We start from the raw sequence: 57,671 nt of genomic DNA, 5'->3' as shown, positions 1-57,671 counted from the left end.
ATCGACCAGCTGGCGATGTTCCTGAACAGCTACCAGTCGGCCGCCGCCGCCCTGGAGAAGATCGCCGGCCTGCTCGCCCACGAGCCGACGGTGGCCGAGCCCGAGCGGCCGGCCGAGCTGCCCGCCACCGCCCGCAAGGGCCGCGAGGTGCACTTCGAGAAGACCCGCTTCGCCTACCGGACGGGCAAGGAGGTGCTGCCGCCGTTCGACCTGGCGCTGCCCGCCGGGCAGACGGTGGCCGTGGTCGGTGCGACCGGCGCCGGCAAGTCGACGGTCGCCAAGCTGCTGGCCCGCTTCTACGACCCGACCGAGGGCCGGATCACCCTGGACGGCGTGGACCTGCGCGAGCTCGCCACCCCCGAGCTGCGGCGTGGGGTGGTGATGGTGACCCAGGAGTCCTTCCTGTTCTCCGGCACCGTCGCCGAGAACATCGCGATCGGCCGGCCGGGCGCCACCCGCGAGGAGGTCGAGCAGGCCGCCCGGGACATCGGCGCCCACGGCTTCATCGCCGAGCTGCCGGACGGCTTCGACACCGACGTGCGCAAGCGCGGCGGCCGGATCTCGGCCGGCCAGCGCCAGCTGGTCGCCTTCGCCCGCGCCCTGCTGGCCGACCCGGCGGTGCTGATCCTGGACGAGGCGACCAGCTCGCTGGACGTGCCGGGCGAGCAGGCCGTGCAGCGGGCGATGCGCACGGTGCTGGCCGGGCGGACGGCCGTGATCATCGCCCACCGGCTCTCCACCGTGGAGATCGCCGACCGGGTGCTGGTGATGGACCAGGGCCGGATCGTGGAGGACGGCACCCCCGCCGAGCTGATCGGCGGCACCGGCCGCTTCGCCGAACTCCACCGGGCCTGGCGGGACAGCCTGGTCTGAGCCCGGCCTCCGGGGCCCCGGGATCCGCGCTCTCGTGGGCGCTGTCGGCGGATCACCCGGGCTGGCGGGTCGTTCCCGGCCCCCGGCGCAGCCGGGCCGGGTCGGCCTCGGTCGCGGCCGCCCTCCCGTCCAGCTCCCAGCCGGTCCGGTACGCCGCTGCGAAGGCCTCCCCGCCCAGCGCGGCGCACCCTCGCCGGGTGAGCTCGCCGACCTGCGGGTCGGTGCGGTCGTGAGCACCGCGCAGCCGGGAGGCGGCGCCGAGCAGGACGGCCGACTCCTCGTACCGCCCGTGCGCCGCGGCGAGTGCGGCCGTGTTCACCGCCACCAGCGCCAGGACGGGCAGGTCCCGGGTTTCCAGCGCCGCCGCGTACGCCTTCGCCAGCGCCCGCTCGGCGCCGGCCGGGTCACCGGTTTCCAGGTACAGCGACGCCCGGGCGTTGCCGACCAGCGCCCGGGCGTGGCCGCCGGGGAACGGGGAGTCGCCGTCCAGGCCCCGTTCGGCTCCGTCGAGCAGGTCCCGGGCCCGGTCCAGGTCGCCGAGCCGCACCCGGAAGGCGGCGTCCCACGCGTCGACCAGGAGCCTCAGCTCCGGCGAGTCCGCGCGCAGCGCCCGCTCCCGGGCCGAGTCGATCGTCGTGGCCACCAGGTCGGTGTCGCCGCGCCGCAGGTGCAGGTCGATCCAGCGCAGGTCGCCGAACACCTCGTCGCCGGGGCCGAGCGGGCCGAACTCCCGTGCCAGCGACCGGGCCTCGCGCAGGTCGGCCAGCGCGCCGTCGAGGTCGTCGTCGTACTGCCGCAGCTGGGCGCGCATCGGCAGCACGTTGGCCTGGCCCCAGCGGTCGCCGACCTGCCGGAAGCAGGCCAGCGCCGCCGCCACGTCGGTGCGCGTCCGGTCGAGCTCGCCCGCGTTCTCGGCGAGCCGGGCCCGGGACATCCGGGCCAGCCCGGACAGCCACACGTCGTCGCCGTCGGCCAGGTGCTCGATGATCGCGGGCGTGCCCTCCGCCCCCGGCCGGAACGCGTGCGGGAGCGCGGCGAGCGCGCCGTACGGGCCGGGCGGCTCCGGGTGGGCGAGCAGCCGGTCGGCCAGTGCGCGGAGCCCGGCGTGGTCGGCCGCGGTCTCCTCCGCGCTCGCCCCCGACCGGGTGTCGATCCGGTTCAGCAGGTGGATCGCGTGGGCGCAGTCGCGGTCGGGCGTCGGCTCGCCGCCGGGCACCGCCAGGGCCTCGCCCAGCCAGTAGGCCGCGTCGGCGGGGCGGCCGAACATCTGCCAGTACCAGGTCAGGTCCAGGGCGAGGGCGACCGCGCCGGGGGCGTCGCCGCTGTCGCACCGCCGGCGCAGGGCGGCGAGCGTGTTGTCGTACTCGGCGCTCACGACGCGGATCGCCGCGAGCTGGCCGGGCCCGCGCAACTGCGGGTCGTACCGGGCCATCAGCCCGGCGAAGTGGCCGGCCGCCAGGTCGCGGACGGTGCCGAGGTCGCCCGTGTCGGCCAGGCGGTCGGTGCCGTACTCGCGCAGCGTCTCCAGCATGCGGTAGCGGCCCGGGTCGGGCGCGAGCCGCAGCAGCGACCGGTCGACCAGGGCCGCGAGCAGCTCGGGGATCCCGGCCGCCGACACGGCGGTGCCGGCGCAGACCGCGGCGGCCGAGGCCGGCGTGACACCTCCGGGCAGGACCGAGACGCGTTCGGCGACCGTGCGCTCCGGCTCGCTGAGCAGGTCCCAGCTCCAGGCGATGACCGCGCGCAGCGTGCGGTGCCGGGGCGGCGCGGTGCGGCTGCCGGTGGTGAGCAGCCGGAACCGGTCGGACAGCCCGTCGGCCAGCTCCGGCAGCGACAGGGTTCGCAGCCGGGCCGCCGCCAGTTCGAGGGCCAGGGGCATCCCGTCCAGGGCGCGGGCCACCCGCCGGACGTCGGGGAGCGTCGTCCCGTCCACCTCGAAGCCCGGGCGCACGGCCGCGGCCCGCTCGGTGAACAGGCGTACCGACGCCGCCCGCCGGGCCTGCTCGACACCGTCCTGCGGCCCGGGCAGGGCGAGCGGGCCGAGCGGCACCAGCACCTCGCCGTCGACCGCCAGGGGCTCGCGGCTGGTGGCCAGCACCCGCAGCCCGGGGCACCGGGGCAGCAGGGCCGCGACCAGGTGGGCCACGGCGTCGATCAGGTGCTCGCAGTTGTCGACGAGCAGCAGGCTCTCCCGGCCGCCGAGCCGGTCGACGAGGACGTCCAGCTCCCCGCCCTCGACGCGCGTCCGGGCGTCGAACACCGCGCCGCCGCCCGGCCCCGCCCCGGCGAGCAGGGCCGAGCCGACCTTGGCCGGCTCGGTGACCGCGGCGAGGTCGATCATCCAGGCGCCGTCGCGGTACTCGTGGCGGTGGCGGCGGGCGGCCTCGACGGCGAGCCGGGTCTTGCCGGCGCCGCCGGGGCCGAGCACGGTGACCAGACGCCCGGCGGCTAACCGGGTGGCGATCCGGGCGAGGTCCTCGTCGCGGCCGATGAGGCCGGTCAGCGGCGCGGGCAGGTTGCCCGGCCCGGGCGGCCCGGTCCGCGCGGCGTCGGCGGCCGGGGCGGGCGGGCCGGCGTCGGCGGTCGGGGCGGGCGGTTCGGCGCGCAGCAGTCGCAGGTGGCGCTCGCGCAGGGCGGCGCCCGGGTCGGTGCCGAGGGCGTCGGCCAGGGCTTCGCGGACCCGCCCGTACAGGGCCAGCGCCTCGGCCTGGCGGCCCTGGGCGGCGAGCGCGTCGATGAGCAGCGCGGCCGCCCGCTCGTGGACCGGCTGCTCGGCGAGCAGTGCGGTCAGCCGGGCGGCGGCCGCGTCGGCCCGGCCGAGGGACAGCTCGGCGTCGGCGAGGTCGGCGACGGCCTCGACCGAGGCGTGGGCCAGCCGGGTCGCGGCCGCGGGTGCCACCGCGGCGACGGCCGCGGGCCCGGCGCCGGGAGGATCGCCCCACAGCGCCACGGCCTCGCCGAGCACGGCCGCCGCGGCACTCGGGTCGCCGGCGCGCAGGCGGTCCCGGCCGGCGGCGGCGAGCCGCTCGAACCGCAACGCGTCCACGTCGGACGCGTCCACGTCCAGCCGGTAGCCGCCCGCGACCTGCGCGACGGCGCGGGCCGAACCGAGGGCCCGGCGCAGCCGCGAGACGAGGGTCTGCAGGGCGTGGGCGGGGCCGGCCGGCGGGGCGTCGGCCCAGATCGCGTCGACCAGGACACCCGGGGCGACGGGGCGGCCGCCGGCGAGCGCCAGCCGTACGGCCAGCGCCTGCAACCGCGCACCGGGAACGGCCAGGGCGGCGTCACCGCGGGCCGCTTGGAAGGCGCCGAGCAGAGTGAGGCGAAGCCGCGTCTCCTCGTCCATCCACCGATCCTCGCGCGCACACCCTCGCGGCCCCAAATCAGCGCGCTGCCCCGGCTCCTGCCGGGTGCGCGAACCCGGCGTCGACACGGTGCGGGGCGGGGTGTCAGCGCCGTGTGTGCCCCGTGTGAGCGGACCGGGTCAGCCTCTGGGTGCCTGACAAAGTCCAGCGGCGGCCGGCCGGAGCCCACCGGGCGGTCCCGATCCCGGAGGGGACACCACCATGAACAGGGACACCACCATGAACAGCCCTGTCACGTATGACGTAGCGATCGTGGGCGCCGGCCCGGTCGGCCTGTTCCTCGCCTGCGAGCTCGGCCTCGCGGGCTGCTCCGTCCTGGTGCTGGAGCGGGAGCCGGAGCCCCGCTCCCCGTGGAAGGCGGAACCGCTCGGGATCAGGGGCCTGTCCGCCGCGTCGGTCGAGGCGTTCCACCGCCGCGGTCTGCTGCACCCGCTGCTGACGGCCGCGGGCGTCCGCGACGATCCCGGGGCGGACCTCACCGCGGACTCCGACCCGGACACGCCGTCACCCCCGCGCAGCGCGGGCCACTTCGCCGGTCTGATGCTCGATCCGGCCAGGGTCGACCTCGCCGCCCTGCCGTTCCGGCTTCCCGGCCCCGCCGCGGAGGGCGTGATGACGAACCTCGAAGCGGTCGAGGCGGTGCTGACCGAGCGGGCGTCCAGGCTCGGCGTGGAGATCAGGCGCGGTGTCACGGTGTCGGCCGTCACCCAGGACGCCGACGGCGTGGTCGCGCGAGCCGGCGGGCACGCGTACGCGGCGCGCTGGCTCGTCGGCTGCGACGGCGGACGCAGCACGGTGCGCCGGCTCGCGGGCTTCGACTTCGTCGGCACCGAGCCGCAGCTCACCGGCTACGCCGTGCTCGCGACCGTCGCCGATCCCGAGAAGCTGCGCCCCGGCTTCAACCTGACGCCGACGGGCATGTACCTCCGGACGCACCTGGCCGGGCACCTCGGCCTGATGGATTTCGACGGCGGCGCGTTCGACCGCTCGCAGCCGCCGACCCGGGACCATCTCCAGGCGGTTCTGCGCCGGGTCTCGGCCACCGACGTGACCTTGAGGGACGTCCGTCTCGCCTCGACCTTCACCGATCGGGCGATGCAGGCGACGACCTACCGGCAGGGGCGCGTGCTGCTCGCGGGCGACGCCGCCCACATCCACTCCCCGCTCGGGGGCCAGGGGCTGAACCTCGGCCTCGGCGACGCCGTGAACCTGGGCTGGAAGCTCGCGGCGACCCTGCACGGGTACGCGCCGCACGGCCTGCTCGACACCTACACCCGGGAGCGCCATCCGATCGGCGCGGGCGTGCTCGACTGGTCGCGCGCCCAGGTGGCGGTCATGAGGCCGGGCCCGCACGCCCGGGCGATCCAGCGAGTGGTCCGTGACCTGCTCGGGACGGCGGACGGCACGACCTACGTGTTCGAGCGGACATCAGGATCGTCCGACCGCTACGACCTCGGCGGCGAACACCCGCTGACCGGCCGTAGCGCCCCGGACTTCCGTCTCGCGGACGGCACCCGCCTCGGCGACCTGATGCACGACGGACGGGGCGTCGTCCTCGACTTCAGCGCCGACCGGGCCCTGCACGGTTCGGCGAAGGGCTGGGAGGGCCGGACCAGGTACGCGGCCGGGCCGGCGCTGGACGACCTCGGCCTGGGCGCCGTGCTCGTCCGTCCCGACGGCGCGGTCGCCTGGGCAGGTGGTCGCACCCCCGACCGTGCGGCGTTCGAGCGGGCCGCCCGCCGGTGGTTCGGCAGCCCGGAAGTCTGAGCCCCGCTCCCGATCGCAGGAGCCGGGGGCGGGCGGCCGGACCAAACCGGCCGCCCGCCCCCGGCGCGTTCAGCGCAGCAGCCCCGCGTCCATCCCCGCGGACTCGGCCGGCAGCGCCACCAGCCCCAGCTCGGCCGGGGAGGCCAGCCGCGGGTGGGCCGGCAGCACCCGGACGGTGTACCCGAACGGGCCGGTGCGGCAGAGCTCCAGCGAGCCCTCGTAGCGCGTCCGCCCGTCCAGGTCGGAGCCGCCGACCGGCTTGAGGGCCAGCAGACAGGCATCGGAGATGCCGTCCGACTCGTCCACCCGCCCGGACACCACCTGCACCTCGACGTCACCCGGATCCAGCGCCCCGAGCGCGACCTGCACCCGCAGCGCCAGCGAGCTGCCGAGCTCCTGCGCCTCGTCCGGGCACTCCGCCTCGACGTGCTCGACCCGGACGGCCGGCCAGGCCTCCCGGACCTTGGCCTTCCAGGCGGCCAGCTCCCGCGCCCCGGCGTGCGGGGCGGTGACCGGCCCGCTCTCCTGGGCCTCGCCGGGCCCGGCCGCCGCCAGCTCCCGCTGGGCCAGCGCCGCCGGGGCGTACAGCCGCTCGACGTACTCGCGGACCATCCGCCCCGCCAGCACCTTGGGGCCGAGGGTGACCAGGGTGTGCCGGACCATGGCGATCCAGCGGTGCGGCAGGCCGTCCGCACCGCGGTCGTAGAACCGGGCCGCCACCTGGTGCTCGATCAGGTCGTACAGCGCGGCCGCCTCGATGTCGTCCCGGCGCTCGGCCTCCCGGCTGTCCGGGTCCAGCGGCCCGCCGGTGCCGTCGGCGGTGGGGATCGCCCAGCCGTTCTGGCCGTCGTACCACTCGTCCCACCAGCCGTCCAGGACGGACAGGTTGAGGCAGCCGTTGAGCGCGGCCTTCATCCCCGAGGTGCCGCAGGCCTCCAGCGGGCGCAGCGGGTTGTTCAGCCAGACGTCGCAGCCCGGGTAGAGGTGCTGGGCCATCGCCATGTCGTAGTCCGGCAGGAAGACGATCCGGTGCCGGACGGCCGGGTCGTCGGCGAAGGCGATCATCTGCTGGATCAGCCGCTTGCCGCCGTCGTCCGCCGGGTGGGCCTTGCCGGCGACCACGATCTGCACCGGCCGGGCCGGGTCCAGCAGCAGGGCGCGCAGCCGCTGCTGGTCGCGCAGCATCAGGGTGAGCCGCTTGTAGGAGGGCACCCGCCGGGCGAAGCCGATGGTGAGGACGTCCGGGTCGAGGACGGAGGAGACCCAGCCGAGCTCGGCGTCCCCGGCGCCGCGCTGGCGCCAGGAGGTGCGCAGCCGGCGGCGGGCCTCGTCGACCAGCTGGGCGCGCAGGCTGCGGCGCAGCTCCCAGATCTCGGTGTTGCCGATCCGCTCCAGGCCGGTCCAGCGCTTGGCGTCGCCGGTGGTCATGGCGGACTCGGCGCGGTCGGTGCCGATCTCGGCGGCGCCCAGCCGGACGACCGCCGGGTCGATCCAGGTGGCGGCGTGGACGCCGTTGGTGACGGAGGTGATCGGGACGTCGGCGGCGTCGAAGCCGGGCCAGAGGCCGTTGAACATGGACCGGCTGACCTCGCCGTGCAGCGTGGAGACGCCGTTGGCCCGCTGGGCCAGCCGCAGGCCCATGGCGGCCATGTTGAACAGCTTGCCGTCCCCGCCGCGCCAGGTCTCGGCGCCGAGGGCGAGCACCTGCTCGACCGGGACTCCGGGCAGGGCCGCGTCGCCGCCGAAGTGCCGGGCGACCAGCTCGCGGTCGAAGCGGTCGATGCCGGCCGGCACGGGGGTGTGGGTGGTGAACAGGGTGCCGGCCCGGACGGACTCCAGGGCGGCGGCGAAGTCGAGGTCGCAGCCCCGGTCCGCGACCAGCTCGCGGATCCGCTCGACGCCGAGGAAGCCGGCGTGGCCCTCGTTGGTGTGGAAGACCTCGGGGGCGGGGTGGCCGGTGAGGCGGCAGTAGGTGCGCACCGCGCGGACGCCGCCGATGCCGAGCAGCATCTCCTGGAGCAGCCGGTGCTCGCTGCCGCCGCCGTAGAGGCGGTCGGTGACGTCCCGTTCGGCGGCCGAGTTGGCCTCGATGTCGGAGTCGAGCAGCAGCAGCGGGACGCGCCCGACCTGGGCCTTCCAGATGTGGGCGGCCAGGGTGCGGCCGGCGGGCAGCGCGAGGTCGACCCGGCAGGGGGTGCCGTCACCCTCGCGGAGCAGGCTGACCGCGAGTTCGTCCGGGTCGAGCAGCGGGTAGCGCTCCTGCTGCCAGCCGTCCCGGTCGAGGGACTGCCGGAAGTAGCCGTGCCGGTAGAACAGCCCCACGCCGATGATCGGCACGCCGAGGTCGCTGGCGGCCTTGAGGTGGTCGCCGGCCAGGATGCCGAGCCCGCCGGAGTACTGCGGCAGCGCGGCGGCGATGCCGTACTCGGGCGAGAAGTACGCGACGGCCTCGGGCAGCGGCCCGGCTCCGGCCTGTTCGGCGCCCTGGTACCAGCGCGGGCCGGTCAGGTAGTCCCGCAGGTCGTCGGCGAGGTCGCCGAGTCTGCGCAGGAACCTCCGGTCGACGGCCAGCGCGGCGAGCCGGGCGGCCGGGACCTCGCCCAGCAGCCGCACCGGGTCCTCACCGGTGGCGGCCCAGACGTCCGGGTCCACGGACCGGAAGAGGTCCCTGGTCTCCGGGTGCCAGGACCAGCGCAGGTTGAGGGCCAGCTCGTGCAACGGCTGGAGTTGTTCGGGCAGGACGGTGCGGACGGTGAATCTGCGGATTGCCTTCACGGCGTGAAGCGTAGACCCGGCCACTGTCGTGATGGTGCGTCAAGCGGGCTATTGAGCCTCCGTTCGGCCTATTGATGAGATCGCATTCGGCGCATTGGACTGCACAGGGGGCGCGCGAGGCGCACTTTTCGGCGGAACGCGCTACCAATACGTGAACACTGCGGAACAGATCCATTTCCACCGATGGAGCCGCCCGGGACAGGACCCGAAACTACTGTCGTACCGCTGCAAAAGTCCGGTCGTCGATGCGACTATGAACCAAGGTCGTTGATGCTGTGGGGAGTGCGGCGACAGGTGGCGCCCCCCTTGAAGCAGCACGTCCGAATCCTTTTCGTGCTGATCGTTTTCCAACCTCCTTAGCCCATTCGGCGCTCACCGCGCACCGACGCGTGTCCTCGAACACGGCCCACTCGTTCACGGGTGGGTTGGGTCGCCCAGGGGCGTACCCCGAGAGGCGTGCGCCGGGACGCGCACGGGCTCCCGGGCTCCCCGCCGCAGGCTCGGCGGGCGTCGGGCAGGTTGCCGGGGACGGTGGCGCGGGCAGGCTTCCGGTCGCACGTCCTCCCCACCCAGCAGTCCTCCCGGTACTCCCCTGGCCCGTCCGGCCCGCGGGAGCTGCCGCCGATCTCGGGCAGGAGTTTGGCATGCACGGCGACACGCGGGACCAGTCCACACCGGTGGCCGACGCCATCGACGCAGCGGTCGCGGAATCCGCCGGACGGATGGATTCTGACACTCGGACAGACGCGGCGATGCCGGCGCCCCGGGGTGCCGGGGCCGTCCGTGCGGAGCACACCGAACCGGCCCGACAACCCGGGGCCGAGGAGAGCCGGACCGCGGCACCGCGCAAGCGCACCACCACCCGGCGCAGCGCGACCGCCAACGCCACCGCCACCCCGGAGGGCGGCGCCGCACCCCGCAGGGCGCCCGCCCGCCCGGCCGCCCGCAGCGCCGCCGCAGCCACCCCCGCCGGCGGCCCCTCCGCCCACGAACCCGCCACCCGCAAACCTGCCGCCCGCAAGCCCGCCGCCCGCAAGACGACAGAGAGCGACACCGTGATCGGCCGCATCCCCGTCCTGGACGTCAGCCCACTCGTAGACGCCGGCCGCCGCCCGGCCAAGGCCGTGGTCGGCGAGACCTTCACGGTCACCGCCACCGTGTTCCGCGAGGGCCACGACGCGGTGAACGCCAACGTGGTCCTGCGCGATCCGCGCGGGCGCAGCGGCCCGTGGACGCCGATGCGCGAGCTCTCCGAGGGCAGCGACCGCTGGGGCGCGTCCGTCACCCCGACCGGGCCCGGCCGCTGGTCCTACCTGGTGGAGGCTTGGAGCGACCCGCTGGCCACCTGGCGCAAGGTCGCCGCGGTCAAGCTGCCCGCCGGGATCGACACCGCGCTGGTGCTGGAGGAGGGCGCGCTGCTGCTGGAGCGGGCCGCGAACGGCGTGCCGAAGAAGGAGGGCCGGGCGCACGTGCTGGCCGCGGTGGACGCGCTGCGCGACACCGGCCTGCCGCCGCTGTCCCGGCTGGCCGCCGCGCTCGCCCCCGAGGTGCTGGACCTGCTGGCCAGGTACCCGCTGCGCGAGCTGGTCAGCGCCACCCGCCCGCTGCCGCTCCAGGTGGACCGGGAGCGGGCCCTCTACGGCTCCTGGTACGAGTTCTTCCCGCGCTCCGAGGGCGCGGTGGTGGACCCTTCGGGCGTCGAGCCGCCGCGCTCGGGCACCCTGCGCACCGCCGCCGAGCGACTGCCCGCCGTCGCCGCGATGGGCTTCGACGTGGTCTACCTGCCGCCGGTCCACCCGATCGGGCGGGCCTTCCGCAAGGGCCCGGACAACACCCTGACCGCCGGTCCGCACGACGTCGGCTCGCCCTGGGCGATCGGCTCGCCGGAGGGCGGCCACGACGCCGTCCACCCGGACCTCGGCACCATCGAGGACTTCGACCACTTCGTCGCCGAGGCCGGGGCGCTGCACCTGGAGGTGGCCCTGGACTTCGCCCTGCAGTGCTCCCCCGACCACCCCTGGGTGAACAAGCACCCGGAGTGGTTCAGCCACCGCGCCGACGGCACCATCGCCTACGCCGAGAACCCGCCGAAGAAGTACCAGGACATCTATCCGGTCAACTTCGATCAGGACATGGATGGAATCGTCAAGGAAACCCTGCGGATCCTTCGGTTCTGGATGGCCCACGGCGTACGGATCTTCCGGGTCGACAACCCGCACACCAAGCCGGTGCTGTTCTGGGAGAAGGTCCTCTCCGAGATCGCCCGCACCGACCCCGACGTGGTGTTCCTGGCGGAGGCGTTCACCCGGCCGGCCATGATGCACACCCTGGGGAAGATCGGTTTCCACCAGTCGTACACGTACTTCACCTGGCGCACCACCAAGCAGGAACTCACCGAGTACCTCACCGAGCTCTCCGGTGACGCGGCCTCGTACATGCGTCCCAACTTCTTCGCCAACACCCCGGACATCCTGCACGAGTACCTGCAGACCGGCGGGCGCGCCGCCTTCGCCATTCGGGCCGTGCTGGCCGCCACCCTCTCCCCCAGCTACGGCGTCTACGCCGGCTACGAGCTGTACGAGGGCGAGCCGGCCCACCCGGGCTCCGAGGAGTACCTGCACTCGGAGAAGTACGAGCTGCGCCCGCGCGACTGGACCCGTACCGACAGCCTCGCCCCGCTGCTCACCGTGCTGAACCGGCTGCGCCGCCGGCACCCCTGCCTGCAGCAGCTGCGCGGCCTCGCCTTCCACCCGACCGACAACGACCAGGTGCTCGCCTTCTCCAAGACCGCGACCACGCCCGAGGGCCTCACCGACCACGTCATCACCGTGGTGAACCTGGACCCGCACCACGCCCAGGAGGCCACCGTCACCCTCGACGGGGACGGGCCGTTCGCGGTGCACGACGAGCTCACCGGCGCCGCCTACACGTGGGGCCGGCACAACTACGTCCGGCTCGATCCCTCAGCCGAGCCGGCTCACCTCCTCACGGTTCGGAGGAACCCAGCGTGACAGTGAACGAGCCCGTCCCCGACACCTTCCCCGAGACCTCGAAGAAGAACCTGGACCCGGAGTGGTTCAAGCGTGCGGTCTTCTACGAGGTGCTGGTGCGGTCCTTCCAGGACAGCAACGGCGACGGGATCGGGGACCTCAAGGGGCTCACGTCCAAACTCGACTACCTGCAGTGGCTCGGCGTCGACTGCCTCTGGCTGCCGCCCTTCTTCGCCTCGCCGCTGCGCGACGGCGGGTACGACGTGGCCGACTACAAGTCGGTGCTGCCGGAGTTCGGCGACCTCGCCGACTTCATGGAGTTCGTGGACGCCGCGCACGCCCGCGGCATGCGCGTGGTCATCGACTTCGTCATGAACCACACCAGCGACCAGCACCCGTGGTTCCAGGCCTCCCGCGAGGACCCGGACGGCCCCTACGGCGACTTCTACATGTGGGCCGACGACGACAAGCAGTACCCGGACGCCCGGATCATCTTCGTCGACACCGAGACCTCCAACTGGACCTACGACCCGGTCCGCAAGCAGTACTTCTGGCACCGCTTCTTCTCCCACCAGCCCGACCTCAACTACGACAACCCCCGGGTCCAGGACGAGATGGTCGCCGGGCTGCGGTTCTGGCTCGACCTCGGCATCGACGGCTTCCGGCTGGACGCGGTGCCCTACCTGTTCGCCCGCGAGGGCACCAACTGCGAGAACCTGCCGGAGACCCACGAGTTCCTCCAGCGGGTCCGCAAGGAGATCGACGCCGACTACCCGGACACCGTGCTGCTCGCCGAGGCCAACCAGTGGCCGGAGGACGTGGTCGACTACTTCGGCGACTTCTCCTCCGGCGGCGACGAGTGCCACATGGCGTTCCACTTCCCGGTGATGCCGCGGATCTTCATGGCCGTCCGCCGGGAGTCCCGCTACCCGGTCTCGGAGATCCTCGCCAAGACCCCGAAGATCCCGCACGGCTGCCAGTGGGGCATCTTCCTGCGCAACCACGACGAGCTGACCCTGGAGATGGTCACCGACGAGGAGCGCGACTACATGTACGCGGAGTACGCCAAGGACCCCCGGATGCGCGCCAACGTGGGCATCCGCCGCCGGCTCGCCCCGCTGCTGGAGAACGACCACAACCAGATCGAACTGTTCACCGCCCTGCTGCTCTCCCTGCCCGGCTCCCCGGTGCTCTACTACGGGGACGAGATCGGCATGGGCGACAACATCTGGCTGGGCGACCGGGACGGTGTGCGCACACCGATGCAGTGGACCCCGGACCGCAACGCGGGTTTCTCCTCGGCCGACCCGGGCAGGCTCAGTCTGCCGCCCATCATGGACCCGGTGTACGGCTATCAGGTGACCAACGTCGAGGCTCAGCAGAGCAGTTCGAGCTCCCTGCTGCACTGGACGCGTCGCATGATCGAGATCCGCAAGCTCAATCCGGCGTTCGGCCTCGGCACGTACACCGAACTGCCCTCCAGCAACCCCGCGGTGCTGGCCTTCGTGCGGGAGCACGAGGGGGACCTGGTCATGTGCGTGAACAACTTCTCGCGGTTCGCGCAGCCGACCGAACTGGATCTGCGGCAGTACGGAGGGCGGTACCCGGTCGAGCTGATCGGCGGGGTGCGCTTCCCCTCGATCGGCGAGTGGCCGTACCTGCTCACCCTCGCCGGACACGGCTTCTACTGGTTCCAGCTCCGCCAACCCCCGCGGCTGAGCGGAACCAGGCGCTCGAAGTAACGATCCGTCAGAATCCGTCCGCACCAAACCCTCCGGGGGCGCGAGAGCTTCGACCCCGCGCCCCCGGAGGTCTCTGCACCACCGCGTACGGAGAACAGCCCAACGGCCACCCACACTAAGGCGTGACACCTGAGCACCGCTCGCGTGCCGTCGCCGCCGCGCCGCCGAAATCCGGAAGACTGACGGACCCGGCCAGACCCGTCGGGCAGTCCGCCCGCTTCCGGGGAAAGGGAGTCATGTCCGAAACCTCCCGTTCTCAAGCCCATGTACACCGTGACACCCCCACCGGCGCCGCCGCGTCGGTGGGCACGCGCGGCACCGGGGCCCGGAGAACCGCCCTGGGGGTCAGCGAACTCGTCCAGGCGGCCCTGCCGCTGATCGCCGAGTGGCTCCCGACCCAGCGCTGGTACGCCGGAAAGGGCCGCGCCATCACCGGCCTGCACCCGGTGGTCGGCACCCCGCTCCAGGTCGGCGACCCCGCCCTGCTGCACCTGCTGCTGCGGGTCGAACACGCCACCACCGCCGGCGCGCCGCACGGGGACACCTACCAGCTGCTGCTCGGCATCCGCTCGCAGGGCCCGGCCGGCATCGAGCCGACCGCCGTGCTCGGCCGGCTCAGCCAGGGCCCGTACGACGGTGCGGCGCTCTACGACGCCGTCCACGATCCCGAGCTGACCGGGCGGCTGCTGGAACACCTGGCCACCGGCGACCGCTTCGGCTCGCTCTCGTTCCGCCGCACCCCCGGCTCCGGGCTGCCCGCCAACCTGCCCGGACGCGCCTCCACCGCCGAGCAGTCCAACAGCTCGGTCATCTACGGCACCTCCTACATCCTCAAGCTCTTCCGCCGCATCCACCCCGGCACCAACCCGGACCTGGAGCTCTCGCTCGCCCTCTCCCGGGCCGGCTCCACCCGCATCCCCCGGGTCGCCGCCTGGTTCGAGAGCCGGCTGGAGCGCGCCGAACCGGCCACCCTCGGGCTGCTCCAGCGCTACCTGCCGGAGGCCGAGGACGGCTGGGAGCTGGCCCTGGACCAGGTCGGCCGACTCAAGGGGGACCCGTCGCCCGGCAACTTCGCCATCGAGGCGCACCGGCTCGGGCGGGCCACCGCCGAGGTGCACCGGGTGCTCGCCCGCTCGATGCCGGTCGCCCGCCTCGACCACGCCCAGACCCGCCGGCTGGCCACCGCGATGGCCGACCGGCTGGACAGCGCGGTGGCCGCCGTCCCCGGCCTGCTGCGCTACCGGGCCGCGCTGCGCAGCGCCTTCCAGCAGCTCGCCGACGCGCACCCGGACGGCATGCCGGTCCAGCGCATCCACGGCGACCTGCACCTCGGCCAGGCGATGCGCACCCCGCACGGCTGGGTGCTGCTGGACTTCGAGGGGGAGCCCGCCAAGTCGGTCGCCGAGCGGCGCGAGCCGCAGACCGCCCTGCGCGACGTGGCCGCGATGCTGCGCTCCTTCGACTACGCCGCCGCCCACCTGCTGGCCGGCGGCCCGTCCGACCCGGAGCTGGCCCACCTCGCCGCCGCCTGGGCGCAGCGCAACCGCACCGCCTTCTGCGCCGGCTACACCGCGGGCGGCGGCACCGACCCGGCCGCCTCGCCGGAGCTGATGCGCGCCCTGGAGATCGACAAGGCGGTCTACGAGGTGGTGTACGAGGCCCGGCACCGGCCGAGCTGGCTGCCGATCCCGCTCGCCGCGATCAACCGCCTGGCCCTCACCGTCTGAGCCCACCACCGCCCGACCCGTTCCGCCCTGCTCCGCGCCCGCCCGACCCGTTCCGCCCTGCTCCGCGCCCGCCCGCTCCCGGAGAAAGCCCACCCCGCCGCCGACGTTCCCGCGGCCACCCCGATTCCGCAGGAGGACCCCGCCGTGACGCCGCTCGACCCGCCCGGCCGCACCACCCGCACCGTGCCCGCCACCTTCCTGTCGGGCACGGCCTCCCCTCCCCGCGAGCCCGTGGCGGCCCGGCGCGCCGAGCCGCGCCCCCCGGCGGCCGAGGCGCCGTACACCCCCGCCGCGGGCGGCGCGCTGCGACTGCCCGAGGCGCCGCTGCCGCCGGCCGAGGTGGACCGGCTGGTCGGCGGGCAGCACCACGACCCGCACGCCCTGCTCGGCGCGCACCCGGTGCACGGCGGCACCGCGATCCGGGTGCTGCGGCCGCTGGCCGAGCGGGTGGTGGTGGAGACGGCGCACGGCCCGGCCGAGCTCACCCACCAGCAGAACGGCCTGTTCACCGGGCTGCTGGCCGGCTCCGGGCTCTACCAGTCGGGCATGGCCGACTACCGGCTGCTGGTCAGCTACCCCGGCGGGGAGCCGATCGCCCAGTACGACGGCTACCGCACCCCGCCCACCCTCGGCGAGCTGGACCTGCACCTGATCTCCGAGGGGCGGCACGAGCAGCTCTGGCAGGCGCTCGGCTCGCACGTGCGCACCGTCGACGGGGTGGCCGGCACCGCCTTCGCGGTCTGGGCGCCGAACGCGGCCGGGGTCCGGCTGATCGGCGACTTCAACCACTGGGACGGCACCGGGCACCCGATGCGCTCGCTCGGCTCGTCCGGCGTCTGGGAGCTGTTCGTGCCGGGCCTGGCCGAGGACACCCAGTACAAGTACGAGATCCGCACCCGCCAGGGCTGGGTGCTCGACAAGGCCGACCCGCTGGCCCGCGCCGCCCAGTGCCCGCCCGGCACCGCCTCCGTGGTCACCTCCTCCGCGTACCGCTGGCAGGACGGCGAGTGGATGGCCCGGCGGGCCCGTACCGCGCACCACCGGGCCCCGATGTCGGTGTACGAGCTGCACCTGCCGTCCTGGCGGCCGGACCTCACCGGCTACCGGGCGATCGCCGAGGAGCTCCCGCAGTACCTCAAGGACCTGAACTTCACCCACGTGGAGCTCATGCCGGTCATGGAGCACCCGTTCGGCGGCTCCTGGGGCTACCAGGTCTCCGGCTACTACGCCCCCACCGCCCGGCTCGGCGGCCCGGACGACTTCCGGTACCTGGTCGACACCCTGCACCGGCACGGCATCGGGGTGATCGTCGACTGGGTGCCCGCGCACTTCCCCAAGGACGACTTCGCGCTCGCCCGCTTCGACGGCGAGCCGCTGTACGAGCCCGCCGACCCGCTGCGCGCCGAGCACCCGGACTGGGGCACCCTGGAGTTCGACTACGGCCGCACCGAGGTGCGCAACTTCCTGGTCGCCAACGCGGTGTACTGGTGCGAGGAGTTCCACATCGACGGCCTGCGCGTGGACGCCGTCGCCTCGATGCTCTACCTCGACTACTCCCGCGAGGGCGGCGCCTGGACGCCCAACCAGCACGGCGGCCGGGAGAACCTCGACGCGGCGGCCTTCCTCCAGGAGATGAACGCCACCGTCTACCGCCGCTGCCCCGGCGTGGTCACCATCGCCGAGGAGTCCACCGCCTGGGACGGCGTCACCCGGCCCACCGACAGCGGCGGGCTCGGCTTCGGGCTGAAGTGGAACATGGGCTGGATGCACGACTCCCTGGTCTACATCTCCAAGGAGCCGGTGCACCGCAAGTACCACCACAACGAGATCACCTTCTCGATGGTGTACGCCTACTCGGAGAACTACATCCTGCCGATCTCGCACGACGAGGTGGTGCACGGCAAGCAGGCGCTGGTCTCCAAGATGCCCGGCGACTGGTGGCAGCAGCGCGCCAACCACCGCGCCTACCTGGGCTTCATGTGGGCCCACCCGGGCAAGCAACTCCTCTTCATGGGACAGGAGTTCGCCCAGGGCGCGGAATGGGACCACGAGCAGGGCCCGCAGTGGTGGGTGCTCGACGAGCAGTGGCCGGCGGCGGCCGAGCACCTCGGGGTCCGCTCGCTGGTGCGCGACCTCAACCGCGTCTACCTCGACACCCCCGCCCTGTGGGAGCAGGACACCACCCCGGACGGCTTCCGCTGGCTCGACGGCGGCGCGGCCGAGGACAACCTGCTCTCCTTCGTCCGCTACGCGGCCGACGGCAGCCCGCTGGTCGCCGTCTGCAACTTCTCCCCCGTCGTGCGCCACGGCCACCGGGTCGGCCTGCCCGCCCTGGACGGCCGCGAGCAGCTCTGGGAGGAGGTGCTGAACACCGACGACGCGGCCTTCGGCGGCAGCGGCACCGGCAACTCCCGCCCGGTCAAGGCCGAGGCCACCCCCTGGAACGACCAGCCCCGCAGCGCCGAACTCGTCCTCCCCCCACTCGCCACCATCTGGCTCCGCCCGGCCTGACGTCGGACCCCTCAGGGGCCGTCCGGAGCGACAACGCTCCGGACGGCCCCTGTTTGTTCGATTGTTCGAATGGGATGCGAACTACCGCACTAGAATCCCGAGCGATCCGAGACCCGATGTCAACAAGACCGGGTTCGGGGATAAGTGACGGTAGGTCATGTACGTATGCATATGACGGGATTACGAAGAAGCGGATCCTCGACGATCGCGAGAGTCTGCACAGCGCTCCTCGCGGTCGCCCTGGTCCTGGGGGCGGCGGCTCCGGCGAACCCGGCCCCCACCTGGGACCTCGGCAACACCTCGCTCGCCGACGCCCGCAACCTCAACGCCAAGTCCAGTGGGGCCGTGCACAACCTCGGCCTCGACAAGTGCATGGACGACTACGCGTACAACATCCAGAACGGTGCGGCCGTGGTGTCGTACCGCTGCAACGGCGCAACGAACCAGAACTGGACATTCAACCCGAACCACGAGTACTCGGGAGATCTCGGTTTCTACGGTTCGCTCACGCTGGACAACTCCCCCGGCAAGTGCCTCGACATTCCCACCCCCAACGGCGACGGCACGGGTGTCACCAACGGGACGAAGCTCCAGATCTGGGACTGCAACGGCGGCCGGAACCAGCAGTGGCTGATGCAGTTCGCCACCAACGGCAGCACCCGGATCTACAACCCCATGAGCTACCGCTGCATCGACGTCCCGAACGCCGACACCACCGACGGCACCGCCCTCGCGCTCTTCACCTGCAACGGCACCCCCGCCCAGTGGTTCGCCCCGCCTGCGGGCGCCGTGCCCCCGTCCGGAGCGATATCCAACCCGGAGCTGGGCGGGAAGTGCGTGGACGACCCCTACAACAGCAGGACCGCCGGCACCCGGGTCCAGAGCACCCGCTGCAACGGGACGCCGGCTCAGCTCTGGTCGCTGAACCAGGACGGCTCGCTCACCCACGGAGGCCTCTGCCTCGACATCGTGGGCGGTGAGGGCGCCGTCGCCAACGGCACCCCGATCGAGCTCTGGCACTGCAACAGCGGCCTGAACCAGCAGTGGGTGGTCAGGTTCGACGCCGCCGGGCGCACCACGCTGCTCAACCCCGGCTCCGGGCGCTGTCTCGACGTCCCCTGGGCCTCGACGGCCGATGGAACGAACCTGGAACTGGTGAACTGCAACGACAGCATCGCCCAGGTCTGGAACGCCCCCCGGCGCCCGCACCCGTCCGTCACCGGCCCGGTCGTCGCAGCGCCGGTGGTCTACCCGGCGGGCACCGGCGAGCTGTTCAGGCGGATCGACGCGATGAAGGACGCCGAGGCCAAGCGGCAGGCCCGCGCCCACATGGCGACGGCGCTGCACGGCGGCGGCGTCCAGATGCGGACCGAGGCCGGCACCGCGCTGGCGCGCAACGACGCGGACCTGAGTACGGTCTGGGCCGCCTGGAACGACCGGAACTGGCCGACCGACCCGAGCGGCGCCCTGTCCAAGGACGTCGCCGCCGCCCTCGTCGCCGACCAGGCCCGGGGCCAACGCGACGACGGGCGCCGGCGGTTCCTGGACGGCTTCTCGATGTACGACGCCCAACCCGACCTCGACGGCGGCGTGATCAACTACATGTCGTCGAACTCCACCTTCTGGCGCGCCCTGCACTCCACCGGGTTCACCCTGCCGATGCCGCAGGCCGACCAGGCCGCGAAGGACCGGGTGACCGCCATCGCCAAGGAGAACGGCGCCCGCAACCCGTCCGAGGCCTGGCTCTGGGACACCTACATCTACCCGACCACGCACGGGTCGGCCGACGACGTCCGCCGCTTCATCCAGTACAACGGCTATCCGACGACGGCACCGGCCCAGGGAACGCCCGAGTTCCGGATCGAGGTCGAGGCGATCAAGGCCCGCTGGGCCGGTGGTGATCCGACCAACCCGTTCGACCCGAAGTACGTCCTGATGGACGCCGAGGAGACCGCCTGGGCGGAGTACCAGGCGGAGCTCAACTCCCAGGCCCGGCAGCGCGCCGACATCACCACGGCGGAGACCCAGGCGCTTGAGGCGCTGAAGACCGGCTCGGAGGCGATGAACGACGCGCTGAGCTACGCCTGGTACGCCGACCGCCTGCTCTGGGCCCAGCAGTACCGGGCGACCCCGGACTGGCACGCGGACGTCGCCCGGATCCCGCACGACCTCGGCGTGATCAAGGCCAAGGTGGCCGGGCTGGCCGAGGCCGCGAAGATGGCCGCCGGACAGGCCCAGGACGCGGCCGACCGGGTCCAGGCCGCGCAGGAGGCCGCCGCGGCGGTCGCCAAGGCCGGCGGGACCCCGGAAGGCCGCGGGCTGACGTACGCGCTGCAGTCCGCCCAGGTGACCAAGGCCTCGGCTTCGGCCACCACCGCCGTCGCCAACGCCATCCAGACGGCGCTGGCCACCACCGACGCGACCCTCGCGGACAGTGCGACGCTGCTCGCCACCGCCAAGGCCCAGGCCCACGCCGCCCGCGCGCAGTTCCTCCGCGAGCTGGCCCAGGGAGACGCGCGGCTCGCCGCCTCGCTCGCCACCGAGAGCCAGAACCGGGCGAACGCGGCAGCCGAGGCGGCGCAGCAGGCCGCCGCCGCCAAGGCCAAGGCGCTGCAGGCCGAGAGCGCGGCGGCGGCTGCCGCCGCCGCCGCGCACCAGGACGCGCTGGCGGCCGCCAAGGAGCGCCAGAACGCCGCCACCGCGAAGGCGACCGCGCAGACCCAGCGCGACAAGGCCCAGCAGGCGGAGGGCCAGGCGCAGCAGAAGGCGGCCACCGCCAAGTCGTTGCGGGATGCCGCGAACCGGGAGGCCTCCACCGCCGCCGCCGACGACGCCGCGGCCCAGCAGACCGAACACGCGGCCGACACGGCACGCGGCCAGGCCCTGACGGCTGAAGGAAAGGAGAACGAGACGGAGGCCCGGGCCGCCGCAGCGACGGCCACGGCCATCGCGGAGGCCGGCGGACCCAACGCCGCCTCTGCCCGCGCAGCGGCCGACCGGGCCGACGCGGACGCCATGGCCGCCCGGACCGCGGCGAACCAGGCCCGGACGGCGGCCGGGAACGCCACCGTCGCCGCCGGCAACGCGCGCAAGGCCGCGAATGCCGCGTCCACCGCGGCCACCCGGGCCAAGGCCTCGGCCGACCAGGCGGACGCGGACACCGCGGCGGCGACCTCCGCGTCCGCCGAGGCCCACGCCGCCGCGGCCGAGGCGATCAACGCCTCTGCCCAGGCCTCGATGAACGCCCAGGCCTCACAGACGGCAGCCGACCAGTCGGCCCAGACCGCCGCGGAGGCCCGGGACAAGGCGACTGCGGCCCGGTCCGAAGCGGACGGGGCCGCCGCCCAGAGCGCCATCGCGGTCGGCAAGGCGGCGGCGACCGCGGAAGCGGCCCAGCAGGCCTCGGCGGCCGCCGCGACGGTGGCCGCACCGGCCGACAGGGCGATCGACCTCGCCGCGCCCTACGCCGACAACGACTCGGCCGCAGGCCTGGCGACGCTGGCGTCCCAGGCGGCCAAGACGATGGCCCAGCAGCAGGCCGAGGTGGCAGTCGCACGGGCGGCCCAGGCGGCCGAGGCCGCCGTGGCGGCCCAGCAGGCGGCCGACCGGGCCGACGGGGAGGCCAAACTGGCGGCCCAGGCGGCTGCCGATGCCGCCAAGTCGGCTGCCGCGGCCGCGAAGTCGGCGGCGGACGCCATGCGATCCGCCGCCGCCGCCTCGGCCGACGCGGCCACCGCCGCACAGGCTGCCGCGCACAGCGATCAACTGGTCGCGCAGGCACGGGCCGACCAGGTCGCCGCCCGTCAGTCCGCGAACGACGCCGCCACCGACGCGACGGCCGCCAACAGTGCGGCCACGGCGGCGGAGAAGGACGCCGCGGGCGCCCGACAGGCCGCCGCGGCCGCGAAGTCGGCGGCCGACCAGGCCCGACAGGCCGCAACCGCCGCCGACGCCTCGGCCGGTTCGGCCGAGGCCGCGATCGCCAAGGCCAAGCAGGACGCCGCCGACGCCGTCGACGCGGCCAACCGCACCGGCTTCAAGCGCTCCCAGGACAAGGGGTGGTGCGACACGGCCACCGGCCAGGTCTGCGCGGACGACGGCAGCCTCCCGGGCGCCCCCGGCACCCCCGGCAACCGTCCGTGCGTGACGGACAAGGAGCAGTACACCTGCAACCTGCGGGTCACCCTCAACGCCGACTGGCAGGCCTGGATGAACCGGACCTACGGGAACTGCCTCGACGCGGTGTTCGAGGACCTCAAGTGCCAGCCCGCACTGCTGATGCAGGCCGCCGTCATCGCGGCCGGCAAGGCGAAGGTCGATCCGCGCCTGGTCTACTCCATCGCCCGGATGGAGACGAGCGGGAAGGAGGTCCCGTACATCCAGCAGTACGACCTCGGCACCTACCTGGCGTACGAGAACGCGGCCGCGCTGCTCTCCAAGGTCCACCTGTGGCCGGGCCACGGCGGGGACGGCACGGCGTCGCTCGGGGTCACCAACATCAAGCCGGTGACCTGGGACGTCCTCGTCAAGGCCTATCCGAACGAGTTCAAGGGCAAGCAGTGGTCGGACCTGCGGTACGAGACCGACCTGGGCATGCTGGCCGCCGCCTACTACGTCAAGTACCTGCAGACCGTGGAGCTCCCGAAGGTTCCCCTGATGGCCAATGTGGACTACACGCCGTACCAGCTGATCTACGGCTTCTACAACGGGGGGATCGACGCCGACAGCGAGAGCTACAAGGCGTTCTACCAGCGGTACGGCCACTTCGGCCCGAATGTGACCGGCAACCTGACCGCCTGGCAGCAGTGGTGGGAGACGGCGAACCGTGAGATCTGCGGCAGCAACATCCTGACCTGCACGTTCTCCTGACCCATCGGGCCGCCCGGTGCCGGACCGTTGTGTCCGGCACCGGGCGCCTCTAGGCTCGCCCTCCGAGAATGATCGTCAGCAGCCGGGGGGCCTGCGCATGTGGCTGTGGATGTTCCTGGGGTGGGTGTACCTCCTCGTCCCGCTGGTCTGCTGGGCCGGCCTGGCCCGCACCCGGGTGGTCGGGGTGGCGGTCCTCGCCGTCCTGGCGGGGCTGGCGACCGTGCTCGTCGGTCTGGAGTACGAGTGGTTCTTCAGCCGTGCCACCGCCGAGGCCGAGGCCGGGTACCCGTACGCGGCGGCCCTGGTGATCCTGCTGGGCGCGCTGGCCGAACGGCGGCTGTGCGGGCCGCGGCCGGAGGGCCGGGCCCGCCGCCGCGAGGCCGCCGCATCCATCGCGCTCACCGCCCTGGCAGTGGTCGGGGTCGCCATCGTCGGCCTGTACTCGATATTCCGGCACGAGCCCTTCTCCCCGAATCTGGCCGAGCTCCGCCTGCCGCCCGGTCTGACCATCGAGCGCGACTCCGGCCCCGACGGCAGCTGCGCCCTGCACGCCTGTATCCGGGACCTCTCCATCGGCAGCACCGAGGGCCTCCCGCCGGACGAGGTCGCCCGCCGGCTGCGCGCGGCACTCGCCTCCGACGGCTGGACGGCAGGCCCGAGGAACAGCCTGGTCCGCCCGCACGGCTGGCTGGTGGACAAGCGCGTGACCGCGCTCTACATCACCGAGCGCCCGCAGGGCGTGGCGGTGGAGTTCGACGGACCGGACGGCATCAGCCTCGAATTTCAGCCCTGAGCCCCGGCCCAACCGCCGTACCGGCCCGGCCGCTCCCGGCGGGACGTCCGGCCCTTGCCCCGGGCGGCGGTGTCTGCTCGCGGACGGGTGTTCGTGGTGCGAAGGTATGGTCGAGGTGACCACTCTCTGAGACGACGGGACGGAGACACCCACGTGGCGCGCAGCGTGTACGTGACCGGTATCGACCGGGGGGACGGCCGGCAGGCGGTCGAACTCGGGGTCATGGAACTGCTCACCCGCCAGGTGGACCGGGTCGGGGTGTTCCGCCCGCTGGTGCACGCCCACGCGCCCGGCGAGCCCGGCTCCGACCACGTGGTCGAGCTGCTGCGCGGCCGCTACCGGCTCGACCTCCCCTCCGCCGAGCTGTACGGGCTCACCTACGAGGAGGCCGCCGCGCTGCAGGCCGCCCAGGGGCAGGACGAACTCGTCTCCACCCTGGTCGACCGGTTCCGCGCGCTGGAGCGGCGCTGCCAGGCCGTGCTGGTGCTGGGCACCGACTTCGCCGACACCAACATCCCGGACGAGCTGGCCTTCAACGCCCGGCTGGCCAACGAGTTCGGCGCCGCCGTCCTGCCGGTGGTCGGCGGCCGCTCCGAGGACCCGCTGACCGTGATCGCCGAGGTCCGCAACGCCCACCGCGCGTACACCGACCTCGGCTGCGAGACCCTGGCGATGGTCGCCAACCGGGTCGTGCCCGGCAACAAGCAGCGGATCCAGCGCACGCTCACCGAGAAGCTGCCGATCCCCGCCTACGTCATCCCCGAGGAGCCGGCGCTGGCCGCGCCGACCGTCGCCCAGCTGGTCGAGGCCACCGGCGCCGAGGTGCTGCTCGGTGACGCGGCGGGCCTCGCCCGGGACATCCGCGGCTTCGTCTTCGGCGGCGCCATGCTGCCGACCTTCCTGGACGCGCTGACCGAGGGCGCCCTGGTGGTCACCCCCGGGGACCGCGCCGACCTGGTGATCGGCTCGCTGGCCGCGCACGCCGCCGGCGCCCCGCCGATCGCCGGCGTGCTGCTGACGCTCGGCCAGCACCCCGGGCCGAACGTGATGGCGCTGGCCGCCCGGCTCGCCCCCGGCACCCCGGTCGCCGTCGTCCCCGAGGGCAGCTGGCCCACCGCCGCCGCCCTCACCCACCTGGAGGGCCGGCTCTCCGCGGCCAGCCCCCGGAAGGCCGAGATCGCCCTCGGACTGTTCGAACTGCACGTCGACACCGCCGAGTTGACCAACCGGATCGAGGTCGGCCGGTCCGAGCGGGTCACCCCGATGATGTTCGAGCACGCGCTGCTGGAACGCGCCCGGTCGGACCGCCGGCACGTGGTGCTGCCCGAGGGCACCGAGGAGCGGGTGCTGCGGGCCGCCGAGGTCCTGCTGCGCCGCAACATCTGCGACCTCACCCTGCTCGGCGAGGTGGACGCCGTCCGCCGCCGGATCGCGGGGCTCGGCCTCGACCTGCCCAGCGAGAACCCGGCCGCCGACCGCGCCCGGGTCCGGATCGTCGACCCGGCCACCAGCCCGCTGCGCCGCCAGTTCGCCGAGCTGTACGCCAGGATGCGCGCCCACAAGGGCATGACCGTCGAACTGGCGCTGGACGTCGTCACCGACGTCAGCTACTTCGGCACCCTGATGGTCCAGGAGGGCATCGCCGACGGCATGGTCTCCGGCGCGGTGCACTCCACCGCCGCCACCATCCGGCCCGCCTTCGAGGTGATCAAGACCTCGCCGGGCGCCGCGATCGTCTCCTCGGTCTTCTTCATGTGCCTGGCCGACAAGGTCCTGGTCTACGGCGACTGCGCGGTCAACCCCGACCCGGACGCCCAGCAGCTCGCCGACATCGCGATCCAGTCGGCCGCCACCGCCGCCCAGTTCGGCGTCGAGCCGCGGGTCGCGATGCTCTCCTACTCCACCGGCACCTCGGGCTCCGGCGCCGACGTGGACAAGGTCCGCAAGGCCACCGAGCTGGTCCGCGCGCTGCGCCCGGACATCCTGGTCGAGGGCCCGATCCAGTACGACGCCGCGGTGGACGCCCATGTCGCGGCCACCAAGCTGCCGGGCTCGCCGGTGGCCGGCCGGGCCACCGTGCTGATCTTCCCGGACCTCAACACCGGTAACAACACCTACAAGGCGGTCCAGCGCTCGGCCGGCGCGGTCGCGGTCGGCCCGGTCCTGCAGGGCCTGCGCAAGCCGGTCAACGACCTCTCGCGCGGCGCGCTGGTCGAGGACATCGTCAACACGGTCGCGATCACGGCCATCCAGTCCCAGCGGCAGGCCGAAGGAGCCGACAAGTGAGTGAAGGTACCCGCGTCCTGGTGCTGAACGCCGGCTCCTCGTCGGTCAAGTACCAGCTGATCGACATGCTGGACGGCACCCGGCTCGCCGCCGGGCTGGTCGAGCGGATCGGCGAGGCCGGCGGCCGACTGGTGCACACCCCGCGCAGCGCGGAGAAGCGGGAGTCCGCCCAGGTCTTCCCCGACCACGGCGCCGCCCTGAAGGCCGTCGCCGAGGAGCTCGCCGCCGACGGCGTCGGGCTGGACTCCCCCGAGCTGGCCGCGATCGGGCACCGGGTGGTGCACGGCGGGCTGCGGTTCACCGAGCCGACCGTGGTCACCGACGAGGTGCTCCGGGAGATCCGCCGACTGATCCCGGTCGCCCCGCTGCACAACCCGGCGAACATCACCGGCATCGAGGTGGCCCGCGCGCTGCGCCCGGACCTCCCGCAGGTGGCCGTCTTCGACACCGCCTTCCACGCCTCGATGCCGGAGTACGCGGCCCGGTACGCGGTGGACCAGGCGGTCGCGGACCGGCACCGGGTCCGCCGCTACGGCTTCCACGGCACCTCCCACCAGTACGTCTCGCGGGCCACCGCCCGGCTGCTCGGCAAGGACCCGGCCGAGGTGAACGTGATCGTGCTGCACCTGGGCAACGGCGCCTCCGCCTCGGCGGTCGCCGGCGGGCGCTGCGTGGACACCTCGATGGGCCTGACCCCGCTGGAGGGCCTGGTGATGGGCACTCGTTCGGGTGATATCGACGCGGGCGTGGTGTTCCACCTGCACCGGGTCGGCGGTCTGTCGATCGACGAGATCGACGACCTGCTCAACCGGCGCAGCGGCCTGCTGGGCCTGTGCGGCGACAACGACATGCGCGAGATCATGCGGCGGGCCGAGGAGGGGGACGCGGACGCCCGGCTGGCGTTCGACGCCTACATCCACCGGCTGCGCAAGTACATCGGGGGCTACTACGCGGTGCTCGGCCGGGTGGACGCGATCGCGTTCACGGCCGGTGTCGGCGAGAACGCGGCTCCTGTGCGCGCCGCCGCGACGTCCGGGCTGGAGGGGCTGGGCATCGCGGTGGACCCCGAGCTGAACTCGGTCCGCTCCGGTGAGCCGCGGATCATCTCACCGGCCATCCTTCCCTCGGGAGGCACCGCCCGGGTCGCCGTCGCCGTCGTCCCCACCGACGAGGAACTGGAGATCGCACGGCAGGCATTCGCCCTGGTGCACCGGGGCCCGGAGGACTGACAGACCGTCGTCTCGACCCTCGGAATCCTTCGTTGGCGATTCCTCACGATTCGTGCCGAATGCACCTATAACACGAACGGATAGACTGATCCATATGCGCCGAGCGAAAATTGTCTGCACCCTGGGTCCTGCCACGGACTCCTACGAACAGCTGAAGGCCATCGTCGAGGCGGGCATGAACGTCGCCCGACTGAACATGAGCCACGGCACCCACGCGGACCACGAGGAGCGGTACCGCAAGGTCCGCCAGGTCTCGGAGGACACCGGCAAGGCCATCGGCGTCCTGGCCGACCTCCAGGGTCCCAAGATCCGTCTGGCGACCTTCGCCAACGGCCCGGTGACCGTCGACAACGGCGACGAGTTCACCATCACCACCGAGGACGTCCCCGGTGACCAGCACATCTGCGGGACCACCTACAAGGGCCTGCCCGGCGATGTCAAGGCCGGCGACCCGATCCTGATCAACGACGGAGTCATCGCCCTGGAGGTCGTCAGCGTCGACGGCCCGCGGGTGAGGACCGTGGTCATCGAGGGCGGCGTGCTCTCGAACAACAAGGGCATCAACCTGCCCGGCGCGGCCGTGAACGTGCCCGCGCTGTCCGAGAAGGACAAGGACGACCTGCGCTTCGCCCTGGAGCTGGGCGTCGACATGGTCGCCCTCTCCTTCGTCCGCAACGCGGACGACATCAAGGACGTCCACGAGGTCATGGACCAGGTCGGCATCCGGGTGCCGGTCATCGCCAAGATCGAGAAGCCCCAGGCCGTCGAGGCCATGGAGGAGATCGTCCTCGCCTTCGACGCCATCATGGTGGCCCGTGGCGACCTCGCCGTGGAGTACCCGCTGGAGCGGGTGCCGCTGGTGCAGAAGCGCCTGATCACGCTGGCCCGCCGGAACGCCAAGCCGGTCATCGTCGCCACCCAGATGATGGAGTCGATGATCCACGCCTCGCGGCCGACCCGCGCCGAGGTGTCCGACGTCGCCAACGCCATCCTGGACGGCACCGACGCGGTCATGCTGTCCGCCGAGTCCAGCGTCGGCAAGTACCCGGTCGAGACGGTCCGCACCATGAGCCGGATCGCCGAGAAGGCCGAGGAGGAGCTGCTCTCGCAGGGCCTCCAGCCGCTGAACCCGGGCCGCAAGCCGCGCACCCAGGGCGGCTCGATCGCCCGCGCCGCCTGCGAGCTGGGCGACTTCCTCAACGGCAAGGCGCTGGTCGCGTTCACCAAGTCCGGTGACACCGCCCGCCGCCTGTCCCGCTACCGCTCGCCGATCCCCGTGGTGGCGTTCACCCCGGACTCCGCGACCCGCAACCAGCTCTCGCTGAGCTGGGGCGTCGAGGCGTACGTGACCGAGCAGGTCGGCTCCACCGACGAGATGGTCGCCCAGGTCGACGGCGAGCTGCTGCGGATCGGCGAGCTGAACGAGGGCGACACCGTCATCGTCACCGCCGGCTCCCCGCCCGGCGTCCCCGGCAACACCAACATGGTCCAGGTGCACCACCTGGGCACCCGGAGCGAGTAGGGCCTCGGCCCACCCGCCGCAAACGCCCGTGGGGCGGCCCCTCCGCAGTGGAGGGGCCGCCCCACGGGCGTTGTCGCCACCTGTTGCCGGGCGCTACTTGTTGCCGGGGTAGGGCAGGTCGTCGTTGTAGAGCCGCATGCCGGGGATCTTCAGGGTGCCGCCGAACTGGCCGGCCTGGATCGCGGTGACGCCCTTCAGCTCCAGGTCCAGCGGGATCGGGACGGAGCCGATCAGGTCGTACAGCCAGCGCGGCAGGGTGTCCGGGGTGAGGGTGATCTCGCCCAGGTCGATCGGGATCGGCAGGCCGAGCACCTTCGAGAGGTGGCCGGAGAGCCGCTCGACGTACATCGTGACCGGGCCCTTGCGCATCGTCGAGGTCGAGCCCGGGGCCCCCTTGACGTGGAAGGTCTTGCCGTTGCCCTCCAGGGTCGACATGTCGAGGTTGTCGATGTCGACCGTGGAGACCACGAACTTCAGCACCCGCTTGGTGCCGGTGGGCGTCTTCACGTCGTACACGCCGTGGAAGGCCGCGCCGTACAGCGCGAGGCGGCTGGTCAGCAGCGTCCAGTTCTGCTCCGGCACGACGTGCTCGCCGGCCGCCGCGCCCGCCGTCAGGCCGCGGGCGTCCACGGCGCAGTTCGGGTTGGCCGAGGGCGAGCCGGACGGCGTGCCCGAGGGCGTGGCGGCGGCCTTCGCGGAGGGCTTGGCCGAGGCGCCCGCCGACGGCGCCGCCTTCGGGCTCGCCTTGGGGCTCGCCTTGGCGGCGCCCGAGGCCTGTGCCCCGGGCTGGGGCTGGGTGCCGGCCTGGGCCTGGGTGCCGGGCTGGGCCTGGGTGCCGGGCTGCGGACCGGACTGGGCCGCGGGCGGCTGCTGGGCGGTCGTCCCGCCTCCGCCCGACGGGGCCGGGGCCTGCGCGGACGCGCCGCCCGCCGCGGGCTGCACCGGGGCCGCCGCGCGGGCGTCCGGGGTGCTCGCACCGGCCGACGGCGAGGCGCCGGCGCCCGCCGACGGGCTGGGCGAGGCGTTCGGGTTGAGCAGCTTGCCGACGCCGCCGAGCAGGTCGTCGATCAGCCCGCTCTGGACGGCCCCGGTGCCGCCGCCCTGGTACACGGCGCTGACCGCGCCGGTGGTGGCGGGAGCGGCGGCCGCGGTCCGGGCGGGCGTGGGCGCGGTGGTCGGGGCCTGCGTCGGCGCCTGGGTCGGGGCGGCGGTCGGGGCCTGGGTCGGCACCTGCGTCGGGGCGGTGCTGGGTGCCTGGGTGGGCGCCGCCGTCGGGGCCTGGGTGGGAACGGCCGTCGGACCGGTCGTCGGGACGGCGGTGGGCCCGTCGGCCGGCGGGGTCAGCTCGCTCTTGGGAACGGGCGTCTCCTCCACCGGCGAGACGTCCGGGACGGACTCCGGCGCGGTGGCGCACGGCTTGCCGGCCGAGGTCTCGGCGATCGCCGAGCCGGGCGTGTAGGCGGCGGCCATCAGCAGCGCCGTGGGCACCGCGGCCATCGCCAGCGCGCGACCTCTCAGCCGGACTCGGACGGGCGTCCTGGGCGCCGCGTGCCGGGCGGTGCGCTGCTCGGGCAGGGCCGGGCGGTCCTGCCGCTCGTCCGAGCCGGTCACCGTGCCTCCTTCTGGTCCCCGGACTGCTGCTGCGGGACGGTGCCCCCGGCGGCCGGGTCCGTGGCGGGGTGAGCGGGCTCGCCCTGGCCGGGGACGACCGGCAGCGGCGCGGTGGCGGGCTCGGTCGCGACGGCGGTGGTGGTGGCGGCGGTGGTGGCGGCGGTGGCGACGGTCGCGGGCTCGGTGGCCACCGACTGCGCGGTGCCCGCCTCGGCGGCCTTCGGCTCGGGCAGCGGCGCCCAGGCGACCATCAGGCCGCCGCCGATCAGGCCCGGCAGCAGCGCCATCCCGAAGCCGGCCAGGTTGGAGACCGGGATCGAGACCAGGGTGAGCAGGGTGGTGGCGACGCCGGAGAAGACCCGGACGGCCGGCTGGAACCAGGCGGTGAGGCCGAGCACGATCAGCAGGACGCCGATGATCAGCGATCCGGCGCCGGCCGTGGTCGCCATGGTCACCGTCATGCCGCTCAACGAGAGCTTGGCGTACGGGAAGTACATGACCGGGACGCCGGCCATCATGGCCAGCAGGCCCCCGTAGAAGGGACGGGACCGACGGAAGTTACGGAACACCCGACGCACCCACTGCGCGGGGTTCTCGTGCTCGGCGGGCCGCAGCCCGGCAAGGGCGCTGGACACGATGCAGCTCCTCGATGTCGTGAACGAGGGGGAAAAACGGGACGAGGAGGACCAGGGACGGCGCGCGCACCGCCCCCGGCCCCCCGGGTGCCGTGGTCGGTGACGGGCTGGACGGCCCGTCACCGGTCAACGGCCTAGTAGCACTCGTGGCCGCCGTCGGTGTGCAGCTGGAGCTTCAGGCCGTTCAGCTTGAAGGTGCCGGCCGAGGTGGCCCAGGCGGTCTGCTGCACGTGGTACAGGTCGGCCGTGTCGGCCGCCTGGGCGAAGCCGACGCCGCCGGAGGGCTTGCCGGAGCCGAGCGGCGACTTCCAGTTGGCGGTCGCGTCACTCTTGACCGTCGAGGCGTCCTGGCCGATGTTGATGTTGCCGAACTCGGCGTCCGCGTTCAGCGAGTCCAGGTCGATCAGCAGGTTCTTGGCGCTGACCTGCTTGTCCTTGTCATCGGTGTTGCCGGCCTCCAGGCGGAGGGTGATCTTCGGCAGCTTCCAGGGCAGGCCCGGGATGATGTTGGGGTCCGTCACCACGGACTGGCAGAGGTTCTTGATCCGGGCCGTGTCGAACGCCGAGACGGCGATCGGGTGCGGCACGCCGCCGGCCTCGGCGTCGATCGAGCCGAACTGAACGAACTTGGTGCCGTGCAGTTCCTCGGCGGTGACCTTGAACTGCTGGCCGGAGACGCTGAACGACGCGGCGAGCGCGTTGTTCGCCAGGCTGACGCCCACCGCGGCGGTGGCCGCGAGGCTGGGCACCATCACCAGGGCGAAGCGCTTCCAACGGGTCTTGCCGTGGGTCTGGGACATGCGAGTCCTCCTTCTAGGACGTACATCTCCGGCTCCCCGGCGGTGCGTCCCGCACCGGTGGGGGCCTGGGATGGGAGAGAGCTACGTCCTCGGTAGCGGAGAGCGCCTTGGGCGTCGTCGGACGCGGGAGCGGCCGGTATTCGGCTGCACTCCCGTCCCGGCACCGGCCACCCTTGCGGGGCGGCGGGCAGGACCGACGACATCGGCGATCACCCCCGAGCGACAACCAGCGACCGCGCGGGCCGCGCGGCCGGTTGAAGGACAGGAACCGCCGTGGGACCGCGGATACCCCCCTGCCCTCCCTGCCGACGGCCAGGGCCGGCGGCTCACCCGGTGGGGATCCCTCGCTCCGCTTCGCCGACGGGCTGTCGGCGGGGCTGGAGTCTCGGGACCGGGCGTCGCCGATCGTGCTTGAATCCCGGGCGAAGCACAAGGGGTTCATTACTGACGGGTAATCCAACAACAGATGCCGACGATCATGGAATCGGCCACTCGCGCACCCTGAGTGATGTCTTGAAGAAATCGTGACGGCGAAATCCCCCGGAAACGCCAGCGAAACACCCGTGGGTGGTCACGTAAAGTGACCACCCACGGGTGTTGTCAAGATTTGGTAAACCTCTGCTCCGATGACCGGATTGTCGCCAAATCGTCAGCGACACCGCAGGTCATCAACCGTGCCGGAACGAACCCCGGCAGGCGGCCTCAGAACAGCACGCGGGCCAGTGCGCCACGCGCCGCCGTCACCCGCGGATCCTCGGGGCCGATCACCTCGAACAGCTCCAACAGCCGTACCCGCGCGGCGTCCCGGTCCTCGCCGAAGGTCCGCCCGACGGTGTCCACCAGCCGGCCGAAGGCGTCCTCGACGTGACCGCCGACCAGGTCCAGATCGGCCGCCTCCAGCTGGGCGGCGACGTTCTTCGGGTCGGCCGCGGCCGCTGCGCGCACGGCCTGCGGGTCCAGCGCCTCCACCCGGCTCAGCAGCTGCGCCTGGGCCAGGCCCAGCTTGGCCTCGGTGTTGCCCGGCTGGTCGGCCAGCACGTTCCGGTAGGCCTGGACGGCACCGCCCAGGTCCCCGCGGTCCAGCGCCTCGTGCGCCGCCGCCAGGGCCGGGTCCTCGGGCACGTACGGACCGGCCTCGCCCGCCTCCCCGGCGGGCGCCCCGGCGCCGCCGACGATACCGAAGCGCTGCTCGGCGACCAGGATCAGCTGGTCCAGCACCTTGCGGACGTTGGCCTCGCTCTCGGCGCCCTGGAACAGCGGCACCAGCTGGCCGGCCACCACGGCCATCACGGCCGGGATGCCCTGGATGCCGAACTGCTGCGAGATCAGCGGGTTGGCCTCGACGTCGATCTTGGCGAGCACGATCCGGCCGGCGTACTCCTCGGCCAGGTGCTCCAGGATCGGGCTGAGCTGCTTGCAGGGCCCGCACCACTCGGCCCAGAAGTCGATGACCACCGGCACTTCGGTGGAGCGCTGGACGACCTCGGCCTCGAAGGTGTCCTCGGTGACGTCGATGACGAGCGGGTAGGCCGCCTCGACCGGGGCCACTCCGGCCGCTTCGGCGGCGGCCGCCTGGCGGGCCCGCTCGGCCTTGGCCTGCTCGGCCTTCTGGGCAGCCTCGCCGGCTGCCTTCACTGCGGCGAGGTCGACCGCACCGCGCAGGGCGGAGCTGTTGGGACGCGAATTCCGTGGCTGCATGGCACTATCCTCCCCCGTCTGCGCTGTCGGCGGGCACCAACCACCGGGAAAGTCGCTCCGCGGGGCCGCGCGCGCCTGGTTCCCGGGCGGGAGCCCCTCCCCCGGTAGCCCGAACCGTTCGGCACGGATCCCCACCCGCGCCTGCGCCGCCCCCGTCCCACGGGTTGCGGCGCCTGGTTGTCACTGCTTTCGCTACAGGTCGTAGCGTAACTGGACCCGGGCCCCCCGCCGCAACCCCCCGAGGCCATCCCGGGACGTGAGCTGCCCCACTTTCCCGCCCGGCCAGGCTGACCGGGACGCCGAACAGTCGCTACGGTTACCAGCCCCACCCAAGTTACTTACCGGTAGAACGCAAGGAGGCCCCGGTGTCGGCCGCCCAACCCCCCACGACCGCGCCGAGCCGGGACGCGGAGAGCACCGCGACCCGCGCCAAGGGGCGCCCGCGCAGCGCCGCCGCCGACCGCGCGATCCTGGACGCCACCCGGGAGACCCTGGCCGAGCTCGGCTGGGGCGGCCTGACCATGGGCCACGTCGCCACCCGCGCCAAGGTCGCCAAGACCACCCTGTACCGCCGCTGGCCCTCCAAGAACGAGCTGGTGGTGGACGCCGTCGCCAGCCTCTTCGACGAGCTGGTGATGCCGGACCTCGGCAGCCTGCGCGCCGACATCGAGGCCGTGGTGGCCCAGTTCGCCGACCTGCTGGCCCGCCCGGAGACCCAGGCCGCGCTGCTCGCGCTGTTCGCCGAGGGCACCCGCGACCCGCAGCTGCGCCGACGGATCCGGGAGGCGATCGTCGACCCGCAGAAGCACCTGGTCCGCCAGGGCCGGGCCGCCGCCCAGACCCGCGGCGAACTCGCCCCGGACGCCGACGAGGCGACCGCCGACGAGGAGATCGACATCATCTTCGACACCATCGCCGGGACGGTCGAGCACCGGGTGCTGGTCAGCGGCGAGCCGATCACCGCCGACTGGACGCGGCGCTTCACCAACCTGCTGCTCGGGCCCTTCCCCAGCCTCTCGGCGGGCTGAGCGCACGCCGAACCGCCCCGCACGGTCCTCGTGCGGGGCGGTTCGGAAGAGCCCGAAAGGCAGGCCCTAGAACATCGCGGTCTCCCGGTAGATCCCCCACTCCTCGCGCAGCAGGTTGCAGATCTCGCCGAGGGTGGCCTCGGCCCGCACCGCGTCCAGCATCGGGGGGATCATCGACTCGCCCGAGCGCGCCGCCGCCAGCATCGCGTCCAGCCCGGCCCGCACCGCCGCCTCGTCCCGGGCCGCCTTGCGCTCGCCCAGCACCCGCACCTGCTCGCGCTCCACCTCGTGGCTGACCCGCAGGATCTCCAACTCGGGGGTGACGCTGCGCGGGTGGCAGTTGACGCCGACCACCCGCTTCTCGCCCTTCTCCACGCCCTGCTGGTACTGGAAGGCCGCCTCGGCGATCTCCCCGGTGAACCAGCCCTCCTCGATCCCGCGCAGGATGCCGGAGGTGATCGGCCCGATCGCGTGGTCCTCGCGGCCCTTGTCCAGACGGCTCTTGTCCAGGATCTGCTGGAAGATCGCCTCGGCCTGCTCCTCGATCCGGTCGGTGAGCGCCTCGACGTACCAGGAGCCGCCCAGCGGGTCGGCCACGTTGGCCACGCCGGTCTCCTCCATCAGCACCTGCTGGGTGCGCAGGGCGATCTCGGCGGCCTGCTCCGAGGGCAGCGCCAGGGTCTCGTCCAGGGCGTTGGTGTGCAGCGAGTTGGTGCCGCCGAGGACGGCCGACAGCGCCTCCACCGCGGTGCGCACCACGTTGTTGTACGGCTGCTGCGCCGTCAGCGAGACGCCGGCGGTCTGGGTGTGGAAGCGCAGCCACTGCGCCTTGTCGGTCTTGGCGCCGAAGCGCTCGCGCATCCAGCGGGCCCAGATCCGGCGGGCGGCCCGGAACTTCGCGATCTCCTCGAAGAAGTCCAGGTGCGCGTCGAAGAAGAAGGACAGGCCGGGCGCGAAGACGTCCACGTCCAGGCCCCGGGAGAGGCCCAGCTCGACGTAGGCGAAGCCGTCCGCCAGGGTGTACGCCAGCTCCTGCGCGGCCGTCGCCCCGGCCTCGCGGATGTGGTAGCCGGAGACGGAGAGCGGCTTGTACGCGGGGATGCCCTCGGCGCAGTAGGCCATCAGGTCGCCGATCAGCCGCAGGTGCGGCTCGGGGGCGAAGAGCCACTCCTTCTGGGCGATGTACTCCTTGAAGATGTCCGTCTGGAGGGTGCCGTTCAGCACCGCCGGGTCGACGCCCTGCCGCTCGGCGGCCACCAGGTACATGCAGAAGATCGGCACGGCCGGGCCGCTGATCGTCATCGAGGTGGTGACCTCGCCGAGCGGGATGCCCTTGAACAGCACCTCCATGTCGGCGGCCGAGTCGATGGCCACACCGCAGTGGCCGACCTCGCCGAGCGACTTGCCGTCGTCCGAGTCGTAGCCCATCAGGGTCGGCATGTCGAAGGCGACCGAGAGGCCGCCGCCGCCCGAGTCCAGGATCATCCGGTAGCGCTCGTTGGTCTGCTCGGCGTTGCCGAAGCCGGCGAACTGGCGGATGGTCCAGGTCCGCCCCCGGTAGCCGGTGGCGTGCAGACCGCGGGTGTACGGGTACTCGCCCGGCCAGCCGATCCGCTCGAAGCCCTCGACGGCCTGCCCGGGGGCCGGTCCGTAGACCGGCTCGACCGTGTCGCCGGAGAGGGTGGTGAAGTCCGCGTCCCGCTTGCGGGCGCTGTCGTACCGCTGCTGCCAGCGCTGCCGGCCGCGCTCGATCTCCTCGGCGTCCATGGCTCCGAACTCCGCTCCGTACGGCCGCCACGGCTCCGGGGCGACACAGTTGTTAGGACGTCCTACTAATTTACTCGGACGTCCTAGTAATTGTCGATGGCGACAGGCCGGAAGCGGGTGAACAGCGGTGGAACGACACGAAAGGCGCCCCTCCCGACGGGAGGAGCGCCCCTGGGGCCGTGCGGGTCAGACGCCGGCCGGCTGGCGGCTGCCGGCGGCGGGCAGCTGCTCGGCGGCCTCGCGCACCACGCGCCGCTCGGCGACGAAGGACGCGAACGGGATGCAGCCGGCGGCGAGGGTGAAGACCAGCCGGCCCAGCGGCCACTTGAGCTTCTGGCCGAGCAGGAAGGTCACCACGAAGTACCCGATGTAGAGGTAGCCGTGCAGCATCGCCACGTAGGTGGTGACGTCCTCGGCCGTGTCGAAGCCGTACTTCGCGACCATGAAGCCGCAGAACACCAGCAGCGCGACACCGGTCGCGATCGCCAGGGCCCGGTACCAGCCCAGCAGGGGGGTCGCCTTCATACTCACATCGCCTCGCTTGGCAGGATCGGCAGGTACGTCCGGATCTGCGCACCGCTCCGAACGAGGGTAGCCGCCTTCACGGCCGCCGCCGCGCAGGCCCCCGGGGCGGCGGGCTACTGGGCCTCAGGGGCCTGCGGCTCGGTGAAGTCCCCCGCCGCCACGCGCAGCGGCCTCAGCAGGTCGAACACCTGGCGGCACTGCTCGGGGCCGTACTCCTCCAGCCCGAACTCCATCGCCATCAGGTCCCGGGTGGCCTCCTCGACCACCTCGCGGCCCCGGCCGGTGATGGCCGCGAGCACGCCCCGGCCGTCCAGCGGGTTGGGGTGGCGGGCGACCAGACCGGCCCGCTCCAGGCGGTCGACGGTGTTGGTGACGCTGGTCGGGTGGACCATCAGCCGCTCGCCCACCTTGGAGAGCGACAGCTCGCCGGTCCGGCTGAAGGTGAGCAGCACCAGCGCCTCGTAGCGGGCGAAGGTCAGCCCGTACGGCTTGAGTACCGCGTCCACCCTGGCGAGCAGGATCTGGTGCGCGCGCATGATCGAGGTGATCGCCGCCATGGAGGGGACCGCGCCCCAACGGCGGGTCCACAGCTCGTCGGCGCGGTCGATCGGGTCGAAGTCGAGTGCGAGGGGCTTGGCCACGTCCTTACCGTACCGGCGCATGGGTCGCGTGCTACCAGTCGTCCTGATGGTGGACAAGCGCGACACGTGGCGGGATCACGCCAGCCGGACCGCCAGGTACGTACCAGCTCGTTACGCGGGTGTGAACCCCCGCCAACCGGCCCCCGACCGGCGGCCGTTGGCCCCCGAACCGGGCGCCCGGCCCGTGATCAGGCCTCCGTTCGGGCGGTAACCCGCTGCAAGAGCGGGTGTTTTGGGGGCATTTGCCGGGCTGTTCACAATCCGCCGGTCTGGCGAGACCTGGCCAAATGGTGAACCAGACCTGTCATTTCACACGTTGGATTGTCATGCTTTCGCCCAGCCCCGTACCGGCGGTCACCGCCCCACTCACGGTGACCTGCCGATCGACCGCACGGAGCAGCACGCCAGCGCCCGTTCCCGCCCCTCAAGGTGCCAACCCCGGCACCACGGGATGCGGCGCAACCGCGCACCCGCGGTTTTCCGGAAGGACCTGTACGTGAAGCGCAAGCTCGCAGCCGTCGCCGTACTCTCCGCCACCGCCCTCCTCACCGGCGTCGTCCAGGTGAGCACCGCCGCCCAGGCCGCTCCCACGCCCGCCGCCGACGCCCAGGCCGCCCAGCAGCGCGCCGCCGTCGTGGCGCTGGCGAACGGTCAGGCCGGACCGCTGGCCCAGGCCCTCGCCCTGGGCGGCCAGGAGCAGCTGGTCGCCAAGGACGCCGTGATCGACGCCGACGGCACCCGGCACCTCCGCTTCGAGCGCACCTACGCCGGCCTGCCCGTCCTCGGCGGCGACCTGGTCGTGCACCAGGCCGCCGACGGCGCGGTGGAGTCGGTCGACAAGGCCGTCACCGAGCAGATCGCCCTGCCGAGCCTGAGCCCGAAGCTCTCCGCCGACAAGGCCGCCGCCCAGGCCGCCGGCGCGGTGCAGGCCACCGTCGGCATAGCCGCCGACAAGGACGAGTCGCCGCTGCAGAAGGTCCACCAGACCGGCGCCGCCAAGCTGGTCGTCTGGGCCGCCGACGGCAACCCGCGGCTGGCGTACCAGACGGTCGTCGAGGGCGTCCGGGCCGACGGCACCCCGAGCAGCCAGCAGCTGGTCACCGACGCCGCCAGCGGCGAGGTGCTCTCCACCCACGAGCAGGTGCAGACCGCGACCGGCTCCGGCAAGGGCGTCTTCGTCGGCACCGTCCCGCTGACCACCTCCACCGCCAGCGGCGGCTACTCGCTGAAGGACGCCTCCCGGGGCGGCCAGTCCACCGTCGACTTCAAGAACCGGACCTCCGGCTCGGGCACCCTGTACACCGACGCGGACAACGCCTGGGGCAACGGCCTCGCCTCCAACACCCAGTCCGCCGCCGTGGACGCCCAGTACGGCGCGGCCGCCACCTGGGACTTCTACAAGAACACCTTCGGCCGCAACGGCATCAAGAACAACGGCGTCGGCGCCACCAGCCGCGTCCACTACGGCAAGAACTACGTCAACGCCTTCTGGAGCGACGCCTGCTTCTGCATGTCGTACGGTGACGGCGCGAGCAACTCCCACCCGCTGACCGAGATCGACGTGGCCGGCCACGAGATGACCCACGGCGTCACCTCGGCCACCGCCAACCTGAACTACTCGGGCGAGTCCGGCGGCCTCAACGAGGCCACCTCGGACATCTTCGGCACCATGGTCGAGTTCTACGCCAACCTCGCCACCGACACGCCGGACTACCTGATCGGCGAGGAGATCGACCTCAACGGCGACGGCACCCCGCTGCGCTACATGGACAAGCCCTCCAAGGACGGCGGCTCGGCCGACTCCTGGTCCTCCTCGGTGGGCGGCCTGGACGTCCACTACTCCTCGGGCGTCGGCAACCACTTCTTCTACCTGCTGGCCGAGGGCAGCGGCGCCAAGACCATCAACGGCGTCAGCTACAACAGCCCGACCTCCAACGGCTCCACCGTCACCGGGATCGGCCGGGACAAGGCCGCGGCGATCTGGTACCGCGCGCTGACCGTGTACTTCACCTCCACCACCAACTACAAGGCCGCCCGCACCGGCACCCTGAAGGCGGCGGCGGACCTGTACGGCTCCACCAGCACCGAGTACCAGGCGGTCGCGGCCGCGTGGAGCGGCGTCAACGTCAACTGACGACACGACAGCGCCACGGACGCCCGGGCCCCTCGGCGGAGGGGACCCGGGCGTTCGCGCGTCCGCCCCCCGTCGGCTCGTAGCAGCGCCTCCGGGGGGCGGCAAGGGGCCCCGCGGTGGCGGGATCCCGCCACCACCGCAAACCCCCCGATAACGGTCAGCGGCCGCAGCCGAACCAGCAGTCCCAGCGCACTGGCGAGACCTGGCCAATAGGCGCGGGCGCCCTGTCCTCAGCCCCCACGAATTGTCATGCTTCTGTCCAAAGCCCCGTTCGGTGGCCGTCACCCCCACCCCCGACGGCCCGCCGAGGACCGCACGGGAGCAGCACGTCAGCGCCCGTACCGCCCCACGGCGCCAACCCCGGCGCCCCGGTATGCGGCGTGACCGCGCACACGCGGTTTCGTGGAAGGAACCCCGTACGTGAAGCGAAAGCTGACAGCCGGAGCCGTACTCTCCGCCACCGCCCTGCTGGCCGGCGCCATCCAGGTCGCCGCCGCCCCCGCCCAGGCCTCCGCCCCCTCGGTGGCGCAGCAGCGCGACGCGCTGATCGCCCTGGCGGACGGCCAGGCCGCCCCGGTGGCCGCGGCGCTCGGGCTCGGCGGCCAGGAGCGACTGGTCGTCAAGGACGCGGTGGTGGACGCCAACGGCGACCGCCACCTGCGCTACGAGCGGACCTTCGGCGGCCTGCCGGTCCTCGGCGGCGACCTGATCGTGCACCAGCGGGCCGGCGGCGCGATCGCCTCGGTGGACCGCGCCTTCGACGGGCGGCTGGCGCTGCCCGGCCTGACCCCGAAGCTCTCCGCCGACCAGGCCGCCGCCCAGGCGACCGGCGCGGTCCGGGCCACCATCGGCATCGCGGCCGACAAGGACGAGTCGGCGATCAGCCGGGTCGACGGCGCCGGCGCGGCCACCCTGGTGGTCTGGGCCGCAGACGGCAACCCGCGGCTGGCGTACCAGACGGTGGTCCAGGGCCAGCGGGCCGACGGCACGCCGAGCAGCCAGCGGATGGTCACCGACGCGGCCACCGGCGCGGTGCTCTCCACCCACGAGGAGGTCCAGACCGCGACCGGCAGCGGCAAGGGCGTCCACGTCGGCTCGGTCACCCTGACCACCACCCAGAGCGGGTCGAGCTACCTTCTCAAGGACGCCTCCCGGGGCAACCAGTCGACCGGCAACGCCGCCGCCGGGAACGCGGTGTTCACCGACGCGGACAACGTCTGGGGCAACGGCCTCGCCTCCAACGTCCAGTCCGCCGCCGTGGACGCCCAGTACGGCGCCGGCGCGACCTGGGACTTCTACAAGAACACCTTCGGCCGCAACGGCATCAAGAACAACGGTGTCGGGGCGACCAGCCGGGTCCACTACGGCACCAACTACGTCAACGCGTTCTGGAGCGACGCCTGCTTCTGCATGACCTACGGCGACGGCGCGGGCAACACCCACCCGCTGACCGCGATCGACGTGGCCGGCCACGAGATGACCCACGGCGTCACGGCGGCCACCGCCGGGCTGGTCTACTCGGGCGAGTCCGGCGGCCTCAACGAGGCCACCTCGGACATCTTCGGCACCATGGTCGAGTGGTACGCCAACCTGCCGGGCGACGTGCCGGACTACTGGATCGGCGAGAAGCTCAACCTCAACGGCAACGGCACCCCGCTGCGCTACATGGACAAGCCCTCCAAGGACGGCGCGTCCAAGGACTCCTGGTACTCCGGGGTCGGCAACGTGGACGTGCACTACTCGTCGGGCGTGGCCAACCACTTCTTCTACCTGCTGGCCGAGGGCAGCGGCGCCAAGACCATCAACGGCGTCAGCTACAACAGCCCGACGTCCAACGGCTCCACCATCGTCGGTATCGGCCGGGACAAGGCCGCGGCGATCTGGTACCGCGCGCTGACCGTGTACTTCACCTCCACCACCAACTACAAGGCCGCCCGCACCGCGACCCTGAAGGCGGCGGCGGACCTGTACGGCCTGAACGGCACCGAGTACAACACGGTGGCCGCGGCCTGGAGCGCGGTGAACGTGTAGCGCTCCCCGGAAACACCGACAGGCTGTCGCGGCCCACGGGAGAGGAGGCCGCGGCAGCCTGTCGGCCTGCCGCCGGGCGGGTCAGGCCGCGGCGGGCTTGGGCGCCGGCGCGAGCTCGCCGCGCTCCTCCCTGGCCAGGGTCCGCTCGGCGAAGAAGCCGCCGGTGGGCAGCACCGAGAGGACGAACAGCAGGATGCCGCGCTTGGCGTCCCACTTCTGCGTCTGCCAGGCCATGATCCAGAACACCACGTACAGGACGAACAGGACCCCGTGGATCATGCCCATCGCCGGCACGGCGTTGAAGCTGGTGGTGCGCTTGAGGACCGAGCACACCAGCAGCAGGAGGAAGGAGAGGCCCTCGGGGCCCGAGACCAGGCGCAGGCGGTGGACGGCACTGCTGTTCACGATGGGTACCTCGATGCGGGGTCGGAGATCGCTTGTGAACCGGCTCACAAGCATCCCCGCCATTATCACCGAGCACATGCCCGGACCATCGGCCGGGGCCCCGGGCGTGCCCGATGTCACAGCCCTGCAGCAGATCGCCGCCGGCCGCCGCGGCCCGTCGGTCCGCGCCCCTATCCTGCTGCCGCGCGCCCCGGGCGGTCCGGGCGCCGTCCGCATCGCACCACGGGGGTACGACCGATGTTCAAGCCGGACTGGGACCGAAGGACCTGCGCCAGGCGCGGCCACATCACCTACGCGCCTACCGAGCCCGACCTGGGCCGCCGCCTGCACGCCGCCACCGCGCTCGGCGACGCCTGGCGCTGCCTGCGCTGCGGGGACTTCGCGCTCGGCGCCCCGCACGGCTCCGGACCGGCGCAGGACGCTCCGCTGGTACCCCGCGGCAAGGCCCTGCGGGACCTCTTCATCCTGCGCTTCCTGGCGGTCGAGCGGCTGCTGCGCGGGCTGCTGATCGTCGTGGTGGCCTGGGGCGTCTGGAAGTTCTCCAACAGCCAGGACGCGGTGCGCCGGGTCTTCGACGAGAACCTGACGGTCTTCAAGCCGGTGACCGAGCACTTCCACTGGGATCTGGAGCACTCCCCGATCGTCGACACCATCCGCAGGACCTTCGACTACAGGCACAGCACCCTGATGATCGTCGCCGCGGCGCTCCTGGTGTACGCGCTGATCGAGATCGTCGAGGCGGTCGGGCTCTGGCGCGGCCGGCGCTGGGCCGAGTACCTGACCGTGGTGGCCACCGCGGCCTTCCTGCCGCTGGAGGTGTACGAGCTGACCGAGCACATCAGCGCGGTCAAGATCGGCACGCTGGCGCTGAACATCGTCGCGGTGCTCTGGATCCTGCTCTCCAAGCGGCTCTTCGGCCTGCGCGGCGGCGTGGTGGCCTTCGAGGCGGAGCGACACTCGGCCTCGCTGCTGGAGGTCGAGCTCGCCGCCGGGGCGGTGCCGCCGGGGGCCCGCACCCCGGTCTGATCCGAGCCGTTTTGTCGCAGACCGGTACCAGAACGCCGACACCCCCTCCCCCGCGGCCGCCGAATCCGGCTACATTGCGGCGGTGGCACAGTTTCGACTCCAGGGGTCCAAGACGCTCGCCGTCGACATGACGGGCGATGGCGTGAAAGCCAGAAACGGCTCAATGGTCGCGTACACCGGCCAGATGAACTTCAAGAAGCTCACCGGCGGCGGCGACGGTCTGCGCGGCATGGTGACCCGCCGACTGACCGGTGAGCAGATGACGGTCATGGAGGTGAAGGGGCAGGGCACCTGCTACTTCGCCGACCGGGCCACCGAGATCAACCTGGTCCGGTTGAACGGCGAGACGCTGTACGTCGAGTCGGACAACCTGCTCTGCACCGAGGGCACGCTGAAGACCGGCACCACCTTCACCGGGCTCAACGGCATCTCCTCCGGCAACGGCCTGTTCACCACCAAGGTCGAGGGCCACGGCTGGGCGGCCGTCACCTCCAAGGGCCCCGCGATCATCCTGCGGGTCTCCCAGGGGATGCCGCTGCGGGTCGACCCGGGGGCGTACGTGGCACACACCGGCAACCTGAACCGCAGCCTGAAGTCGGGCGCGGGCTGGTCGACCTTCATCGGCGAGGGCGGCGGCGAGGCCGTCCAGGTGGAGTTCGCCGGCGAGGGCCTGGTCTACGTGCAGCCGTCCGAGAAGCTCACCGTCGGGGGCGACGTCTGATGCCGTTCACCAGGATCAACAACAAGATGATCGAGGCCCGGGTCGTCCCCGGGCAGCGGCTCTTCAGCCAGCGCGGCGCGATGCTCGCGTACACCGGCGAGGTCCGGTTCACCCCGAACGTGATGGGCGGGCAGGGCGGGGTCATGTCGATGATCGGACGCCGGGTGGCCAACGAGGACACCCCGCTGATGACCGTCGAGGGCCAGGGCACCGTGATGTTCGGCCACGGCGGCCACCACGTCCACGTGATCGAGCTGGCGGGCGACACCCTGTGCGTGGAGGCGGACCGGCTGCTGGCCTTCGAGGGCTCGCTGCAGCAGTCCACCGTGTTCATGGGCTCGCAGGGCGGCGTGATGGGCATGGTCCGCGGCCAGGTCACCGGCCAGGGCCTGTTCACCACCAAGCTGGACGGCCACGGCTCGGTCGCGGTGATGGCGCACGGCGGCGTCTTCGAGCTGCCGATCACCCCGCACCAGCCGGTGCACGTCGACCCCCAGGCCTACGTCGCGCACCGCGGCCAGGTCCAGAACAAGCTGTCCACCGCGCTGGGGTGGCGCGACATGATCGGCCGCGGTTCCGGCGAGGGCTTCCAGCTGGAGCTGTCCGGGAACGGCACGGTGTTCGTGCAGGCGAGCGAGGAGAAGCTCTGATGTCCTACCCGCCGCAGCCCCCGTACGGGCAGCCGAGCGACCCGTACGGACAGCAGTCGCCGTACAACCAGCCGACCCAGCCCGGGTTCCCGGCCGCCCCGCCGCCCGGCTACGGGCAGCAGCCCGGGCAGCAGCCGTACCCGCAGCAGGGCTACCCGCAGCAGGGCGGCTACCCGCCCCCGCCGCCGCAGGGCTACCCGCCGGCGCCCCCGCAGAACTACGCCCAGGAGCAGTTCGGCGGCGCCCAGGCCCCGCTGCCCAAGGCACAGGACGGCTCCGGCCCGGTGGTGCACGACGCGCACAGCCTGCCCGTCAACGACAACGTCAACCCGTACGCCTTCTCGGTCGACCTGAACGGGTCGTACTTCCTGCAGAAGGGCAAGATGATCGCCTACTACGGCGACATCTCCTTCAAGGGCGTCGGCGCCGGGGCGATCGACCGGATGCTCGGACAGCACTTCAACTCGCCGATGCACGCGGCGGACTGGGTGGTCGCCGAGGGCCGCGGCAAGCTGCTGCTGGCCGACCGGGCCTTCGACCTCAACTCCTACGACCTGGAGGAGGGGAACCTGACCGTCCGGTCGGGAAACCTCCTCGCCTACGAGCCGACGCTGCGGCTCAAGCAGTCGATCATCCCGGGCTTCCTCACCCTGATCGGCTCCGGCAAGTTCGTGGCCGCCTCCAACGGCCCGGTGCACTTCGTCGAGCCGCCGATCCGGGTGGACCCGCAGGCGCTGGTCGGCTGGGCGGACTGCCCCGCGCCGTGCCACCACTACGACCACGACTACATGCACGGCGTGATCGGCGGGATCCGCCGGCTGACCGGTCTCGGCGGGGCCTCCGGCGAGGAGCACCAGTTCGAGTTCATCGGCGCCGGCCAGGTGCTGCTGCAGTCCAGCGAGGTGCTGATGGCCGAGCGCGCCGTCGGCCAGGTGCACGCCGAGGCGGGCGTGCCGATGGGTGGCGTGCCCTCGCAGCACGCGGCCGGCCACGGCGGCCAGCTGCCGAACGTGAACGTCCCCGGTCTCGGTAACCTGGGCGACCTCGGACGGCGTTTCGGTCTGTAAACTTGTACAAGATTTAACTAAATAGTATGCTGTGCGCATGGACACGCACACGCTCGACGCCGACGACGTCTCCTCCTCGCGTCCCGAGGAGGAGACCCCCTGGCTCACCGCCAGGGAGCAGCGGCTGTGGCGTGCCCATCTGGAGGTCGCCAAACTGCTGGACTACCAGCTCGGCCGCGAACTCCAGCCGCACAACCTCGCGATCAACGACTACGAGATCCTGGTCGTGCTCTCCGAGGCGCCCGAGCGCCGGATGCGGATGACCGACCTCGCCACCGCGACGCTCCAGTCCAAGAGCCGGCTCTCGCACCAGATCACCCGGATGGAGACGGCCGGGCTGGTGCTGCGCCAGGAGTGCCCGGGCGACCGCCGCGGCCTCTACGCCCACCTCACCGAGCAGGGCTGGGCGACCATGCAGAAGGTCGCCCCGGACCACGTCCGCAGTGTCCGGGCGCACTTCATCGACCGCTTCAGCGCCGAGCAGCTGGACGCGATGTACGAGGCACTGGCGCCGATCGCCGAGCACCTGCGCGGCCTGCGCGGCCGGTCCTGAAGCCGGTCCTGCGCGGCCGGTCCTGAGACCGTCAGAACGCGACGAGGGCCGCTCCCCGTGCGGGGGGGCGGCCCTCGTCGCGCCCGGTCAGCCCCGGGTGAGCCCGGAGACCAGCTCGTCCGCGGCGCCGTACGGGTCCAGCCCGCCGGCCACCACCCGCTCGGCCAGGCTCGCCAGGTGGCGGTCGCCGTGCAGGTCGCCGATCCGGGCGCGCAGGGTGGCCAGTGCGATCGCCTCGATCTCGTCGGCGGCCCGGCGCCGGCGGCGCACCGCCAGCTCGCCGCTCTCCTCCAGCCAGGCGCGGTGCTTCTCCAGCGCCTCGACCACCTCGTCCACGCCCTCGCCGCGGGCCGCGACGGTCTTCACGATCGGCGGCCGCCACGCCCCCGGCTCGCGGGCCTCGCCGAGGCCGAGCATGTGGTTCAGCTCGCGGGCGGTGGCGTCGGCGCCGTCCCGGTCGGCCTTGTTGACCACGAAGACGTCGCCGATCTCCAGGATCCCGGCCTTGGCGGCCTGGATGCCGTCGCCCATCCCGGGGGCGAGCAGCACCACGGTGGTGTCCGCCTGCGCGGCGACCTCCACCTCGGACTGGCCCACGCCGACCGTCTCGACCAGGATCACCTCGCAGCCGGCCCCGTCCAGCACCCGCAGCGCCTGCGGGGCCGTCCAGGAGAGCCCGCCGAGGTGGCCGCGGGTGGCCATCGAGCGGATGAACACCTCGCGGTCGGTGGCGTGGTCCTGCATCCGGACCCGGTCGCCGAGCAGCGCGCCGCCGGAGAACGGCGAGGACGGGTCGACGGCCAGCACCCCGACCCGCTTGCCGAGCCGGCGGTAGGCGGAGACCAGCGCCGAGGTCGAGGTGGACTTGCCCACGCCCGGCGAGCCGGTCAGCCCGACCGTGTAGGCCTGCCCGGTGTACGGGGCGAGCGCCGCCATCGCCTCGCGCAGCTGCGGGGCGGCGTTCTCGACCAGGGAGATCAACCGGGCCACGGCCCGCGGGCGGCCCTCGCGCGCCTGCTCGACCAGCGTCGCGACATCGATCATCAGCAGCTCCTAGCGCCGAAGGGCTGCGGACCGCCGGTGGCGGTCCGCAGCCCGAAGGTATGTCGGACGATCAGGCCTGCGGGACGCGGACGATCAGCGCGTCGCCCTGGCCGCCGCCACCGCACAGCGCGGCCGCCCCGACGCCGCCGCCGCGGCGCTGGAGCTCCAGCGCCAGGTGCAGCACCACGCGGGCGCCCGACATGCCGATCGGGTGGCCGAGCGCGATCGCGCCGCCGTTGACGTTGACGATGTCGGCGTCGACGCCGAGGTCCTTCATCGACTGGTGGGCGACGGCCGCGAACGCCTCGTTGATCTCGATCAGGTCGAGGTCGGCGACCTCCAGGCCCTCCTTGGCCAGCGCGTGCTTGATCGCGTTGGACGGCTGCGACTGCAGGGAGTTGTCCGGGCCGGCCACGTTGCCGTGCGCGCCGATCTCGGCGATCCAGGTCAGGCCCAGCTCCTCGGCCTTGGCCCTGCTCATCACGACCACGGCGGCGGCGCCGTCGGAGATCTGCGAGGAGGTGCCGGCGGTGATCGTGCCGTCCTTGGTGAAGGCCGGGCGCAGCTTGGCCAGGCCCTCGACGGTGGTGTCCGCGCGGATGCCCTCGTCCTGGCTGAAGACGACCGGCTCGCCCCGGCGCTGCGGGATCTCCACCGGGACGATCTCGGCCTCGAACACGCCGTTCTGCTGCGCCTTGGCGGCCCGCTGGTGCGAGGCGGCGGCGATCTCGTCCTGGGCCTCGCGCGGGATGCCCAGCCGGGCGTTGTGCTTCTCGGTGGACTCGCCCATCGGGATGTTCTCGTAGGCGTCGGTGAGGCCGTCGTACGCCATGGCGTCCAGCAGCTCGATCGCGCCGTACTTGTAGCCCTCGCGGGACTTCGGCAGCAGGTGCGGGGCGTTGGTCATGGACTCCTGGCCGCCGGCCACCACGATGTCGAACTCGCCGGCCCGGATCAGCTGGTCGGCCAGGGCGATCGCGTCGAGGCCGGAGAGGCACACCTTGTTGATGGTGAGCGCCGGGACGTTCAGCGGGATGCCGGCCTTGACGGCCGCCTGGCGGGCCGGGATCTGGCCGGCGCCAGCCTGCAGCACCTGGCCCATGATCACGTACTGGACCTGGTCACCCGTGACACCGGCCCGCTCCAGGGCCGCCTTGATCGCGAAGCCGCCGAGCTCGGCGCCGGTGAAGCCCTTGAGTGAACCGAGCAGGCGCCCCATCGGGGTCCTTGCACCGGCAACGATCACAGAGGTGGTGTTGGTCATGGGACGGGCCCCTTCGCACGTCGTGGCCAGGTGAGGATGCCGCTCAATGTACTGACCTGTTACCCGCCCGTCATCGGAGCGACGGTGTGATCGAGCGCACTGGCACTGTCCAGTCAACACCGTGTCAGGACGATCCGGGTGAACCCCGGCCGTGTGAGCAGGCTCGCACCAGGGAGACTGGCGCGCTCCGGCCGCATGCGCTGCACTGTTGCCGTCCGCTGCCCGCTCGCACCCGGAGGTCACCGTGCTGACCCGTATCGACCACATCGGCATCGCCTGCTTCGACCTCGACAAGACGGTCGAGTTCTACCGCGCCACCTACGGCTTCGAGGTGTTCCACAGCGAGGTCAACGAGGAGCAGGGGGTGCGCGAGGCCATGCTCAAGATCAACGACACCGGCGACGGCGGCGCCTCCTACCTCCAGCTGCTGGAGCCCACCCGCCCGGACTCCACCGTCGCCAAGTGGCTGGACAAGAACGGCGAGGGCGTCCACCACATCGCCTTCGGCACCGCCGACGTGGACGGCGACTCCGAGGCCATCCGCGGCAAGGGCGTCCGGGTCCTCTACGAGCAGCCGCGGATCGGCTCGATGGGCTCGCGGATCACCTTCCTGCACCCCAAGGACTGCGGCGGCGTCCTGACCGAGCTGGTCACCTCCGCCGAGCCCGGCGAGCACTGACCGCCCTCCCCCCGGGGCGCGGGTGCCGTCCCCGGACGGCACCCGCCGAGGCGTCCGGCTCGTCATGACCCGTCAGTAATGTCGCCCCGCGCCCGGAAAACACCTACGCGGCCATTCCCCCGCCGGGCGCTCCCACTACAATGCCCAGGTGCGCGAAGACTCCGGGGGACGGAGACGACGGGCACGGCCGATGACAGGCCTGTCCGCCCTCCGGTGGTCGGCCCGTCGCAGGGGAGTCCATTACGCGGGCACGGCTGAACAGTCGCAGTTCGGATCTGTCACCATTCTCCACAAGGCAAGAGTTCGCCCAGGAGTCCACCCGGACGGGGGAACGCGGATCCACCGCGCTCCCGTACCCAGGACTCCGACGACCGTGGCGGGCCTCCCCGGACTTGATGGGGGTGTCCACCGGCCGCGGATGCAAGGACCAGTCGGACGCGGGCCCCGGACCACGGGAGCCCGGGAACGGCCGGGTCGAGGACGCGACCAGGAGATGGATGGGACCGCGGAGTGCGGGGCTACGACCGCTACGAGGTTGACGATCACCTCTCCCAGTTCGAGGCCGAGATGGATCGGACTCGGAAGGAGCGGGACAAGTCAGTCGAGCATGCCGAGGACCTCGCCTATCAGGTGGAGGTGCTCCGGGCCAAGCTGCACGAATCCCGTCGCATGCTCGCCCAGCCGCGCGCCTTCGACGCCGTTTCCGGCCAGGCCGAGCAGATGCTCCGCACTGCCGAGATGCAGGCCCAGCAGCTGCGCGCCGACGCCGAGCGACAGCTTCGCGAGTCCCAGGCGGCCACCCAGCGGCTGATGGCCGAGGCCGCCGAGCGCACCGCCCGCCTGGAGGCCGAGCTCACCGCGCGCCGCCGCCAGCTGGAGGAGGAGCTCGTCGAGCTCCGCCGCAGCGCCGAACAGCACGTCAACGAGAACGTCAACTGGGCCGAGCAGACCCGGGCCGGCACCGAGCAGGAGGCCCAGCGCCTGCTCCAGGAGGCCCGCGCCGAGGCCGACCGGTTGATGGCCGCCGCCCGCGCGGAGGCCTCCGCCCTCTCCGACCACGCCCGCGCCCAGACCGCGGCCGATGTCGACGCCGCCCGCGGCGAGGCCCAGGCCGCCGCCGAGGCCGCCCTCCAGCGCGCCCAGAGCGACGCCGAGCGCCTGCTGCGGGCCGCCTCCGAGCAGGCCCAGCAGGCCAGCGCGCAGGCCGCCGCCGACGTCGACGCCGCCCGCGGCGAGGCCCAGCAGCAGCTGGCCGGCGCGCACGCCGCCGCCGAACAGCAGCTCACCGCCGCCCACGCCGAGATCGGCCGGCTCAAGGAGCAGGCCGCCGCCGAGCAGGCCCGCGCCGAGGAGGCCCTCGGCCACGCCCAGGCCGAGATAGAGCGGCTGCGCGGCGAGGCGATCGCCGAGGCCGACCGCACCCGCCGGGAGGCCACCGAGCTGCGCGCCCAGGCCGAGGTCGCCGCCGAGCAGCTGCAGGCCGACGCCGAGGCCGCCGCCGAGCGCAAGGTCGCCGACGGCGAGGCCGCCAGCGAGCAGCGCTCGCAGACCGCCCGGGCCGAGGTCGCCCGGATGGTCGCCCACGCCACCAAGGAGGCCGAGGCCCTCAAGGCCGAGGCCGCCACCAAGCAGGCCGAGGCCGAGGCGGCCAGGGCCGCCGCCGCCGAGGAGAGCGAGCGGCTGCGCGCCACCGCCGAGTCGGTGGCCGGCCAGCTGCGCGCGGAGGCCGAGGCGGCCATCGCCGAGCTGCGGGCCCAGGCCGAACGGGACATCGCCGAGCTGCGTGCCCAGGCCGAGTCCGCCGCCGAGCAGCTGCGCGGCGAGGCCCACGAGGAGGGCCGGGCGGCCGGCGCCAAGGACGCCACCGTCCACCTCGCCAAGGCCGCCAAGACCGCCGAGGAGGTGCTCGCCCGGGCCGACCAGGACGCCGAGACCACCCGCGGCGAGGCCGCCGCCGAGGCGGAGCGGATCCGCTCCGAGGCCGCCGCCGAGGCCGAGCGCCTGCGCGAGCAGGCCCAGGCCGCCGTCGAGCAGGCCCAGAACGCCGCCCTGGACGACGCGGCCGGCATCCGCGAGCGGATGCAGCAGATGCAGGACGAGGCCGCCCGGCTTCGCGCCGAGGCGGAGGAGCTGCGCGCCCAGGCCGCCGCCGAGGCCGACCGGGTGCGCGGCGAGGCCCGCCGCCAGGCCGTCGTGCAGATCGAGGAGTCGGCGAAGAGCGCCGAGGAGCTGCTCACCAAGGCCAAGGCCGACGCGGACGAGCTGCGGGCGGGTGCCGCCGGCGAGATCGAGCGGCTGCGCGCCCAGACCAAGGAGCAGGCCGCCGAGACCCAGGGGCGGGCCGAGCAGACCCTCACCCGGGCCCGCGCCGAGGCCGGGAAGATCACCGCCACCGCCGAGCAGCAGGGCCAGGACGCCCTCGCCGCCGCCAAGGCCGCGGCCGCCGAGAACCGGGCCGCCGCCGAGCGGGAGACCGCCGAGCTGCGCCGCGAGGCCGCCGACTTCGACCAGCGGGTGCGCGCCGAGGCCGGCGCCGCCGCCGAGGCGGTGCGCTCCGACGCACAGGCGCAGGCCGCGGCCGTCCGCGACGCCGCGGTGGCCGCCGCCGAGCGGCTGCGGACCGAGACCGACGCCGAGCTGGCCCGGGTGCGCGGTGAGGCCGAGGCCGCCGCGAACGCGCTGCGCGAGGAGAGCCGGCGCGAGCACGAGGAGGCCGCCGCCGGGCTGCACCGCGAGCGCGAGGAGAGCGCCGAGCAGCTGGCCGCCGCACGGACCGCCCGTGAGCAGGCCGAGCAGGCCGCGGCGGAGCTCACCGAGCGCACGGCCACCGAGACGACCGCCCTGCGCGAGGCCGCCGAGGCCCACGCCGACCGCGTCCGCACCGAGGCCGAGCAGACCGCCGCCGAACTCACCGAGCGCACCACCGCCGAGACCGCCGCCCGCTGGGAGTCCGTCGAGGCCGCCGCGGCGGAGCTCACCGAGCGCACGGCCACCGAGACGACCGCACTCCGTGAGGCCGCCGAGGCCCACGCCGACCGCGTCCGCACCGAGGCCGAGCAGACCGCCGCCGAACTCACCGAGCGCACCACCGCCGAGACGACCCGGCTGCACGCCGAGGCCGAGCAGGCGCTGGAGGCCTCCCGGACCGCCGCCGAGGAGCGGCAGACCGAGTCCCGGCAGGCCGCCCGGGCGCTGCGCGAGAAGGCCGAGGCCGAGCTGGCCTTCGCCAACGAGCAGGCCGCGACCGTCCGCGCCGAGGCCGGCCGGGAGCTGTCCGAGGCCCGGGCCACCGCCGACTCCGTGCGCGCCGAGGCCGACGCGGTGCTGGAGCAGGCCCGCACCGAGGCGGACGCGGTGCTGGAGCAGGCCCGCGTCGACGCCGACGAGCTGACCGACGCCGCCCGCGCCGCCGGGGCCGCGCTGGTCTCCACCGCCGAGGACGAGGCCGCCGAGGTCCGCCAGTCGGTGGCCGGGATGCACGAGGCCGCCGAGCTCCGCGAGCAGGCCGGGCAGGACGCCGCCGAGCTGCGCGACACCGCCGAGCGCGAGAGCGCCGAACTGCGCGCCCTGGCCGACCGCGAGACCACCGAGCAGCGCGACACCGCCGACCGGGAGACCGCCGAACTGCGCGCCCTGGCCGACCGGGAGACCGCCGACCTGCGGGCCAGGACCGCCGCCGAGGTCGCCGCGCTGCGCGAGCAGACCGACCTGGAGCTCACCGCCGAGCGCGAGGCCGCCGAGGCCGAACTGGGCCGCCGGCGCGCCGAGGCGCAGGCCTACGACGAGCGGCTGCGGGCCGGCGCCGAGGACGAGCTCCGGGCCGCCCAGGAGTCCGCCGAGCACCTGCGCGCCGAGGCCGAGGCACTGGCCGCCCGGACGGTGGCCGCCGCCGACGAGCGGGCCGCCGCCGCGATCGCCGAGGCCGAGGACTTCGCCGCCTCGCTGCGGGCCGAGGCCGAGGAGTACGCGCTGGCCACCCGGACCCTCGCGGACGACTACGACACCGCGACCCACGCCCGCGCCGACGCCTTCGACGCCGACACCCGCGAGGCCGCCGAGCAGTTCGACCGGGCCACCCGCGAGAAGGCCAACTCCGTTCTGGAGAAGGCCTTCGCGGACGCCGAGGCGCTCGGCGAGGACGCCCAGACCACCGCGCTGGCCACCACCGCCGCCGCCGAGGAGCAGGCGGACGCGATGGTCGCGGCCGCCCGCAAGGAGGCCGACCGGCTGGTCGCGGCCGGCGAGGCCGCCGGCCAGGCCGAGGTCGAGAAGGGCCGGGCCGACGCGGACGCGCTGCTCTCCGAGGCCCGTCGGGACGCCACCGCGATCCGCGAGCGCGCCGAGGAGCTGCGCGAGCGCACCGACGCCGAGGTGGAGGCGCTGCACGAGCGGGCCCGCAAGGAGAACGCGCAGGCCATGAAGTCGGCAGGCGAGCGGGTGGACGCGCTGGTGACGGCCGCCCAGGAGCAGCTGACCGAGGCCGAGGAGCAGGCGGTGGCCGCCGTCGCCGAGGCCGAGGAGCGCGCCGCGGCGCTGGTCGCGGCCGCCGAGGACCGCGCCAACGAGCTGACCTCGGAGGCGTCCGCCGAGGCCAGCAAGGTCCGGATCTCCGCCGTCCGCAAGGCGGAGGGCCTGCTCAAGGAGGCGGAGACCAAGCTCGCCGACTCCACCGACCGCGCCGAGGCCCTGATCATCAAGGCCGAGGCCAAGCTGAAGTCCGCCCAGGACGACGCCGAGGAGCGGCTCGAGTCGGCCTCGGCCGAGGCGGAGAAGCGGCTGCGGGGCGCCGACGAGGCCGCCGACGAGCAGATCGAGCTGGCGAAGTCGGAGGCCGAGCGGCTGCTCGCCGAGGCCCGCGCCGAGGCCAAGCGGGTCACCGACGAGGGCCGCCGCGAGCTGGACGAACTGGTGCGCCGCCGCAAGGACATCAACACCGAGATCTCCAGGGTGCAGGACGTGCTGTCCGCCCTGGAGGCCTTCGAGGCGCCGTCACCGGCCGCACCGGCCAACGGGGGAAGCAACACCAAGAAGGACGGGGGTGCCAAGGCCGGTGCCGGAGTTGGCTCCCCCCGGTCGGGTGGCAATCGCTCCGGTGGCGCACCACCCGATTGAGCGGACATTCTCCGCGATGCATCGGCATTTCGCCGACGACACTCCGGTACCGTGTCAGGATTCCCTCAACCACCTCAGCGGTTTGACGACAGGAAGCCCAGAACCCCATGAGCGACAGTCACTCCCCTCACGGCTTCGACCTGGTGCGCCGTGGGTACGAGCGCGCCCAGGTCGACGAGCGGATCACCAAGCTGGTGGCCGACCGTGACAGTGCCTTGACCCGGATCAGTGCGCTGGAGAAGCGCATCGAGGAACTCCACCTGGAGACCCAGACCGCTCAGGCGGCGGTCACCGAGGCGGAGCCCTCCTACGCCGGTCTCGGCGCCCGGGTCGAGAAGATCCTGCGGCTGGCCGAGGAGGAGGCCAAGGACCTGCGCGACGAGGCGCACCGCGCCGCCGAGCAGCACCGCGAGCTCGCCGAGGCCGCCGCCCAGCAGGTCCGCACCGAGGCCGAGAACTACGCCAAGGACCGCAAGGCCAAGGCCGAGGACGAGGGTCTGCGGATCGTCGACAAGGCCAAGAGCGACAGCGCCCAGCTGCGCGCCGAGGCCAACAAGGACGCCCAGAACAAGCGTGAGGAGGCGGACGCCCTCTTCGAGGAGACCCGCACCAAGGCCGCCCAGGCCGCGCTGGAGTTCGAGACCAACCTGGCCAAGCGCCGGGAGCAGTCCGAGCGGGACCTGGCCGCCCGTCAGGCCAAGGCCGAGAAGCGCCTGGCCGAGATCGAGCACCGGGCCGAGCAGCTGCGCCTGGAGGCCGAGAAGCTGCGCACCGACGCCGAGCGCCGCGCCCGTCAGACCGTCGAGACGGCCCAGCGCCAGTCCGAGGACATCGTGGCCGACGCCAACGCCAAGGCCGACCGCATCCGCAGCGAGTCCGAGCGCGAGCTGGCGGCGCTCACCAACCGCCGCGACAGCATCAACGCCCAGCTGACCAACGTCCGCGAGATGCTGGCGACGCTGACCGGCGCGGCCGTGGCCGCCGCCTCGCTGCCGAACGACGACACCATGGGCGTGCCCGCCCAGCAGTCGCGCTGACGCCGCCGCCACGGGCCCCCACCCTCCGGGGTGGGGGCCCGTGGTGCTGCTCAGTCAGGGGCCGCCGACCGGCCGGGCCCGGCTCACCGGGGGTAGGCCCCGTCCGGCCGCTGGTGGCCGCAGCTCAGCTGGTTCCCGTCGTCGTCCGAGACGGTGCCGAACCACGAGGTGCACCAGACCGAGACCGAGTCCGGCCAGTACTGCACCTCGAAGGGGTGCCCCGAGCCGTAGTCCCCGTACGAGGTGACGATGAAGGTCTCGCCCGGCCGCATCCAGTAGTCCTCGCCGAGCGGCTCCAGGGTCAGCTCGACCAGCTCCTCGCTGCGGTTGGTGACCGGCATCCGACCGCTCACCTGCAGCGCCGAGAAGTCCCAGCCGGCCGCGTCCTCCGTCATCCCGCCACCCTCGCCAGCAGTCCGCGCACGGCGGCGTTGAACTCCTCCGGGGCCTCCAGCGCGCTCAGGTGGCCCACCCCGGGGACGACGGTCAGCTCGGCCGCCGGCTGCGCCCGGACCATCCGCTCGGCCTCCGGGACCGGCGTCAGGGCGTCCTCGGAGCCCACCACGACGGCCACCGGCACCCGCACCCCGGCCAGCACCTCCAGGGTGTCCTGCCGGGCCGCCATCGCCCGCTGCGCCCAGGCGACGGACGCCGGAGGGGCCGCCGCGATCATCCCCTGGACGCGGTCGAGCAGGTGCCCGGAGTCCGGTCCGAGCTGACCGGCCGCCATCCGCTCGTCGAGCAGCAGCCGGACGCTGTCCCGGGCGAGCACCGCGGTGGCGATCCGCTCCCGGTTGGCCCGGGCCTGGTCCGTGTCCGCGGTGGCCTTGGTGTTCGCCAGCAGCAGGCCGGCCAGCCGCTGCGGGTGGCGGCGGGCGAAGGCCAGCGCCACGTACCCGCCCATCGACAGCCCGCCGAGCACCGCCCGGTCGATCCCGGCCGCGTCCAGCAGCAGCGCGATGTCGTCGGCGACCGCGTCCAGCGAGGGCTCGTCCGCACCCAGCTCGGTGCCGCCGAAGCCGCGCAGGTCGGGGGCGAGCACCCGGGCCTCGTCACCGGTCAGACCGGGCAGGGCGTCGAGCTGGGCGCTCCACATCGAGGCGTTGAGCGGAAAGGCGTGCAACAGCACGAGGGGCATTCCGGTACCGCTCTCGCGGACCGACAATGCGGAGGGGAGCTGGGTCATGGCCCCACCGTAGTTCGGCACGCCCGGCGGGCGCACTCAGCGGGCCGCCATGTCCGCTTTGTCATAGCCTGACGGAGAGTAAGGGAGTCCGAATGATCGAGTTGCACGACCTGACAAAACGTTACGGCAAGACCCTCGCCGTGGACCGGCTGAGCTTCCAGGTGCCGCAGGGCGTGGTCACCGGCTTCCTCGGCCCCAACGGTGCGGGCAAGTCCACCACCATGCGCATGATCCTCGATCTCGACCGGCCCACCGGCGGCCGCGTCACCATCGACGGCAAGCGGTACGGACAGCTCAGCGAGCCGCTCAAGTACATCGGGGCGCTGCTGGAGGCCAAGGCCGTCCACCCCGGGCGCACCGCCCGCGACCACCTGCTCTGGCTCGCCCAGAGCAACCGCATCCCCACCCGGCGGGTGGACGAGGTGCTCGCCCTGGTCGGGCTCACCGCGGTGGCCCGCAAGCGCGCCCGGGGCTTCTCGCTCGGCATGGGCCAGCGCCTCGGCATCGCCTCCGCGCTGCTCGGCGACCCGGAGATCGTGATGTTCGACGAGCCGGTCAACGGACTGGACCCGGAGGGCATCCTCTGGATCCGCAACCTGATGAAGCGCCTCGCCGGGGAGGGCCGGACGGTCTTCGTCTCCTCCCACCTGATGAGCGAGATGGCCGTCACCGCCGACCACCTGGTCGTCATCGGCCGCGGCCGGCTGCTCTCGGACCTGCCGATGGCCGAGTTCATCCGGCGCAACTCCCGCTCCGCCGTCCGGCTGCGCACCCCCCAGCCGGAGCTGCTGCTGGACGCGCTGGCCGGCGCCGGGCTGCGGGCCGAACCCGGGCCGGACGGCTCCCTTGAGGTGGTCGACGGCGACCTCGCCCGGCTCGGCGAGCTGGCCGCCGGCCACGGCGTCGTGCTGCACGAGCTCAGCCCCCAACAGGCCTCCCTGGAGGAGGCGTTCATGCAGATGACGGCCGACTCGGTGGAGTACCACGCCGGCGACGGCGAGGGCCGCGACGCGGCCGGGGCCCCCGGCGCCTGGGGCGCCGGCTGGCAGGACGCGGCAGTGAAGCAGCCGGCGACGGTCCGGCAGGAGGAGAACTGAGATGGCGTCCTTCCCCGCGGTCCTGCGCTCCGAGTGGACCAAGATCCGCAGTGTCCGCTCGACGGTCTGGACGCTCGCGCTGGCCTTCGTGATCACCCTCGGCGTCGGCGCGCTGCTGTCCCTGCTCACCAACAACAACTTCAGCGAGTTCCGGGGCGACGAGGACACCCCCTTCGACGCCACCGGCACCGCCTTCTCCGGCATCATCCTCGGCGAACTGGCCATCATCGTCTTCGGCGTGCTGGCCGTCGGCAACGAGTACAGCAGCGGGATGATCCGGGTCACCCTGGCCGCCGTGCCGCAGCGCGGCACCCTGTTGGCCGGCAAGGCCGTGGTGCTCGGCGCGCTGGCCCTGGCGGTCTCCCTGGTCACCGCGTTCATCACGTTCTTCGTCGGCCAGGCGCTGCTCGGCGACCACTCCACCGGCCTGGGCGACCCGCACGTGCTGCGCGCGGTGTTCGGCGCGGCGCTGTACCTGACGATGCTCTGCCTGTTCTCGGCCGGGGTCACC

The 57,671-nt window shown here is 73.2% G+C and carries 38 protein-coding genes (2 of these 38 running past the window's edge); 24 read left to right on the top strand and 14 right to left on the bottom strand.

The window, feature by feature from the left end; translation table 11 throughout:
• Window positions 1–873, top strand: partial view of an ABC transporter ATP-binding protein gene (locus tag ACIGZJ_RS08305; protein WP_396456494.1) — the end only. The gene continues 984 nt to the left of window position 1, outside the view; the window shows 873 of its 1,857 coding nt (coding positions 985–1,857); the start codon falls outside the window, past its left edge; the stop codon is at window positions 871–873.
• Window positions 874–925: 52 nt separating this feature from the next.
• On the opposite strand, the gene ACIGZJ_RS08300 is transcribed toward ACIGZJ_RS08305, so the two are convergent.
• Window positions 926–4,219, bottom strand: a complete 3,294-nt coding sequence (locus ACIGZJ_RS08300) for an AfsR/SARP family transcriptional regulator (protein WP_396456493.1) — start codon at window positions 4,217–4,219, stop codon at window positions 926–928.
• A 238-nt stretch (window positions 4,220–4,457) separates the two neighbouring features.
• Here ACIGZJ_RS08300 and ACIGZJ_RS08295 point away from each other — a divergent pair, with 238 nt between their 5' ends.
• Window positions 4,458–6,005 (top strand): FAD-dependent monooxygenase, encoded by a 1,548-nt coding sequence (locus tag ACIGZJ_RS08295; protein WP_396456492.1) that lies wholly within the window; start codon window positions 4,458–4,460, stop codon window positions 6,003–6,005.
• A 69-nt stretch (window positions 6,006–6,074) separates the two neighbouring features.
• Here the strand turns inward: ACIGZJ_RS08295 and glgP are convergent, their stop codons facing one another.
• Window positions 6,075–8,780: an alpha-glucan family phosphorylase gene (glgP, locus tag ACIGZJ_RS08290; protein WP_396456491.1), complete on the bottom strand. Its 2,706-nt coding sequence runs from the start codon at window positions 8,778–8,780 to the stop codon at window positions 6,075–6,077.
• 1,055 nt (window positions 8,781–9,835) lie between these two features.
• On the opposite strand from glgP, the gene ACIGZJ_RS08285 reads away from it, so the two are divergent.
• From ACIGZJ_RS08285 to pyk, 9 genes are all read left to right on the top strand, one after another.
• Window positions 9,836–11,791 carry an alpha-1,4-glucan--maltose-1-phosphate maltosyltransferase gene (locus tag ACIGZJ_RS08285; protein WP_396456549.1) on the top strand — a complete coding sequence of 652 codons (1,956 nt, stop codon included), beginning with the start codon at window positions 9,836–9,838 and terminating at the stop codon, window positions 11,789–11,791.
• Window positions 11,788–13,512 (top strand): maltose alpha-D-glucosyltransferase, encoded by a 1,725-nt coding sequence (treS, locus tag ACIGZJ_RS08280; RefSeq protein WP_392929359.1) that lies wholly within the window; start codon window positions 11,788–11,790, stop codon window positions 13,510–13,512. The genes ACIGZJ_RS08285 and treS overlap by 4 nt, the downstream gene beginning before the upstream one ends.
• Window positions 13,513–13,748: 236 nt before the next feature.
• Window positions 13,749–15,239 carry a phosphotransferase gene (locus ACIGZJ_RS08275; protein ID WP_396456490.1) on the top strand — a complete coding sequence of 497 codons (1,491 nt, stop codon included), beginning with the start codon at window positions 13,749–13,751 and terminating at the stop codon, window positions 15,237–15,239.
• 144 nt (window positions 15,240–15,383) lie between these two features.
• Window positions 15,384–17,750 (top strand): 1,4-alpha-glucan branching protein GlgB, encoded by a 2,367-nt coding sequence (gene glgB / locus ACIGZJ_RS08270; protein ID WP_396456489.1) that lies wholly within the window; start codon window positions 15,384–15,386, stop codon window positions 17,748–17,750.
• Between the two features lie 171 nt (window positions 17,751–17,921).
• Window positions 17,922–22,619, top strand: a complete 4,698-nt coding sequence (locus tag ACIGZJ_RS08265; protein ID WP_396456488.1) for an RICIN domain-containing protein — start codon at window positions 17,922–17,924, stop codon at window positions 22,617–22,619.
• A 97-nt stretch (window positions 22,620–22,716) separates the two neighbouring features.
• Window positions 22,717–23,412, top strand: a complete 696-nt coding sequence (locus ACIGZJ_RS08260; protein ID WP_396456487.1) for a hypothetical protein — start codon at window positions 22,717–22,719, stop codon at window positions 23,410–23,412.
• A 153-nt stretch (window positions 23,413–23,565) separates the two neighbouring features.
• On the top strand, window positions 23,566–25,698 hold the full coding sequence (gene pta / locus ACIGZJ_RS08255; RefSeq protein ID WP_396456486.1) for a phosphate acetyltransferase: 2,133 nt from the start codon (window positions 23,566–23,568) through the stop codon (window positions 25,696–25,698).
• Entirely contained in the window at window positions 25,695–26,927 is a 1,233-nt protein-coding gene (locus tag ACIGZJ_RS08250) for an acetate/propionate family kinase (RefSeq protein WP_396456485.1), read from the top strand. Before pta ends, ACIGZJ_RS08250 begins: the two co-directional genes overlap by 4 nt.
• A 94-nt stretch (window positions 26,928–27,021) precedes the next feature.
• Window positions 27,022–28,449 (top strand): pyruvate kinase, encoded by a 1,428-nt coding sequence (gene pyk, locus ACIGZJ_RS08245; protein ID WP_396456484.1) that lies wholly within the window; start codon window positions 27,022–27,024, stop codon window positions 28,447–28,449.
• Window positions 28,450–28,542: 93 nt separating this feature from the next.
• Here the strand turns inward: pyk and ACIGZJ_RS08240 are convergent, their stop codons facing one another.
• The 4 genes from ACIGZJ_RS08240 to ACIGZJ_RS08225 form a co-directional block, all read right to left on the bottom strand.
• Complete coding sequence (locus ACIGZJ_RS08240; protein WP_396456483.1) at window positions 28,543–30,060, bottom strand: hypothetical protein; 1,518 nt, start codon at window positions 30,058–30,060, stop codon at window positions 28,543–28,545.
• A complete protein-coding gene (locus ACIGZJ_RS08235; RefSeq protein ID WP_396456482.1) occupies window positions 30,057–30,695 on the bottom strand; it encodes a DUF6114 domain-containing protein in 639 nt (212 codons plus the stop codon). Before ACIGZJ_RS08235 ends, ACIGZJ_RS08240 begins: the two co-directional genes overlap by 4 nt.
• Window positions 30,696–30,829: 134 nt before the next feature.
• The gene (locus ACIGZJ_RS08230) at window positions 30,830–31,495 is read right to left on the bottom strand and encodes a DUF6230 family protein (RefSeq protein ID WP_392929338.1); all 666 of its coding nucleotides are present in this window, start codon (window positions 31,493–31,495) and stop codon (window positions 30,830–30,832) included.
• A 702-nt stretch (window positions 31,496–32,197) separates the two neighbouring features.
• Window positions 32,198–33,193: a tetratricopeptide repeat protein gene (locus ACIGZJ_RS08225; protein ID WP_392929336.1), complete on the bottom strand. Its 996-nt coding sequence runs from the start codon at window positions 33,191–33,193 to the stop codon at window positions 32,198–32,200.
• A 365-nt stretch (window positions 33,194–33,558) separates the two neighbouring features.
• Between ACIGZJ_RS08225 and ACIGZJ_RS08220 the strand changes: the two genes are divergently transcribed.
• On the top strand, window positions 33,559–34,221 hold the full coding sequence (locus ACIGZJ_RS08220; protein ID WP_392929334.1) for a TetR/AcrR family transcriptional regulator: 663 nt from the start codon (window positions 33,559–33,561) through the stop codon (window positions 34,219–34,221).
• Window positions 34,222–34,287: 66 nt separating this feature from the next.
• On the opposite strand, the gene ACIGZJ_RS08215 is transcribed toward ACIGZJ_RS08220, so the two are convergent.
• The 3 genes from ACIGZJ_RS08215 to ACIGZJ_RS08205 form a co-directional block, all read right to left on the bottom strand.
• Window positions 34,288–35,988, bottom strand: coding sequence for a methylmalonyl-CoA mutase (locus ACIGZJ_RS08215; protein ID WP_396456481.1), 1,701 nt, complete (start codon window positions 35,986–35,988; stop codon window positions 34,288–34,290).
• A 186-nt stretch (window positions 35,989–36,174) separates the two neighbouring features.
• Window positions 36,175–36,513 carry a DUF3817 domain-containing protein gene (locus tag ACIGZJ_RS08210; protein ID WP_396456480.1) on the bottom strand — a complete coding sequence of 113 codons (339 nt, stop codon included), beginning with the start codon at window positions 36,511–36,513 and terminating at the stop codon, window positions 36,175–36,177.
• A gap of 113 nt (window positions 36,514–36,626) precedes the next feature.
• Window positions 36,627–37,154: a MarR family winged helix-turn-helix transcriptional regulator gene (locus ACIGZJ_RS08205; RefSeq protein WP_396456479.1), complete on the bottom strand. Its 528-nt coding sequence runs from the start codon at window positions 37,152–37,154 to the stop codon at window positions 36,627–36,629.
• A gap of 496 nt (window positions 37,155–37,650) precedes the next feature.
• Between ACIGZJ_RS08205 and ACIGZJ_RS08200 the strand changes: the two genes are divergently transcribed.
• Both ACIGZJ_RS08200 and ACIGZJ_RS08195 read left to right on the top strand, forming a co-directional pair.
• Entirely contained in the window at window positions 37,651–39,288 is a 1,638-nt protein-coding gene (locus ACIGZJ_RS08200) for a M4 family metallopeptidase (protein WP_392929325.1), read from the top strand.
• Window positions 39,289–39,708: 420 nt separating this feature from the next.
• The gene (locus ACIGZJ_RS08195) at window positions 39,709–41,319 is read left to right on the top strand and encodes a M4 family metallopeptidase (RefSeq protein ID WP_396456478.1); all 1,611 of its coding nucleotides are present in this window, start codon (window positions 39,709–39,711) and stop codon (window positions 41,317–41,319) included.
• A gap of 81 nt (window positions 41,320–41,400) precedes the next feature.
• Here the strand turns inward: ACIGZJ_RS08195 and ACIGZJ_RS08190 are convergent, their stop codons facing one another.
• Window positions 41,401–41,778, bottom strand: coding sequence for a DUF3817 domain-containing protein (locus tag ACIGZJ_RS08190; protein WP_392929321.1), 378 nt, complete (start codon window positions 41,776–41,778; stop codon window positions 41,401–41,403).
• Window positions 41,779–41,961: 183 nt separating this feature from the next.
• Between ACIGZJ_RS08190 and ACIGZJ_RS08185 the strand changes: the two genes are divergently transcribed.
• The 5 genes from ACIGZJ_RS08185 to ACIGZJ_RS08165 all read left to right on the top strand — a co-directional run bounded on the left by ACIGZJ_RS08185 (window position 41,962) and on the right by ACIGZJ_RS08165 (window position 45,741).
• Window positions 41,962–42,750: a DUF2127 domain-containing protein gene (locus ACIGZJ_RS08185; RefSeq protein WP_396456477.1), complete on the top strand. Its 789-nt coding sequence runs from the start codon at window positions 41,962–41,964 to the stop codon at window positions 42,748–42,750.
• 82 nt (window positions 42,751–42,832) lie between these two features.
• Window positions 42,833–43,471, top strand: a complete 639-nt coding sequence (locus tag ACIGZJ_RS08180) for an AIM24 family protein (protein ID WP_392929318.1) — start codon at window positions 42,833–42,835, stop codon at window positions 43,469–43,471.
• On the top strand, window positions 43,471–44,121 hold the full coding sequence (locus tag ACIGZJ_RS08175) for an AIM24 family protein (RefSeq protein ID WP_396456476.1): 651 nt from the start codon (window positions 43,471–43,473) through the stop codon (window positions 44,119–44,121). Before ACIGZJ_RS08180 ends, ACIGZJ_RS08175 begins: the two co-directional genes overlap by 1 nt.
• A gap of 254 nt (window positions 44,122–44,375) precedes the next feature.
• Window positions 44,376–45,188, top strand: coding sequence for an AIM24 family protein (locus ACIGZJ_RS08170; RefSeq protein WP_392929676.1), 813 nt, complete (start codon window positions 44,376–44,378; stop codon window positions 45,186–45,188).
• 37 nt (window positions 45,189–45,225) lie between these two features.
• Entirely contained in the window at window positions 45,226–45,741 is a 516-nt protein-coding gene (locus ACIGZJ_RS08165; RefSeq protein WP_392929316.1) for a MarR family winged helix-turn-helix transcriptional regulator, read from the top strand.
• 87 nt (window positions 45,742–45,828) lie between these two features.
• On the opposite strand, the gene meaB is transcribed toward ACIGZJ_RS08165, so the two are convergent.
• Both meaB and ACIGZJ_RS08155 read right to left on the bottom strand, forming a co-directional pair.
• Window positions 45,829–46,785, bottom strand: a complete 957-nt coding sequence (gene meaB, locus ACIGZJ_RS08160; RefSeq protein WP_396456475.1) for a methylmalonyl Co-A mutase-associated GTPase MeaB — start codon at window positions 46,783–46,785, stop codon at window positions 45,829–45,831.
• 70 nt (window positions 46,786–46,855) lie between these two features.
• Window positions 46,856–48,049, bottom strand: a complete 1,194-nt coding sequence (locus tag ACIGZJ_RS08155) for an acetyl-CoA C-acetyltransferase (RefSeq protein WP_396456474.1) — start codon at window positions 48,047–48,049, stop codon at window positions 46,856–46,858.
• A 244-nt stretch (window positions 48,050–48,293) separates the two neighbouring features.
• On the opposite strand from ACIGZJ_RS08155, the gene mce reads away from it, so the two are divergent.
• The 3 genes from mce (at window position 48,294) to ACIGZJ_RS08140 (ending at window position 54,877) form a co-directional block, all read left to right on the top strand.
• Window positions 48,294–48,728, top strand: a complete 435-nt coding sequence (gene mce, locus ACIGZJ_RS08150; protein ID WP_392929674.1) for a methylmalonyl-CoA epimerase — start codon at window positions 48,294–48,296, stop codon at window positions 48,726–48,728.
• Window positions 48,729–49,238: 510 nt separating this feature from the next.
• Entirely contained in the window at window positions 49,239–53,840 is a 4,602-nt protein-coding gene (locus ACIGZJ_RS08145) for a hypothetical protein (protein WP_396456473.1), read from the top strand.
• 107 nt (window positions 53,841–53,947) lie between these two features.
• The gene (locus tag ACIGZJ_RS08140) at window positions 53,948–54,877 is read left to right on the top strand and encodes a cellulose-binding protein (protein ID WP_218201876.1); all 930 of its coding nucleotides are present in this window, start codon (window positions 53,948–53,950) and stop codon (window positions 54,875–54,877) included.
• Between the two features lie 83 nt (window positions 54,878–54,960).
• On the opposite strand, the gene ACIGZJ_RS08135 is transcribed toward ACIGZJ_RS08140, so the two are convergent.
• Together ACIGZJ_RS08135 and ACIGZJ_RS08130 are read right to left on the bottom strand one after the other, a co-directional pair.
• Entirely contained in the window at window positions 54,961–55,272 is a 312-nt protein-coding gene (locus tag ACIGZJ_RS08135; RefSeq protein WP_396456472.1) for a hypothetical protein, read from the bottom strand.
• The gene (locus ACIGZJ_RS08130) at window positions 55,269–56,063 is read right to left on the bottom strand and encodes an alpha/beta fold hydrolase (RefSeq protein WP_396456471.1); all 795 of its coding nucleotides are present in this window, start codon (window positions 56,061–56,063) and stop codon (window positions 55,269–55,271) included. The genes ACIGZJ_RS08135 and ACIGZJ_RS08130 overlap by 4 nt, the downstream gene beginning before the upstream one ends.
• Before the next feature lie 92 nt (window positions 56,064–56,155).
• On the opposite strand from ACIGZJ_RS08130, the gene ACIGZJ_RS08125 reads away from it, so the two are divergent.
• Window positions 56,156–57,160, top strand: coding sequence for an ATP-binding cassette domain-containing protein (locus tag ACIGZJ_RS08125; protein ID WP_396456470.1), 1,005 nt, complete (start codon window positions 56,156–56,158; stop codon window positions 57,158–57,160).
• Between the two features lies 1 nt (window position 57,161).
• Window positions 57,162–57,671, top strand: the 5' portion of a protein-coding gene (locus tag ACIGZJ_RS08120; RefSeq protein ID WP_396456469.1) for an ABC transporter permease subunit. Its footprint extends 258 nt past the window's final position; the window shows 510 of its 768 coding nt (coding positions 1–510); it begins with the start codon at window positions 57,162–57,164; its stop codon lies beyond the right edge, outside the window.

Origin of the sequence: Kitasatospora sp. NPDC052868, assembly GCF_044547105.1 — a bacterium.
Taxonomy (GTDB): domain Bacteria; phylum Actinomycetota; class Actinomycetes; order Streptomycetales; family Streptomycetaceae; genus Kitasatospora.
Note: the sequence above shows the minus strand (reverse complement) of the source record. Positions and strands in the feature narration are given on the sequence as shown.

Bases quoted from the DNA above. Each gene is read 5' to 3' on its own strand.
- ACIGZJ_RS08300 (WP_396456493.1), bottom strand. From the start codon at position 4,219: ATGGACGAGGAGACGCGGCTTCGCCTCACTCTGCTCGGCGCCTTCCAA.
- ACIGZJ_RS08295 (WP_396456492.1), top strand. From the start codon at position 4,458: ATGAACAGCCCTGTCACGTATGACGTAGCGATCGTGGGCGCCGGCCCG.
- ACIGZJ_RS08275 (WP_396456490.1), top strand. From the start codon at position 13,749: ATGTCCGAAACCTCCCGTTCTCAAGCCCATGTACACCGTGACACCCCC.
- ACIGZJ_RS08265 (WP_396456488.1), top strand. From the start codon at position 17,922: ATGACGGGATTACGAAGAAGCGGATCCTCGACGATCGCGAGAGTCTGC.
- ACIGZJ_RS08260 (WP_396456487.1), top strand. From the start codon at position 22,717: ATGTGGCTGTGGATGTTCCTGGGGTGGGTGTACCTCCTCGTCCCGCTG.
- pyk (WP_396456484.1), top strand. From the start codon at position 27,022: ATGCGCCGAGCGAAAATTGTCTGCACCCTGGGTCCTGCCACGGACTCC.
- ACIGZJ_RS08230 (WP_392929338.1), bottom strand. From the start codon at position 31,495: ATGTCCCAGACCCACGGCAAGACCCGTTGGAAGCGCTTCGCCCTGGTG.
- ACIGZJ_RS08225 (WP_392929336.1), bottom strand. From the start codon at position 33,193: ATGCAGCCACGGAATTCGCGTCCCAACAGCTCCGCCCTGCGCGGTGCG.
- ACIGZJ_RS08215 (WP_396456481.1), bottom strand. From the start codon at position 35,988: ATGGACGCCGAGGAGATCGAGCGCGGCCGGCAGCGCTGGCAGCAGCGG.
- ACIGZJ_RS08210 (WP_396456480.1), bottom strand. From the start codon at position 36,513: ATGAAGGCGACCCCCCTGCTGGGCTGGTACCGGGCCCTGGCGATCGCG.
- ACIGZJ_RS08190 (WP_392929321.1), bottom strand. From the start codon at position 41,778: ATGCTTGTGAGCCGGTTCACAAGCGATCTCCGACCCCGCATCGAGGTA.
- ACIGZJ_RS08185 (WP_396456477.1), top strand. From the start codon at position 41,962: ATGTTCAAGCCGGACTGGGACCGAAGGACCTGCGCCAGGCGCGGCCAC.
- ACIGZJ_RS08175 (WP_396456476.1), top strand. From the start codon at position 43,471: ATGCCGTTCACCAGGATCAACAACAAGATGATCGAGGCCCGGGTCGTC.
- ACIGZJ_RS08165 (WP_392929316.1), top strand. From the start codon at position 45,226: ATGGACACGCACACGCTCGACGCCGACGACGTCTCCTCCTCGCGTCCC.
- meaB (WP_396456475.1), bottom strand. From the start codon at position 46,785: ATGATCGATGTCGCGACGCTGGTCGAGCAGGCGCGCGAGGGCCGCCCG.
- ACIGZJ_RS08155 (WP_396456474.1), bottom strand. From the start codon at position 48,049: ATGACCAACACCACCTCTGTGATCGTTGCCGGTGCAAGGACCCCGATG.
- ACIGZJ_RS08140 (WP_218201876.1), top strand. From the start codon at position 53,948: ATGAGCGACAGTCACTCCCCTCACGGCTTCGACCTGGTGCGCCGTGGG.
- ACIGZJ_RS08135 (WP_396456472.1), bottom strand. From the start codon at position 55,272: ATGACGGAGGACGCGGCCGGCTGGGACTTCTCGGCGCTGCAGGTGAGC.
- ACIGZJ_RS08130 (WP_396456471.1), bottom strand. From the start codon at position 56,063: ATGACCCAGCTCCCCTCCGCATTGTCGGTCCGCGAGAGCGGTACCGGA.
- ACIGZJ_RS08125 (WP_396456470.1), top strand. From the start codon at position 56,156: ATGATCGAGTTGCACGACCTGACAAAACGTTACGGCAAGACCCTCGCC.